Source organism: Pseudomonas sp. LFS044, from assembly GCF_047978245.1.
Lineage (GTDB): Bacteria > Pseudomonadota > Gammaproteobacteria > Pseudomonadales > Pseudomonadaceae > Aquipseudomonas.
Genome location: NZ_JBFPFX010000002.1, coordinates 57,672 through 113,337, shown reverse-complemented (window position 1 = coordinate 113,337; position 55,666 = coordinate 57,672). Strand labels below are relative to the sequence as shown.

General features: G+C 63.1%; 53 protein-coding genes and 1 tRNA gene (2 of these 54 only partly in view). 31 read left to right on the top strand and 23 right to left on the bottom strand.

Annotation, left to right across the window (positions count from 1 at the left end):
• The 3 genes from lon to ACNQPL_RS02055 all read left to right on the top strand — a co-directional run.
• Window positions 1–331, top strand: the 3' end of a protein-coding gene (gene lon, locus ACNQPL_RS02065; RefSeq protein ID WP_416465617.1) for an endopeptidase La. 2,066 nt of this gene lie to the left of the window's left edge; 331 of the gene's 2,397 nt are visible here — the last part of the coding sequence; its start codon lies beyond the left edge, outside the window; it ends in the stop codon at window positions 329–331.
• Window positions 332–483: 152 nt separating this feature from the next.
• On the top strand, window positions 484–756 hold the full coding sequence (locus ACNQPL_RS02060) for an HU family DNA-binding protein (protein WP_027593949.1): 273 nt from the start codon (window positions 484–486) through the stop codon (window positions 754–756).
• 183 nt (window positions 757–939) lie between these two features.
• Complete coding sequence (locus ACNQPL_RS02055) at window positions 940–2,811, top strand: SurA N-terminal domain-containing protein (protein WP_346615430.1); 1,872 nt, start codon at window positions 940–942, stop codon at window positions 2,809–2,811.
• A 67-nt stretch (window positions 2,812–2,878) separates the two neighbouring features.
• On the opposite strand, the gene ACNQPL_RS02050 is transcribed toward ACNQPL_RS02055, so the two are convergent.
• Window positions 2,879–3,919, bottom strand: a complete 1,041-nt coding sequence (locus tag ACNQPL_RS02050) for a patatin-like phospholipase family protein (RefSeq protein WP_346615431.1) — start codon at window positions 3,917–3,919, stop codon at window positions 2,879–2,881.
• A 155-nt stretch (window positions 3,920–4,074) separates the two neighbouring features.
• Here ACNQPL_RS02050 and ACNQPL_RS02045 point away from each other — a divergent pair, with 155 nt between their 5' ends.
• The 3 genes from ACNQPL_RS02045 to ACNQPL_RS02035 all read left to right on the top strand — a co-directional run bounded on the left by ACNQPL_RS02045 (window position 4,075) and on the right by ACNQPL_RS02035 (window position 6,015).
• Window positions 4,075–4,353: a hypothetical protein gene (locus tag ACNQPL_RS02045; protein ID WP_346615432.1), complete on the top strand. Its 279-nt coding sequence runs from the start codon at window positions 4,075–4,077 to the stop codon at window positions 4,351–4,353.
• Window positions 4,354–4,367: 14 nt separating this feature from the next.
• Window positions 4,368–5,147 carry a CHAD domain-containing protein gene (locus ACNQPL_RS02040; protein ID WP_416465614.1) on the top strand — a complete coding sequence of 260 codons (780 nt, stop codon included), beginning with the start codon at window positions 4,368–4,370 and terminating at the stop codon, window positions 5,145–5,147.
• A 70-nt stretch (window positions 5,148–5,217) separates the two neighbouring features.
• Window positions 5,218–6,015: an acyl-CoA thioesterase gene (locus ACNQPL_RS02035; RefSeq protein WP_416465612.1), complete on the top strand. Its 798-nt coding sequence runs from the start codon at window positions 5,218–5,220 to the stop codon at window positions 6,013–6,015.
• Here ACNQPL_RS02035 and ACNQPL_RS02030 read toward each other — a convergent pair.
• The 3 genes from ACNQPL_RS02030 to ACNQPL_RS02020 all read right to left on the bottom strand — a co-directional run bounded on the left by ACNQPL_RS02030 (window position 6,012) and on the right by ACNQPL_RS02020 (window position 8,847).
• Window positions 6,012–6,380 carry an Mpo1-like protein gene (locus ACNQPL_RS02030; RefSeq protein WP_346615435.1) on the bottom strand — a complete coding sequence of 123 codons (369 nt, stop codon included), beginning with the start codon at window positions 6,378–6,380 and terminating at the stop codon, window positions 6,012–6,014. The genes ACNQPL_RS02035 and ACNQPL_RS02030 overlap by 4 nt on opposite strands.
• 75 nt (window positions 6,381–6,455) lie before the next feature.
• The gene (locus ACNQPL_RS02025) at window positions 6,456–7,934 is read right to left on the bottom strand and encodes a methyl-accepting chemotaxis protein (RefSeq protein ID WP_416465610.1); all 1,479 of its coding nucleotides are present in this window, start codon (window positions 7,932–7,934) and stop codon (window positions 6,456–6,458) included.
• A gap of 115 nt (window positions 7,935–8,049) precedes the next feature.
• Window positions 8,050–8,847 carry a TatD family hydrolase gene (locus ACNQPL_RS02020; RefSeq protein ID WP_416465608.1) on the bottom strand — a complete coding sequence of 266 codons (798 nt, stop codon included), beginning with the start codon at window positions 8,845–8,847 and terminating at the stop codon, window positions 8,050–8,052.
• Window positions 8,848–9,006: 159 nt separating this feature from the next.
• Between ACNQPL_RS02020 and ACNQPL_RS02015 the strand changes: the two genes are divergently transcribed.
• The 3 genes from ACNQPL_RS02015 (at window position 9,007) to ACNQPL_RS02005 (ending at window position 11,486) form a co-directional block, all read left to right on the top strand.
• A complete protein-coding gene (locus tag ACNQPL_RS02015) occupies window positions 9,007–10,413 on the top strand; it encodes a transglycosylase SLT domain-containing protein (protein ID WP_346615438.1) in 1,407 nt (468 codons plus the stop codon).
• Between the two features lie 113 nt (window positions 10,414–10,526).
• Window positions 10,527–10,961 carry a DoxX family protein gene (locus tag ACNQPL_RS02010; protein ID WP_346615439.1) on the top strand — a complete coding sequence of 145 codons (435 nt, stop codon included), beginning with the start codon at window positions 10,527–10,529 and terminating at the stop codon, window positions 10,959–10,961.
• A 216-nt stretch (window positions 10,962–11,177) separates the two neighbouring features.
• A complete protein-coding gene (locus ACNQPL_RS02005) occupies window positions 11,178–11,486 on the top strand; it encodes a hypothetical protein (RefSeq protein ID WP_346615440.1) in 309 nt (102 codons plus the stop codon).
• A gap of 163 nt (window positions 11,487–11,649) precedes the next feature.
• Here ACNQPL_RS02005 and greB read toward each other — a convergent pair whose 3' ends face one another.
• The 4 genes from greB to ACNQPL_RS01985 all read right to left on the bottom strand — a co-directional run bounded on the left by greB (window position 11,650) and on the right by ACNQPL_RS01985 (window position 16,326).
• A complete protein-coding gene (gene greB / locus ACNQPL_RS02000) occupies window positions 11,650–12,153 on the bottom strand; it encodes a transcription elongation factor GreB (RefSeq protein WP_416465606.1) in 504 nt (167 codons plus the stop codon).
• A 138-nt stretch (window positions 12,154–12,291) separates the two neighbouring features.
• Window positions 12,292–13,020 (bottom strand): hypothetical protein, encoded by a 729-nt coding sequence (locus tag ACNQPL_RS01995; protein ID WP_416465604.1) that lies wholly within the window; start codon window positions 13,018–13,020, stop codon window positions 12,292–12,294.
• 115 nt (window positions 13,021–13,135) lie between these two features.
• The gene (locus tag ACNQPL_RS01990) at window positions 13,136–15,643 is read right to left on the bottom strand and encodes an ABC transporter permease (protein ID WP_416465602.1); all 2,508 of its coding nucleotides are present in this window, start codon (window positions 15,641–15,643) and stop codon (window positions 13,136–13,138) included.
• Entirely contained in the window at window positions 15,643–16,326 is a 684-nt protein-coding gene (locus ACNQPL_RS01985) for an ABC transporter ATP-binding protein (protein ID WP_346615446.1), read from the bottom strand. The genes ACNQPL_RS01990 and ACNQPL_RS01985 overlap by 1 nt, the downstream gene beginning before the upstream one ends.
• 10 nt (window positions 16,327–16,336) lie before the next feature.
• On the opposite strand from ACNQPL_RS01985, the gene ACNQPL_RS01980 reads away from it, so the two are divergent.
• From ACNQPL_RS01980 to ACNQPL_RS01970, 3 genes are all read left to right on the top strand, one after another.
• Window positions 16,337–16,942, top strand: a complete 606-nt coding sequence (locus tag ACNQPL_RS01980; RefSeq protein ID WP_416465600.1) for an arylesterase — start codon at window positions 16,337–16,339, stop codon at window positions 16,940–16,942.
• 58 nt (window positions 16,943–17,000) lie between these two features.
• Complete coding sequence (locus tag ACNQPL_RS01975; protein ID WP_346615448.1) at window positions 17,001–17,282, top strand: hypothetical protein; 282 nt, start codon at window positions 17,001–17,003, stop codon at window positions 17,280–17,282.
• A 132-nt stretch (window positions 17,283–17,414) separates the two neighbouring features.
• Window positions 17,415–18,392, top strand: coding sequence for a L,D-transpeptidase family protein (locus ACNQPL_RS01970; RefSeq protein WP_346615449.1), 978 nt, complete (start codon window positions 17,415–17,417; stop codon window positions 18,390–18,392).
• 138 nt (window positions 18,393–18,530) lie between these two features.
• Here the strand turns inward: ACNQPL_RS01970 and oprI are convergent, their stop codons facing one another.
• Complete coding sequence (gene oprI / locus ACNQPL_RS01965) at window positions 18,531–18,782, bottom strand: outer membrane lipoprotei OprI (protein WP_003259780.1); 252 nt, start codon at window positions 18,780–18,782, stop codon at window positions 18,531–18,533.
• Between the two features lie 507 nt (window positions 18,783–19,289).
• Here oprI and ACNQPL_RS01960 point away from each other — a divergent pair.
• Entirely contained in the window at window positions 19,290–19,571 is a 282-nt protein-coding gene (locus ACNQPL_RS01960) for a GNAT family N-acetyltransferase (protein ID WP_387530976.1), read from the top strand.
• A gap of 76 nt (window positions 19,572–19,647) precedes the next feature.
• On the opposite strand, the gene ACNQPL_RS01955 is transcribed toward ACNQPL_RS01960, so the two are convergent.
• Entirely contained in the window at window positions 19,648–20,724 is a 1,077-nt protein-coding gene (locus tag ACNQPL_RS01955) for a 3-deoxy-7-phosphoheptulonate synthase (protein ID WP_346615451.1), read from the bottom strand.
• A 234-nt stretch (window positions 20,725–20,958) separates the two neighbouring features.
• Here ACNQPL_RS01955 and ACNQPL_RS01950 point away from each other — a divergent pair, with 234 nt between their 5' ends.
• The 3 genes from ACNQPL_RS01950 to cysB all read left to right on the top strand — a co-directional run bounded on the left by ACNQPL_RS01950 (window position 20,959) and on the right by cysB (window position 23,613).
• The gene (locus ACNQPL_RS01950) at window positions 20,959–21,906 is read left to right on the top strand and encodes a putative 2-dehydropantoate 2-reductase (RefSeq protein ID WP_416465596.1); all 948 of its coding nucleotides are present in this window, start codon (window positions 20,959–20,961) and stop codon (window positions 21,904–21,906) included.
• A gap of 105 nt (window positions 21,907–22,011) precedes the next feature.
• A complete protein-coding gene (locus tag ACNQPL_RS01945; protein ID WP_346615453.1) occupies window positions 22,012–22,509 on the top strand; it encodes a universal stress protein in 498 nt (165 codons plus the stop codon).
• 129 nt (window positions 22,510–22,638) lie between these two features.
• Entirely contained in the window at window positions 22,639–23,613 is a 975-nt protein-coding gene (gene cysB / locus ACNQPL_RS01940) for an HTH-type transcriptional regulator CysB (RefSeq protein WP_027593928.1), read from the top strand.
• A gap of 54 nt (window positions 23,614–23,667) precedes the next feature.
• Here cysB and ACNQPL_RS01935 read toward each other — a convergent pair whose 3' ends face one another.
• The 5 genes from ACNQPL_RS01935 to ACNQPL_RS01915 form a co-directional block, all read right to left on the bottom strand.
• On the bottom strand, window positions 23,668–24,402 hold the full coding sequence (locus ACNQPL_RS01935; protein WP_346615454.1) for a phosphoadenylyl-sulfate reductase: 735 nt from the start codon (window positions 24,400–24,402) through the stop codon (window positions 23,668–23,670).
• Between the two features lie 81 nt (window positions 24,403–24,483).
• The gene (pabB, locus tag ACNQPL_RS01930; RefSeq protein WP_416465593.1) at window positions 24,484–25,827 is read right to left on the bottom strand and encodes an aminodeoxychorismate synthase component I; all 1,344 of its coding nucleotides are present in this window, start codon (window positions 25,825–25,827) and stop codon (window positions 24,484–24,486) included.
• Between the two features lie 220 nt (window positions 25,828–26,047).
• Entirely contained in the window at window positions 26,048–27,028 is a 981-nt protein-coding gene (locus ACNQPL_RS01925; RefSeq protein WP_346615456.1) for an alpha-L-glutamate ligase-like protein, read from the bottom strand.
• Window positions 27,028–28,563, bottom strand: a complete 1,536-nt coding sequence (locus ACNQPL_RS01920) for an inactive transglutaminase family protein (protein WP_346615457.1) — start codon at window positions 28,561–28,563, stop codon at window positions 27,028–27,030. The genes ACNQPL_RS01925 and ACNQPL_RS01920 overlap by 1 nt, the downstream gene beginning before the upstream one ends.
• A 5-nt stretch (window positions 28,564–28,568) precedes the next feature.
• Complete coding sequence (locus ACNQPL_RS01915; RefSeq protein WP_346615458.1) at window positions 28,569–29,105, bottom strand: ATP-dependent zinc protease; 537 nt, start codon at window positions 29,103–29,105, stop codon at window positions 28,569–28,571.
• A 294-nt stretch (window positions 29,106–29,399) separates the two neighbouring features.
• On the opposite strand from ACNQPL_RS01915, the gene ACNQPL_RS01910 reads away from it, so the two are divergent.
• The 6 genes from ACNQPL_RS01910 to prpD all read left to right on the top strand — a co-directional run bounded on the left by ACNQPL_RS01910 (window position 29,400) and on the right by prpD (window position 37,895).
• The gene (locus ACNQPL_RS01910) at window positions 29,400–30,116 is read left to right on the top strand and encodes a GntR family transcriptional regulator (protein WP_346615459.1); all 717 of its coding nucleotides are present in this window, start codon (window positions 29,400–29,402) and stop codon (window positions 30,114–30,116) included.
• Window positions 30,113–31,003, top strand: a complete 891-nt coding sequence (prpB, locus tag ACNQPL_RS01905) for a methylisocitrate lyase (protein ID WP_346615460.1) — start codon at window positions 30,113–30,115, stop codon at window positions 31,001–31,003. Before ACNQPL_RS01910 ends, prpB begins: the two co-directional genes overlap by 4 nt.
• Before the next feature lie 150 nt (window positions 31,004–31,153).
• Window positions 31,154–32,281 carry a bifunctional 2-methylcitrate synthase/citrate synthase gene (gene prpC, locus ACNQPL_RS01900; protein WP_416465590.1) on the top strand — a complete coding sequence of 376 codons (1,128 nt, stop codon included), beginning with the start codon at window positions 31,154–31,156 and terminating at the stop codon, window positions 32,279–32,281.
• A gap of 123 nt (window positions 32,282–32,404) precedes the next feature.
• Window positions 32,405–34,993, top strand: coding sequence for a Fe/S-dependent 2-methylisocitrate dehydratase AcnD (gene acnD, locus ACNQPL_RS01895; RefSeq protein ID WP_416465588.1), 2,589 nt, complete (start codon window positions 32,405–32,407; stop codon window positions 34,991–34,993).
• Between the two features lie 159 nt (window positions 34,994–35,152).
• On the top strand, window positions 35,153–36,343 hold the full coding sequence (prpF, locus tag ACNQPL_RS01890) for a 2-methylaconitate cis-trans isomerase PrpF (protein WP_416465586.1): 1,191 nt from the start codon (window positions 35,153–35,155) through the stop codon (window positions 36,341–36,343).
• 67 nt (window positions 36,344–36,410) lie between these two features.
• The gene (prpD, locus tag ACNQPL_RS01885; protein ID WP_416465584.1) at window positions 36,411–37,895 is read left to right on the top strand and encodes a 2-methylcitrate dehydratase; all 1,485 of its coding nucleotides are present in this window, start codon (window positions 36,411–36,413) and stop codon (window positions 37,893–37,895) included.
• Between the two features lie 85 nt (window positions 37,896–37,980).
• On the opposite strand, the gene acnB is transcribed toward prpD, so the two are convergent.
• A complete protein-coding gene (gene acnB / locus ACNQPL_RS01880; protein WP_346615488.1) occupies window positions 37,981–40,590 on the bottom strand; it encodes a bifunctional aconitate hydratase 2/2-methylisocitrate dehydratase in 2,610 nt (869 codons plus the stop codon).
• Between the two features lie 405 nt (window positions 40,591–40,995).
• Between acnB and ACNQPL_RS01875 the strand changes: the two genes are divergently transcribed.
• Complete coding sequence (locus ACNQPL_RS01875; protein WP_416465582.1) at window positions 40,996–41,463, top strand: DUF1289 domain-containing protein; 468 nt, start codon at window positions 40,996–40,998, stop codon at window positions 41,461–41,463.
• Between the two features lie 67 nt (window positions 41,464–41,530).
• Window positions 41,531–42,292: a hypothetical protein gene (locus ACNQPL_RS01870; protein ID WP_416465580.1), complete on the top strand. Its 762-nt coding sequence runs from the start codon at window positions 41,531–41,533 to the stop codon at window positions 42,290–42,292.
• Between the two features lie 27 nt (window positions 42,293–42,319).
• Here the strand turns inward: ACNQPL_RS01870 and queD are convergent, their stop codons facing one another.
• Window positions 42,320–42,676, bottom strand: a complete 357-nt coding sequence (gene queD, locus ACNQPL_RS01865) for a 6-carboxytetrahydropterin synthase QueD (protein WP_056800268.1) — start codon at window positions 42,674–42,676, stop codon at window positions 42,320–42,322.
• Between the two features lie 51 nt (window positions 42,677–42,727).
• Window positions 42,728–43,807 (bottom strand): patatin-like phospholipase family protein, encoded by a 1,080-nt coding sequence (locus ACNQPL_RS01860; protein ID WP_346615466.1) that lies wholly within the window; start codon window positions 43,805–43,807, stop codon window positions 42,728–42,730.
• A gap of 154 nt (window positions 43,808–43,961) precedes the next feature.
• Here ACNQPL_RS01860 and ACNQPL_RS01855 point away from each other — a divergent pair, with 154 nt between their 5' ends.
• The 5 genes from ACNQPL_RS01855 (at window position 43,962) to ACNQPL_RS01835 (ending at window position 47,933) form a co-directional block, all read left to right on the top strand.
• A complete protein-coding gene (locus ACNQPL_RS01855; RefSeq protein WP_346615467.1) occupies window positions 43,962–44,270 on the top strand; it encodes a PepSY domain-containing protein in 309 nt (102 codons plus the stop codon).
• Window positions 44,270–44,584: a PepSY domain-containing protein gene (locus tag ACNQPL_RS01850; RefSeq protein WP_346615468.1), complete on the top strand. Its 315-nt coding sequence runs from the start codon at window positions 44,270–44,272 to the stop codon at window positions 44,582–44,584. The genes ACNQPL_RS01855 and ACNQPL_RS01850 overlap by 1 nt, the downstream gene beginning before the upstream one ends.
• Complete coding sequence (locus tag ACNQPL_RS01845; protein WP_346615469.1) at window positions 44,585–45,253, top strand: response regulator transcription factor; 669 nt, start codon at window positions 44,585–44,587, stop codon at window positions 45,251–45,253.
• Window positions 45,250–46,569, top strand: a complete 1,320-nt coding sequence (locus tag ACNQPL_RS01840; RefSeq protein WP_416465577.1) for a sensor histidine kinase — start codon at window positions 45,250–45,252, stop codon at window positions 46,567–46,569. The genes ACNQPL_RS01845 and ACNQPL_RS01840 overlap by 4 nt, the downstream gene beginning before the upstream one ends.
• A gap of 206 nt (window positions 46,570–46,775) precedes the next feature.
• Window positions 46,776–47,933, top strand: a complete 1,158-nt coding sequence (locus ACNQPL_RS01835; RefSeq protein ID WP_346615471.1) for an HPP family protein — start codon at window positions 46,776–46,778, stop codon at window positions 47,931–47,933.
• On the opposite strand, the gene ACNQPL_RS01830 is transcribed toward ACNQPL_RS01835, so the two are convergent.
• A complete protein-coding gene (locus ACNQPL_RS01830) occupies window positions 47,907–48,773 on the bottom strand; it encodes a LysR family transcriptional regulator (protein ID WP_346615472.1) in 867 nt (288 codons plus the stop codon). The genes ACNQPL_RS01835 and ACNQPL_RS01830 overlap by 27 nt on opposite strands.
• 180 nt (window positions 48,774–48,953) lie before the next feature.
• Between ACNQPL_RS01830 and ACNQPL_RS01825 the strand changes: the two genes are divergently transcribed.
• Complete coding sequence (locus tag ACNQPL_RS01825) at window positions 48,954–50,843, top strand: propionyl-CoA synthetase (protein ID WP_416465784.1); 1,890 nt, start codon at window positions 48,954–48,956, stop codon at window positions 50,841–50,843.
• A 92-nt stretch (window positions 50,844–50,935) separates the two neighbouring features.
• On the opposite strand, the gene zapE is transcribed toward ACNQPL_RS01825, so the two are convergent.
• On the bottom strand, window positions 50,936–52,021 hold the full coding sequence (gene zapE, locus ACNQPL_RS01820) for a cell division protein ZapE (RefSeq protein ID WP_416465575.1): 1,086 nt from the start codon (window positions 52,019–52,021) through the stop codon (window positions 50,936–50,938).
• A gap of 105 nt (window positions 52,022–52,126) precedes the next feature.
• Entirely contained in the window at window positions 52,127–52,369 is a 243-nt protein-coding gene (locus ACNQPL_RS01815; RefSeq protein WP_387531037.1) for a hypothetical protein, read from the bottom strand.
• Window positions 52,370–52,637: 268 nt separating this feature from the next.
• Here ACNQPL_RS01815 and ACNQPL_RS01810 point away from each other — a divergent pair.
• A tRNA-Gln gene (locus ACNQPL_RS01810) sits at window positions 52,638–52,712 on the top strand.
• A gap of 249 nt (window positions 52,713–52,961) precedes the next feature.
• Here ACNQPL_RS01810 and ACNQPL_RS01805 read toward each other — a convergent pair.
• Both ACNQPL_RS01805 and ACNQPL_RS01800 read right to left on the bottom strand, forming a co-directional pair.
• A complete protein-coding gene (locus ACNQPL_RS01805; RefSeq protein WP_346615476.1) occupies window positions 52,962–55,349 on the bottom strand; it encodes a response regulator in 2,388 nt (795 codons plus the stop codon).
• A gap of 14 nt (window positions 55,350–55,363) precedes the next feature.
• Window positions 55,364–55,666, bottom strand: the 3' portion of a protein-coding gene (locus tag ACNQPL_RS01800; protein ID WP_416465572.1) for a response regulator. The gene runs 159 nt beyond the window's last position; only the last 303 of its 462 coding nucleotides appear in the window; its start codon lies off the right edge, out of view; the stop codon is at window positions 55,364–55,366.

Below are 55,666 nucleotides of genomic sequence, written 5' to 3'. Positions count from 1 at the left end.
GATTCCGGTACGTGCCGACGTGGCCATGACCGGCGAAATCACCCTGCGTGGCCAGGTGTTGGCCATCGGCGGGTTGAAGGAAAAACTGCTGGCGGCACACCGTGGGGGGATCAAGACGGTGATCATTCCGGAGGAGAATGTTCGCGATCTGAAGGAGATTCCGGAAAATATCAAACAGGATCTTCAGATCAAACCGGTCAAATGGATTGACGAAGTCCTGCAAATTGCGCTGCAATACGCCCCGGAGCCCTTGCCAGATGTGGCTCCCGAGATTGTCGCGAAAGATGAAAAGCGCGACGGCGATGCTAAGGAACGAATTAGCACGCATTAGTAGTTTTTAGCTGGGGGGCTTTCCTTGACAGTTTTTTCGGGGCCTTGCTATAAAGCGGCACGCTATTGTCAACAAGCCACCCAGCGCACGTTTCATAAGCTTTTCATTACATACTTAGAAACAAACTCAAATAGAGAAAAAGGGGACTTAGAGTGAACAAGTCGGAACTGATTGACGCTATCGCTGCATCGGCTGACATTTCCAAAGCTACCGCAGGTAAGGCTCTGGATGCTGTGATCGACTCCGTAACTGGTGCCCTGAAAGCAGGCGACGACGTCGTTCTGGTTGGCTTCGGGACCTTCTCGGTCAAAGAGCGCGCTGAGCGCACCGGCCGTAACCCGCAAACTGGTAACGCAATCAAGATCGCTGCCGCCAAGGTTCCAGGTTTCAAGGCTGGCAAAGGCCTGAAAGACGCCGTCAACTAAGTCGTCTCTTTCAGCCGGACCGGGCCTTGCCAGGTTCGAGCACGCTGAAGGCGGGTCGCAAACGTTCCCGCCTGACACGTTTGCTAAGAAAAGGCGCATCCTCGGATGCGCCTTTCTTTTATCAGGATTCTACCCACGCTCCGCGGTTGTCGACGCAGTGGTACAGCCGTTTCTGGGGGACGCATGCTGCAAAATATCAGGGACAATTCACAAGGTTGGATTGCCAAGACCATCATCGGCCTCATCGTTGTGTTGATGGCGTTGACCGGCTTCGAGGCCATTTTCCAGGCCGCCACCCATAGCCAGGACGCGGCCAAGGTAAACGGCCAGACCATCAGCCAGAACGAGCTGAGCCAGGCGACCGACATGCAGCGTCGCCAGTTGATGCAACAACTGGGCAAAGATTTCGACCCGGCGCTGCTGGACGAAAAACTGCTGCGCGACGCCGCGCTCAAAGGGCTGATCGACCGCAAGCTGCTGCTGCAGGGTGCCGAAGACGCCAAGTTCGCCTTCTCCGAGGCCGCGCTGGATCAAGTGATCCTGCAAACCCCGGAATTCCAGGTTGATGGCAAGTTCAACGCCGACCGTTTCGACCAGGTCATCCGCCAGATGGGCTATGGCCGTATGCAGTTCCGCGAGATGCTCGCCGAAGAAATGCTGATCGGTCAGGTGCGCACCGGTATTGCCGGCAGCAGCTTCGTCACCGACAAGCAGGTAGACGCCTTTGCCCGCCTGGAAAACCAGACCCGCGACTTCGCCTCGTTGACCTTCAAGGCCAACCCCGCGGCGGTCAAGGTCAGCGATGACGAAGTCAAGGCGCACTACGAGCAGCACGCCAAGGAGTTCATGACCCCTGATCAAGTGGTCATCGATTACGTCGAGCTGAAGAAGTCGGCGTTCTTCGACCAGGTCAAGGTCACCGACGACGAGCTCAAGGCGCAGTACGAAAAAGACATCGCCAACCTTGCCGAGCAGCGCCATGCCGCGCACATCCTCATCGAGGTCAACGACAAGGTCAGCGATGCCCAGGCCAAAGCGCGCGTCGAAGAAGTCGAGCAGCGTCTGGCCAAGGGTGAAGACTTCGCCAAGCTGGCGAAAGAGTTCTCCCAGGATCCAGGTTCCGCCAACACCGGTGGTGACCTCGGCTTCGCCGGCCCAGGGGTGTATGACCCAGCCTTCGAAGAGGCCCTTTATAAGCTCGACGATGGCCAGGTCTCGGCCCCGGTACGTACCGAGTTCGGTTACCACCTGATCAAGCTGCTGGGCAAGCAGGCGCCTGAAGTACCGAGCTTCGCCAGCCTGAAGGACAAGCTCACGCGTGACCTGAAGACTCCGCTGGTCGAGCAGCGTTACGTCGATGCCAGCAAGCAGCTGCAGGATGCCGCCTACGAGGCTGCCGACCTGGCCCAGCCGGCCCAGGACCTGAACCTCAAGGTGCACACCTCGGCGCCATTCGGCCGTGAAGGTGGCGAAGGCATCACTGCCAACCGTGCGGTGATCCAGGCTGCGTTCTCCGAGGAAGTGCTGGAGGAGGCTGCCAACAGCACCGCCATCGAGCTGGACCCGGAAACCACCGTGGTGCTGCGCGTCAAGGAGCATCGCAAGCCTGAGCAAATGCCGCTGGAAGCCGTGGCCAAGAACATCAGCGAACACCTGGCCAAGGAGAAGGCGACTGCCGAACTCAAGACCAAGGCGGACAAGCTGATCGCTGGGCTGAAAGATGGCTCGATCGCCGCCGGCACCGCCCACGACGGGCAGAGCTGGAAGGCCTACGAGGCAGTCACCCGCGGCCAGGACGGTATCGACCCGGCCGAGCTGCAGGCGCTGTTCCGCCTCGCCAAGCCAGAAGCCAAGGACAAGCCGGAATACGGCAGTGTCGTGCTGGCTGATGGCAGCCTGGTTGTGCTGCAGCTCAAGGGCGTCAACGAAGGCGCCGCCGCCAGCGACGAAGAGAAGCAGCAGATTCGCCGCTACCTCGCTTCGCGCGCTGGCCAGCAGGACTTCGCGGCGTACCGCAAGCAGCTGGAAGGCACTGCGGACATCACTCGCTACTGAGTGGATGCCGTGCAACGAAACAGGCCGCGTAATGCGGCCTGTTTCGTTTGTGGTGTCAGAACCAACGCTAGCGCTTTTCCCCCTCGTAGTTATCCAGCGTATCCCGCGCAATCTCCCTGCCCAGCGCAATCAGCTCCGGCGCTTTGTAGAACTCGAAGAACCGGCATACCCGCTTGGGTACGTTGATCAGCACATCCGGTGGATATCCGGCGATCTTGTACTGCGCCAGGGAGGTCTGCATCACCTCGAAGCTCTGGTTGATCAGGTCAAGCAGTGATGCGGGCCCAACGTTGTCGATGATGAATGACCCGGTTGCCGACTTGGGCGCGCCTTCGCTCTCCGGTGCCGCCGCCGGTTGCTGTGCTTCCGGGGAGGCTGCATCGGCCAGCCAGGGGTTGGGCGGTACCAAGCCTTCGGCGGTAATTTCCTGCTCGATGCGCATCAGCTCTTCGGCCGGCTTGCGCCGGAACGGCAGGTGCGAACCCAGCGAACTGAGCAGCGAGTCAAAGCGCATCTTGAACGCTGCCGGCCGTTCGATCACCGGCAACTGGTACTGCTTCTGGTTGGTGGAGTTGAGGTTCACCGCGATGATCATGTCGCAGTGGCTCGACACCACCGGCACGATCGGCAGTGGGTTGAGGATGCCGCCGTCGACCAGCATGCGGTTGCCCTGCATCACCGGGGTGAACAGGCTGGGAATGGCTGCCGAGGCGCGCATGGCCTGGTGCAGGCAGCCTTCCTGAAACCAGATTTCCTGCTGGTGGGTCAGGTCGGTGGCCACTGCCGTATAGGGGATGCGCAGTTGCTCGATGTTGATTTCGCCCACGATCTTGCGGATCTGCCCGAACACCTTGTCGCCGCGGATGGCGCCAAGGCGGAAGCTGACGTCGACCAGGCGCAGCACATCCAGGTAATCCAGGCTTTCGATCCAGTTGCGGTATTCGTCCAGCTTGCCCGCTGCGTAGATTCCCCCGATTACCGCGCCCATGGAGCAGCCGGCGATGCAGGCAATGTCGTAGCCGCGCCGTTCGATTTCTTCGATCACGCCGATATGGGCATAACCCCGAGCGCCCCCTGATCCCAACACCAGTGCTACACGTTTGCTCATGATCTTCCCCGGGCCTTTGCAACAATGGTCCTACAATGCACCGAGCGCCGCCTGTGCTTCAATGTAGACTCTAGGCAAAACACGCCGAGCGCGGCACTTTTCAGGTGCCCGGGCGTCGAACAGCCACTCTATTTCAACCTGTTGAGGTACCACCGATGAAAGCCTGGATCTGCCTTCCTCTGATTGCCCTGGCCCTTGCTGGCTGTGCGGGCAAGACGGCCTACCGTGACAGCTGCGCGACGCAGCTGGATGCCGCCTGGAAGGAGCTCGACCTGGCCAAGGCAGAAGGGTTTGCCGGTACTGTCAGCTATTCCAAGGCCTTGTCGCTGCTGACCGGGGCCAAGACCCAGCAGCAGTTCGAGGGCTTTGAAGGTTGCAGCAAGAAAGCCGAAAAGGCGCGTTTCTACATTCGTGAGTCGCGCGCCGGGCGCTGACCGAGGAGCGCTGTATGTCTGCCATGCTCGACCATGTGGTTGCCCAGGTACTGGCCTTGCAGGTGCGCCTGCTGGCGTGTCGCGAGCGCCTGGCTGCCGATACCGACAGCGAGGCGCTGCACGACCTGCGCATAGGCGTGCGGCGGCTGCGCAGCCTGCTGCGCCCGCTTGCGGGTTTGCCTGGGGTAGAGCAGCTGGAGGCCGCTGCAAAGGCGCTTGGCACGCTGACCACGCCGTTGCGTGACCGCGAGGTGCTGGCGGGCGAGCTGCTGCGTCGCGGCTTGGCAGATGCCGGGCAACGGCGCCTGCAGGGGCGCACTGCAACGTTCGCCAGCGTCGCCGCCAGCCCGCAACTGGGCCGCGTACTGTCTATTCTCGATGCGTTCCCGCTGTTCCTGCGTGCGGCGGGGCGTGAGGGGCTGGCCAAGGCGCTGGGCAAGCGCGTCGACAAGCGCCTGGTCAAGCAGTGGCGCAAGTTGCATGAAGCCTTGCAGGACCCCGCCCATGACCGTCATCGCCTGCGCTTGCTGATCAAGCGCGTGCGCTACGGCGACCAGGCCTATCCCCAGCTGGACCATGCCGGCAAGCGGCTGCAGGGCTTGCTGAAGAAAGCCCAGGGCGACCTGGGTGTCTGGCATGACCACCTGCAGTGGTTGCTGCAGGCTCAAGCGCAGGCGGACCTTGCGCCCTGCAAGGTGGATTGGGAGCAGCAGCTGCACGAAGCCGAACGCACCGCCGACGTTACGCTGGATGCCTTGCTGGCTGCGCTTGAGCGGCGCAAGCCCGGCAAATGACCGATTTGCGGGCTGATCGAGAGCCGTTTGCTGGATAGTATGGGCTGACACCTTACGCAGGAGTCGGCCCATGAATTTCAAGCAACTGCTCGACGCCGTGCGAGCAAACCCGGACGCGGTCAGCATCCCGGCCAATTGGGCCCAGGGGCGTGCTGCCTTCGGTGGCCTGATGGCTGCCATGGTCTACGAGGCCATGCGCCTGAAACTCTCCGACAGCCGCCCAGTGCGTTCCCTGGCCATCAGTTTCGTCGCCCCGGCGGCGCCCGACGTGCCCACCCGTTTTGAAGTCGAAGTGCTGCGCGAGGGCAAAGCAGTCAGCACGCTGCTGGGCCGCGCTGTGCAGGATGGCCAGGTGGTGACGTTGGTGCAGGGCAATTTCGGTGCGGGGCGGCCATCGGTGGTGGATGTTCCGGCAGTGCCCGCCATGGAGATGAAGGCGCTAAAGGACGCTGCCCCTGAGCTGCCGTACATCAAAGGCATCACCCCTGAGTTCATGCGTCACGTCGCTTTGCGCTGGGCAGTTGGCGGGCTGCCGTTCAGTGGCAATCAATCACGGCACATGGGCGGCTGGGTGCGCTTGCGCGATGTTGCCGAGGAGCAGGTCAACGAAGCCCACTTGCTGGCCCTGGTGGACGCCTGGCCACCCAGCCTGATGCCTTACCTGAAACAACCCGCTGCAGGCAGCACGCTGACCTGGACCATCGAATTCATCCAGCCGGTAGCGCGCCTGTCGACGCTGGACTGGTGCCGCTACTGCGTCGAGACCGAGCATGCCCGGGACGGCTACGGGCATGCAGCGGCCGCCCTGTGGACGGCAGAGGGAGCGTTGCTGGCCTTGAGCCGGCAGACGGTTACGGTGTTTGCCTAGCGACGATGCTTGTGCCGCTCCCGCCAGGCGCGCCACCAGGCACCACTGAGCACGAAGCGTGGGAAGGTGATGAATTGTTCGGCCAGCAGGCGCTGCATGGCGTCCTTGCGATTGGCGAACGGTTCTGGCTGCTCGGCCTCCAGGCGGTGGCCGTGGCGCTGCAGGCCTAGCCCGGCGATCAGGGCGATGACGCCTACGGCGATCTGGCCCAGGTCCAGAGCGAACAGGCCTGACAGCACCAGCAGTGCGCCGAGGATGAACAGCGGCACGGCTATCAGGTGCAGCACCAGGTTGGTCGGGTGACGATGGTTGTGGTGGTAGCCGCGCCATTGCCAGGCGGGCAAGTTGGGCAGTCGTTTGCTCATGGGCATTTCCTCGCGGTCATGCCCAAAGCTTAGTGCGGCGCTGTGATCACAGCCAATCGAGGCTGGCTATGGTGACTATAGCTTGAGCTGGCCGATGGCTTTGTTCAGCTCGCCGGCCAGGGTCGCCAGTTCGCTGCTGGTGGTGGCTGAATCGGCGGTCTGCTGCACGGTCTGCTCGGTGACATCGCGGATGCTCACCACGGCGCGGTTCATTTCTTCAGCCACTTGGCTCTGCTGCTCGGCGGCGACGGCAATTTGTGTGTTGCTTTCGCGCATCTGTGCCACGGCGCCGGTGATGTCTGCCAGGGCCACGCCGGCTTCCTGGGCCTGGCGCACGCAATCGTCCGCCTTGAAGGAGCTCTCCTGCATGAACTCCACCGCATCGCGGGTACCGGCCTGCAGGTCGGCCACCATGCCGGTGATCTCGTCGGTGGAGGCCTGTACGCGCTTGGCCAGGCTGCGTACCTCATCAGCAACCACGGCAAAGCCCCGGCCCAGGTCACCGGCGCGGGCGGCTTCGATGGCGGCATTGAGTGCCAGCAAGTTGGTCTGTTCGGCAATGCTGTGGATGACGTTGACCACACCATTGATCTTCTGGCTGTCTTCGGCCAGCTGGCGGATCATTTCGGCCGTCTGCTGCACGCCGCTGGACAGCCCGGCAATCGAGCCCTGCACCCGGTTGACTACCTCCTTGCCGCTGCCGGCGAGGGTGTCGGCGGTCTGCGACAGGTCGCGAGTGGCGCCGGCATGCTGGGCGATATGGTGCACGGTGGCGGACATCTGGTTGATCGCCGTGGCGGCCTGATCAGTCTCGCTCTGCTGGCCGAGCATGCCGTGGCGCACGTCGTTCATGCTGGTGGCCAGGCGCGCGGCGCCCGAGTCGAGCTGCGCGGCGGTACGTGCCACGGTGCTGACCACGCGGTGGTAGGTGCACTGCATGGCATTGAAGGCGCCGGCCATCTGGCCCACTTCGTCCCCGCAGGCCAACGGCACGCGTGCCGCAAGGTCGCCGGTCTTTTCGACGTGCAGCATGACGTCCTTGAGGGTGTTGAGCTGGCTCAGCAGGAAGCGGATCAGCAACTGCGAGGCACACAGCATTGCCAGCATCAGCACCAGCACGCACACGGCGTAATTGACGAAGCGCTCGAAGAATACCTGGCGCACGCTCGGGGCCTGGGCGAGGACTGCCACCTGCTGGTCGCCATGGCGCAGTACCACGGCGCCACGCAAGGGGTTGTCGCCGAGGATCCAGGTGGCTGGCAAGGCTACCCAGCCTTGCGCGTCGCACAGGGCATCCAGGCTTTGGCCGGCAAAGCTCGGCGTCTGGCCGGGCTGCCAGGCGATCACGTTGGCTTGGCGGGGCAGGGCAGGCCCTGCGGGCCAGGCGCTCAACAGCTCGGCCTGGGAATGCGCCTGGGCCTGCGCGGCGTCGGCGCGGGCTCGCTGCTCCAGGTGCACGGCATAGAGCACCAGCATCAAGGTCGTGACAAAGGCCACCGCGTTGACGGCCCAGAATTTGTATTTCAGGGAAATATTGCTAAGCCAGGCACCCATGGGTAGGTCTTCTCTGAGTTGAGCGGAAACAACATTGGCAAGGTGCCATCATTGTGCCCGCTCGCATCAGGGAGGTTTTGATGTGTATCAACAAATGGTTTATGTGCGGCGCCGCTCAGGGAAGCTGGAAGAACGCCTTGGCGGTAGCGGTGGTGTGCGCCGCGGTCTGTTCAACGCTTTCATTGCGGTGCAGCGCGACCTCGCGCAGCACCTCGGGCAGAAACGCTGGCTCGTTGCGCCCGCTCTTGGGTTTTGGCCGCAGGCTGCGTGGCAGCAGGTACGGGGCATCGCTTTCCAGCATCAGGCGCCCTTGCGCAATGTTGCCGACTAGCGGATGCAGGTGCATGCCGCGGCGCTCATCGCAAATCCAGCCGGTGATACCAATGTGCAGGTCCATGTCCAGGTAGGCGAACAGCGCTTCGCGCTCGCCGGTAAAACAGTGCACCACGGCGGCCGGCAGGTGATCACGGTAACCCTTCAGGATCGCCAGCAAGCGCTCACTGGCATCGCGCTCGTGCAGGAACACCGGCAGGCGCAACTCGGCAGCCAACGCCAGCTGGGCCTCCAGGGCTTTTTCCTGGAGTGGGCGAGGGGAGAAGTCACGGTTGAAGTCCAGGCCGCATTCGCCTACGGCGCGTACACGTTCTTCATTCAACAGCTGGCGCAGCTGCCGCTCGCTGTTGGCATCCCAGGCCTTGGCGTCGTGCGGGTGCACACCGGCGGTGGCGAACAGGTGCCTGCTGTCGGGGTCGAGCTGCTGGCACAGCTCCAGCGCCTGTTCGCTGACCGCCAGGCTGGTGCCGGTAAGGACCATCTGCACCACGCCAGCTTCGATGGCGCGCTCGACGATGGCTGCCTGCTGGTCGTGGAAACTGCTGTTGGTCAGGTTGACGCCGATATCGATCAGTTGCATGGTGCTACCTCGTGCCGCGGGACGGCCAGCATAGCAAAAAGCGCGATAATCGGAAAAAAGCCAAGAACTTCAGGCTGTTGCCGTGGTCTTTTACGGTCATTTATCACGAACTGCTCGTACCTCATGGACGCTGCCTACCGACCCTGGACACGTTTTCGCATGCTGCGATACCTGCTCACCCTGTTGCTGATGCTTGGGCTGATTACCGTCGGCCCCGCTTATGCACGCGTGCCGGGGCCGCAGCAGAACGTGCCGGTGAGCAAGGCCCGCGACCTGGAACAGGTGCGTAGCAGCAAGGTATTGCGGGTGCTGGTGAACCAGAGCCGCAACAGTTCCGGTGAGGTCAAGGGCGAGCCCGTCGGCATCGAGTACTACCGCCTGCGTGCGCTCGAGCATTACCTCAATGCCCGGGCCGGCGACGGTCAACAGGTACGCATCAAGCTCATTCCGCGGGCCAAGGAGCAACTGCTCGGGGCCCTGCAGCGCGGTGAAGGGGACCTTGCCGCGCCCGGCGAATTGCTCGACCCGGCGGTGGTCGGTGGCGTGAGCAGCAGTGCTCCGGTACTGGACCAGGTGCCATTGTGGCTGGTCGGGCGCAAGGGCGAGCGCAGTTTCAGCCGTGTCGAGCAGCTGTCCGGGCGCACCGTCGCGCTGACCAGTGCGAGCGCTGCCGGCGCATTGATCCAGCAGGTGAATCAGCAGCTGGCCCTGCGCAAGCGGCCACCGGTCAAGATCGAGTGGGTCGATTCGACCTTGGCGGTGGAAGACGTGCTGGAGATGGTCCAGGCCGGCATTTATCACCTGACCGTGGTGGAGCGGCCAATCGCCCAACGCTGGGCCAGGGTGATGCCGCGGCTGCGCCTGGACACCCGGCTGCAACTGGGCCAGCCGCAAGCCATGCGCTGGTATGTGCGACGTGATGCCCCGATGCTGCTGGCCACCGTCGACCGCTTCCTGCAGGGCTACCGCGCGCCCGAGAACCAGGATGCAGCGTTCGAGCGTATCTACCGGCGCCAGTACCGCGTGCACAACCCACTGGCGCAAAAGGACCGGCAACGGCTGACCTCGGTGCGCGCGGTGCTGCAGAAGCACGGTGCGGCGCAGCAGATCGACTGGCTCAACCTGGCTGCGCTGGCCTTCAAGGAATCAACCCTCAACCCGACGGCGCGCGGCAGTGGCGGGGCGCATGGCCTGATGCAGATCACACCCTCGGCTGCCCAGCGGGTTGGGGTCAGCAATACCGCGACGGTCGACGGTAATGTGCAGGCCAGCGCTCGCTACCTGGCGCTGATCCGCCGCAAGTTCTTTGCCAGCCCGCAAATCAACGAGCGCGAGCGCATGGCCTTTGTGCTGGCGGCCTACAACCTTGGCCCGGAGCGGGTGCAGGCGATGCGCGCCGAAGCGCGCAAGCGTGGCCTCAATGGCAACCAGTGGTTCTTCCAGACCGAGCGTGTGGCCATGGAGCAGGTAGGCATGGGGCCGGTCAACTTCGTCAACAGCGTGAACAAGTACTTCCTGGCATTCAACCGTGAGCGCGCTGCACTGGAGCGCGTAGTCAAGCGCTGACAAATCGATTCTGTCGATTGTTATGTTGGGTTTTTTGCGATTTTCATATCTACCAGATTGATTATGATGGCGCCCATCCCAACACAACATCCCAGTTTCAAGGAAGTCACCCAATGAACAACGCTATCACCCAACTGCTCTCCACCCGCGCCGGCCTGGGCCTGAGCGTGGTCCGTATCCTGGTCGGTCTGATCTTCATGGCGCACGGTGCGCAGAAGCTGTTCGGGCTGTTCGGTGGCTACGGCCTGGAAGGCACCGGGCAATGGATGGAGAGTATCGGCCTGGCGCCTGGCTACCTGATGGCCCTGCTGTCCGGCAGCGCCGAGTTCTTCGGCGGCCTGGCCCTGGTGATCGGCCTGCTGGCTCGCCCGGCGGCACTGGCACTGAGCGTAACCCTGGTGGTGGCGATTTTCTCGGTGCACATCGGCAACGGCCTGTTCATGTCCAACAATGGCTATGAGTTCGCCCTGGCGCTGCTGGCCGGTACCGTCGCAGTGCTGATCGAAGGCGCCGGCCGCTTCTCCGTCGACCGGTTGATCGCCCGCTGATAGCAGAAAAGCTGCAGGCCTCAAGTTGATCACTTTCAGCTTGGGGCTTGCAGCTTGCCGCTTGTAGCTCTAGCATACCGCTTGCGCCGATTTAAACAGCTACTTGCGGGGCGCAGGACAGCCCAGCTCCGGGCCCTCCGAAATACCGCTAAAGCGCTGGTTCGGTGACGCCTCCCACCGCTGCCCAGCGGGATTCGCGAGGCGGAGAAATACTCCATGAGTTGTCCACGTACCAGTGTCTGTTTGAGCCCACTGCCTGCCAGCCAGGCGGCCCGCACACCGCGCATCCTGCTCGGTGGCCAGCATCAGCCTACCCTCTTGCGTCACCTCGAAGGCTTGTCGCGCCGCAAGGGCCAGGCCCGCGCTTTTCTGATCCAGTTTGCCGAAACCACGTGCCGCCTGGAGCAGTTCGGCAACGACCGTTTCGACTTGGCCGTCATCCAGGCCCCAGCGCCGGGCGATGCCGCCGAAGTCATTGGCCACCTCACTCGCATCGCGCGCCAGGGCTTGATTACCCGACGCTGAGGAGCGCGCTGTTGAGGACTGACAGCGTACAGAGGGTTATGAAGCTTACGACAGAAAGACTTCAACCCTCTGTGGCAGCTGTATGGCTTGTTCACCCAATCGAGTATCAGCCGGCACTACTGACCAGTAATTTGCACGTGTTGGCTGGTTGTAGGAAAAACGCTCAGGGTTTGATAAACCGAGGAGTAGCTTCCGTAGCCCTGTACTGAATGTCGGTAACTTCCCAATAAGCATCCCCCGTTGGCGTGTGTACCGAAATTTCGTCCCCTACACATTTGCCCACGCACGCGCGTGCCATCGGTGAGTCAATAGAGATGAAATCTTTTCTACCATAAATTTCATCCCCGCCTACAATGCGAAACGTTTTAGTCTCATTATTTTCGTTGCTAATTGTTATCCAGGCGCCGAAGAATATCTTGCCTTCCTGAGTGACTGAGTAAGGAACCACGCGAAGATCTTCGATCCGTTTTCGCAGGTATCGTACGCGGCGATCTATCTCCCTCAGTCTTTTTTTATTGTACTGGTAATCCGCATTTTCACTGCGGTCACCCAAAGAAGCAGCCCAGGCTACTTTCTTAGTAATCTCAGGTCGTTCTTCGCGCCAAAGCCAATCCAGTTCGTCTTTCAAGGATTGGTAGCCAGCTTCAGTAATAAGGTTGGTCGCCATTTTTCGCCTGTTATCTATTCGGTGTCAGGTCCCAAGTCGTTTGGGCAATGGATTAGCGGTACAGCGAGATGAGCCTATGAGGCTTGAGGACGCTCACCGCCTCAGCGTTGAGTGGACCCATGCAGTGAGCATCGACAATCAAGCACCTGGCGATCTGCGCCAGGACGCAGCCCACCTGAACAACCTGCTCATCCACCAATGGCTTCGAGCCTTGCGAATTTCGTCAATTCGCATGAACGTGTACGGGATGGGCATGCTTTTTTCTTGATTGCGAAGGGAGCGTAGCCCCCTGATTATATGGCGCGAGTAAAATAATAGGGTCAGGGAGCAAGCCAGTAGCCCGAATAACGCAACCATTCCTGAGGTAAAAATCCCAACTATTTTACTAAAGATACTTGCCGCTACAGTCGTCGCGCCAGCCACTAGGAGGGGGCTATATGCAATCGACAGTTTCTGCTTGTTTTGCGGGCGTGGCTGGACCTTGATTCCATCATGTTCGAAGGGGTGAAATGTCGGGTTCCCGTTAGCCAGAATTAGGTACGTCAATGCTGTGATTGTCATTGGGACAAGCCCGATCAGAAAAGCAGCAATACCCGCCTCATCTAAAAGCCTGGCGGCAGCATGGTAAGCCAAGTTGCAGGATAGCAAAGAAAACAGCCCGGCCGTAGTGAGAACAAGCGATATGGTATATGCAGTAAATTTTTCACACACGTAAATCAGGTATAGCGTCCATCCGAGCGCAACTAATGAGATGATGAGAAAGGCGGGCCAGAAAAACTGTAGGTTCGACGGCCCGAGGGCGAGAAAAAAGATGAATATTCCCAGTAAAATCCAACTGACTTTTTTGATATTGGTTCCGTCAATCATCGTTGCTCTCTATCTCTACTGCATTGTAGACCTTTTTGTCGCACCCAGTTTCAACTAACAACGCCTGCGCGCCAAACGCTGTCAGGAGTCTACCGCCACGACTCCAGTCGAAATGCTAACCCTGCCGCAGCACCGCCAACGGGCTGGCATTCAGCGCCCGCCGCGTCCCCAGCACCCCAGCCGCGCCCACCAGCAGTGCACCCGCCAGGGGCAGCACCAGCAGCCATGGGTGCGGGCTCCATTGCAGGGCGAATGCGTAGCGGTACAACACTAGGGTGATCAGCTCGCAACCCAGTGCCGCCAGTGCACCACTGGCCGCCCCCAGCAACCCGAACTCGATACGCCGCGCCTTCACCAGCAGCGGCCGCGCCGCCCCCAGTGCGCGCAGCAGGGCGCCTTGGCGGATGCGCTCGTCCAGTGTTGCCTGCAAGCCCGCGAACAATACCGCCAGCCCCGCCGCCAGGACGAACAGCAGCACGTATTCGACCGCCAGGGTGACTTGGGCAAGGATGCTGCGCAACTGCTCCAGCAAGGCATCGACCTGCAGAATGGTCACTGCCGGGAACGCCCGCGACAGCGCGACAACATCCAGGTCATGACCCGGCGCGAGGTAGAAGCTGGTCAGGTAGGTGGTGGGCAAACCCTGCAAGGTGCCGGGCTGGAAGATCATGTAGAAGTTTGGCTGGAAGCTGTCCCAGTGCACGCTGCGCAAGCTGCTGACCCGGGCCTGGCGTTGCTCGCCCCCAATGTCGAAGGTCAACAGGTCGCCCAGTTGCACCTTCAGGCTGGCGGCAAGTTCAGCCTCCACTGAAACACCGGGCACTTCATCAGCGGAGGGCAGTGCCTGCCACCAGTTGCCCGCCGTCAGGGCATTGCCTGTCGGCAGGTCGGCAGCCCAGGTCAGGCTGAGGTCGCGCTGCACCGCGCGCTCGCCGGCGGAGTCTTTGCTGACGATCTGCTGGACGGGTTGCTCGTTGATCTGCACAAGCCGGCCAGGCGTCACCGGGTACAACGGTGCCGACGCCGCATTGACGTCACGCAGGCGCTGGGCGAAAGGCTCGCGGTCGTCGGGCAGAATATTCAGGGCGAAATGGTTGGGCGCATCCTTGGGTAGCTGTGCCTGCCAGGTGTCCAGCAGCTCTGCGCGGAGCAACGCGACCAGTGCCATCGCCAGCAGGATCAGGCCAAACGCCAGTGCCTGGCCAGCGGCCGCCAGGGGGTGGCGCAGCAGCTGGCCCAGGCCCAGGCGCCAAGTCAGTGGGGCGCCGGCCAGCAGTCTACGCAGGCTGCGCAGGCCAAGCAGCAACAGGCCGCCCAGTACCAGCGCGGCAATCAGCCCGCCACCGAGCAGGGCGAAGGTCAGCAGCAGGTCGAGGCTGAGGCGCCACATGATCAGCCCCAGCGCGAAAAGGGCGGCGCCATACACCAGCCAACTGCTGGTCGGCACCGGCAGCAGGTCACGGCGCAGTACGCGCAGCGGCGGCACCTGGCCGAGGGCGGCGAGCGGGGGGAGGGCGAAGCCGGCCAGGGCGACCAGGCCAGTGGCGATGCCGGCCAGGGCGGGCGCGACCCCACCCGGTGGCACCACGCTCGGCAGTAGCCCGTGTAGCAGGCGGAACAAGCCCAGTTGCGCCAGCCAGCCGAGCAGGGCACCCGCCAGTGCGGCTACCAGCCCGAGCATCGCCAGCTGCAGGCAGTAGAGCCCCAGCGCCTGGTGGCGGGAAAGCCCAAGGCAGCGCAGCAGGGCGCTGGCGTCGAGGCGGCGCGTCGCATACCGGCTGGCCGACATGGCCACGGCGACGCCCGCCAGCAGCACCGCCACCAGGCTGGCCATGTTCAGGTAGCGTTCGGCCTTGCCCAGGGCACCGCCTATCTGGCGGTTGCCATCGCGGGTGTCGAGCAGGCGCTGGTTGGCTGCCAGGTTCTTTTCCAGCCCTTCGCGGTAGTGCGCCAGGGCTTGCGCATCGCCGCGCCACAGGTCGCGATAGCTGACCCGGCTACCCGGCTGAATGACCCCCGTGGCCTGCAAATCGGCCAGGTTCATCATCACCCGCGGGGTCAGGCTGTAGAAGTTGTTGGCGCGGTCTGGCTCGTAGGTCAGCACGCGGCTCATGCGCAGGGTTTTCATGCCGACGTCGATGCTGTCGCCAACGTTCAGCCCGAGGGCCGCCAGCAGGCGCGGCTCAATCCACACCTCGCCTGGGGCCGGGCCGCCGCCCGGTGTCTCCTCGGCATAGGGTGCGGCGGCGCTGCGGACCTGCCCGCGCAAGGGGTAGGCGCCATCGGCGGCCTTGATGCTCGACAGCTGAATGCCGCTGTCGCCACCGACCACGCTGGTGAACTCCACGACCTGGGCGTGGCGCAGCCCCAGCGCCTTGCCGGCGTTGACCTGGTCGTCACGCGCCGGGGCGCTGCCTTGCAATACCAGGTCGGCGCCGAGGAACTCGCTGGCGCGCAACTGCATGGCGCCGTTCAGGCGGGCACCGAAATAACCGATGGCGGTGCTGGCCGCTACGGCCACCAGCAGGGCGAAGAACAGCACGCGTACTTCGCTGGCGCGGATATCGCGCAGCAGCTGGCGCAAGGCCAGGCCGCACAGGCGAGACAACGGCATGTGTGTCATCAGGCCTCCACCGGCGCCACCAGGTGCCCGGCCTCCAGGCGGATCAGGCGTCGGCAGCGCCTGGCCAGGCGTTCGTCATGGGTCACCAGGACCAGCGTGGTGCCGCGTTCCTTGTTCAGTTCGAACAATAGGTCGCTGATGCGCTCACCGGTGTGGCTGTCGAGGTTGCCGGTGGGTTCGTCGGCAAACAGCACCGCAGGGTGGGCGGCGAAGGCGCGGGCGATCGCCACCCGTTGCTGCTCGCCGCCGGACAGCTGGCGGGGCGTGTGGGTCAGGCGCTTGCCCAGGCCAACACGCTCGAGCAGGGTGCGCGCCTGTTCGCGGGCATCGCGGCGGCCATCCAGTTCCAGCGGCAGCATTACGTTTTCCAGCGCGTCGAGGCTGTCGAGCAACTGGAACGACTGGAACACGAAACCGACGTGTTCGGCGCGCACGCGGGCGCGCTGGTCCTCATCCAGCGGGCCCAGGTCATGCCCGGCGAGGGTCACCTGCCCGGCGCTTGGGCGGTCGAGGCCGGCGAGCAGCCCCAGCAGGGTCGACTTGCCCGAGCCTGAAGCGCCGACGATGGCCAGGCTGTCGCCTTGGGCAAGGTCGAGGGAGAGCGCGTGCAGGATGGTCAGGTCACCTTCCGCACTGGGGACCACTTTGCTAAGGTTCTGCGCAACGAGAATGCTGGGGCCCATGGAGAATCCAATGCGAGTGTGGTGGTTGAGTGCCGGTCTGGCCCTGTATTGCCTGGCCCAGAGCGCGGCGGCGGGAACACTGCTGATTGTCGGCGATAGTATCAGCGCCGGTTTTGGCCTGGATACCCGCCAAGGGTGGGTCTCTTTGTTGCAGACCCGGCTCAAGGACGAAGGTTTCGACGACCAGGTGGTTAATGCGTCGATCAGCGGCGACACCAGTGCAGGTGGCCAGGCGCGGCTGCCGGCGCTGCTTGCAGCGCACAAGCCAAGCCTCGTGGTACTGGAGCTGGGCGGCAACGATGGCCTGCGGGGGCAGCCGCCAGAGCAATTGCAACAAAATCTTGCTTCGATGATCGAGCGCTCGCGCACATCGGGTGCCAAGGTGGTGCTGTTGGGGATGCGCCTGCCACCCAATTACGGGGTGCGCTACACCACGGCCTTTGCCAAGGTGTATGAACAGCTGGCGGCGGAAAAGCAGGTGCCGTTGGTGCCGTTTTTCCTCGAGGGCGTAGGGGGTGTGCCCGAGCTGATGCAGGCCGACGGCATCCACCCGGCGCAAGGGGCGCAGCAGCGGTTGCTGGAAAATGCCTGGCCGGCGATAAAACCCTTGCTGTGACGCTTTAAACGGGGCCGGCTTTCGGATAATGTTGCGCCCCCCGTTTCGAGAGCCCCCAATGCCGCGCCCTGCCTGGTCCTTGTATGCCTACCAACTGATCGAGCCCGATGAGCAGCTCGACCTGTTCGCTTGCCAGGAAATCCGCGTCCATCTGGCCGCCCGCCAACTCGAGTTGGGAGTGCCGGTCGACCGTACCCTGTGCGGCGGGCTGCTGCCGGCACAACCGCGCTGGTCTGGCGTGCAGCGCTCGATCTACCGGGATGGCCGCCTGTGCGACCTGTGCCGGGCGATCCTCGACGCCCAGCGGCGCGGCATGCGCCCGGTCTGGCCAGAGCTCTGAAAGGGCCATTCGCGCAGGAACTCCTCGCGCCTTTCATCATCTGAAACGCTTGAAGGCCGCCAATGCCTCCCGCTTGGCTCGGGGCGGGTGTACAATCGATCCTCTTGTCCCACCTTTCGAAGGATTTACCGGATGTTGCCGCGCTTTCCCGCCGTCACCCGTTGCCTGACCCTGGCCAGCCTGCTGGTAGCTGGCCCCGCCGTTGCACTGGAGCTGCCGCTGCCGCCGCCCGGTGAAGACGTCGTCGGCCAGGTGCAGGTGATCAAGGCCAAGTACGAGGACACCTTCGCCGACATCGGCACCGCCAACGACCTCGGCTATCTGGAAATGATCGCCGCCAACCCGGGTGTCGACCCCTGGCTGCCGGGCGCCGGTACCGAGATCATCCTGCCGACCCGTTACGTGCTGCCGCCCGGGCCGCGTGAAGGGGTGGTCATCAACCTTGCCGAATACCGTCTGTACTACTTCCCGAAAGGGCAGAACGTAGTGCACACCTACCCATTGGGCATCGGCCGTGAAGGCTGGGGTTCGCCCATCGCCAACACCAAGATCACCGCCAAGACCCCTAACCCGACCTGGACCCCGCCAGCCTCGATCCGTGCCGAGCACGCCGCCGACGGTGACATCCTGCCCACTGTGGTGCCAGCAGGCCCGGACAACCCGCTGGGGCCGTTCAAGTTCACCCTGGGTGTGCCCGGTTACCTGATCCACGGTTCCAACAAGAAGTTCGGCATCGGCATGCGCACTAGCCATGGTTGCTTCCGCATGCTCAACAACAATGTGCTTGAACTGTCGAAGATGGTCCCGGTGGGGACGCCGGTGCGTATCATCAACGAGCCCTACAAGTTCGGCATCAGTGGCGGCAAGGTATATCTCGAGGCGCACACACCGCTTGATGACCAAGGCAACCCGTCGGTGGTGGACAAGCACACTGCGGTCATCAATGCCCTGCTCAAGCGTGAAGACCTGGCAAACAACCTGCGCATGAACTGGGACATGGTGCGCGATGTGGTCGCCGCAGAAGATGGCATGCCGGTAGAAATTGCCGTGCCGGTCGATAATCAGGGTGCAGCACCGATGGTGTCGAGCATCCCGCCAGAGTTGCAGTAAGCCTTAAGCGACGCATCCAGAGCCTGCGCCAGGTTAACCCTTGGCGCAGGCTTTTTCATGTGCGCCATATGCTTTTGTTACGGCAATAAAAAAGCCGACCCACAAGTGGATCGGCTTCTTAACAATCCGTGAGGATTATTACTTGCGGCTGGCTTTGTCCAGCATACGCAGAGCGCGCTCGTTGGCTTCGTCAGCGGTCTGCTGAGCCTTCTGAGCGGCTGCCAGTGCGTCGTCAGCCTTACGGTAGGCTTCGTCAGCACGAGCTTGAGCGCGAGCTGCTGCGTCTTCAGTCGCAGTCAGACGAGCTTCGGTTTCTTTGGATACGCTGCTGCAACCGGTAGCCAGAACTGCGGCCAGAGCCAGAGCAGAGAATTTCAGAACGTTGTTCATCGTGTTCCCCTTCAAGGACTTTCTATTAAATAGCCATCTCTCAGGAAAGAGAAACTGGCCGGCGTACATAGTACCCATTACTTGTAGTAAGTAAACTGACTGAGCGCAAGAACTGCAAAAAAATTGTTGCTGATGGCGTTGCCGTCACGATTTGCAGGCGTTTTCTGAAAAAACCGTGCAGGTGTCGCAAGCGTTTGTAGTACGGGAACTTTTTTGTTGAACTAAGGGTGACTTAAACGGTCCGTCAGCGTCTTAAGCCCATGAACATCCGGCTGTTGTTGCGGGGCGCGCAGGGCATGGGTTTCCCCCTGTTACTGCTACTTTTTAACAGCCGCCACCTTGAGCAATCCCGCCTGTCGCGCCTACTATTTGGTGGCCCGGTCCGGTAGAACCATTGCAAACCGCCCGCGGTCCAAGGGGCATGAGGTGGCGTAGAGGTTCCTTCGCCGGATAAAACCACTATCGGTTAAGGTAAGGGTCAGCCGAAATGACCTGCGAGGAGTAGTGATGACTGAAGCGCTGACCATCCACCATGACCAGGCCGGTCATCAGTTCGAGACCAACGTGGACGGTCATCGTGCCTACCTGACGTACATGGACCTGGGCAAGCAGACGCTGGATATCTATCGCACCTTCGTACCCAACGCCCTGCGCGGCCGTGGTATTGCTGCAGCGCTGACCGAAAAGGCCCTGGAGTACGCCGACCAGATGGGCTACACGGTGATCCCTTCGTGCTCTTATGTAGAGCGTTACATGGAGCGCCAGCAGCGCCACTCGAGCAAGGCTTGAGCGCTGCAGCACTAGCCGCACATCTATAAACGCCGGGGCCGCAAAGCGGCCCCGGCGTTTTGGTTTAGAGCGAAGCTCAGGCGCGCTGGCGCTTGGGCAGTACACCCTTGAGCTTGGCGTGCATGCTGCGCAGGGTCTTCTCGGTGGCGGCCCAGTCGATGCAGGCGTCGGTAACCGATACACCGTATTGCAGTTCTTCCAGGTTTTTCGGGATCGATTGGCAACCCCAGTTCAGGTGGCTTTCGACCATCAGGCCGATAATCGACTGGTTGCCTTCGAGGATCTGGTTGGCGACGTTCTCCATGACCAGCGGCTGCAGGGCTGGGTCCTTGTTGGAGTTGGCGTGGCTGCAGTCGACCATGATGTTGGCCTTGATCTTGGCCTTGGCCAGGTCCTGTTCGCACAGGGCGACACTGACCGAGTCGTAGTTTGGTTTGCCGTTGCCACCGCGCAGCACCACATGGCCGTAAGGGTTGCCCTTGGTGGTGACGATGGACACGCCGCCTTCCTGGTTGATACCGAGGAAGCGATGCGGCTTGGACACCGATTGCAGTGCGTTGATGGCCACGGTCAGGCCGCCATCGGTGCCGTTCTTGAAGCCGACCGCCGAGGACAGGCCCGAGGCCATTTCACGGTGGGTCTGGGACTCGGTGGTGCGGGCGCCAATCGCCGACCAGCTGATCAGGTCCTGCAGGTACTGCGGGGAGATCGGGTCGAGCGCTTCGGTGGCAGTCGGCAGGCCTTTTTCGGCCAGGTCCAGCAGCAGCTGGCGGCCAATGTGCAGGCCATCCTGGATCTTGAACGAGTCATCCAGGTACGGGTCGTTGATCAAGCCTTTCCAGCCGACCGTGGTGCGCGGCTTCTCGAAATACACGCGCATCACCAGATACAGCGTGTCGGAAACTTCCTCGGCCAGCACCTTCAGGCGATCGGCATACTCGTGCGCGGCCTTGATGTCGTGGATGGAGCACGGGCCGACTACGACGAACAGGCGATGGTCCTTGCCGTCGAGGATATTGCGCACCACTTCGCGGCCGGCAGTCACGGTCTGCAGGGCTTTGGCGCTGAGGGGGATTTCCTTCTTGAGCTGATCGGGGGTGATCAAGGTCTCGTTGGAGGCAACGTTAAGGTCGTCGATCGGTAAATCAGCCATCGTGTTACTCGTCAGGTCACGGTGCCGGCCGCCAGCAATCCCCGTGCGGCCCAGCAGCAAGAATGTTCGCAGCGGGGAGCCGAACCTTAGCGCGTTACAGGTGGCGCGACAATGGTCTATGCCGCGGCCGTACAGGGTTTTTCCCTGCTGCAACAGCCCTGTGCTGCCATTAGGGTGCGCTAAACGCCCAAAAAGGTGTAAAAAAGCGCACCGACATCTAATCAGGAGTTCCGCATGAGCCCTCGCAAACCTCGCATCGGCATTATTGGCAGTGGTGCCATCGGAGGCTTCTATGGGCTGATGTTGGCGCGCGCCGGTTTCGATGTGCATTTTCTGTTGCGAAGCGAATACGCCGTGGTTCGTGAGCAAGGCCTGAAGCTGGAAAGCGCGCTGCACGGGGATGTGCAACTAGCGGTGCAGGCCTATGCCAGTGCCGCCGACATGCCGCCGTGCGATTGGCTGCTGGTGGGCGCCAAGGCCACCAGCAATGCCGAGCTTGCACCGCTGATTGCAAAGGCGGCCGCAGCTGATGCCAAGGTGGTGCTGCTGCAGAACGGGCTGGGGGTGGAAGAGCAGTTGCGGCCGGCCTTGCCGGGCAGCCTGCACCTGCTGGGCGGCCTGTGCTTCATCTGCGTCAACCGCCTGAGCCCGGGTGTGATCCGCCATCAGGCGCTGGGGGCGGTCAACCTGGGGTATCACAGTGGGCCGGCCGAGGATGGCGGTGCTGCAATTGTCGAGGAAGGGGCCGCGCTGTTCCGTGCCGCCGGTATCGACTCGCAGGCCATGGACAACCTTGGCCAGGCCCGCTGGCAGAAACTGGTGTGGAACGTGCCCTACAATGGCCTGTCGGTGTTGTTGGGTGCCAGCACCACGCCGTTGATGGCTGACAGCGACACGCGCGAACTCATCCAGGCGTTGATGGCTGAGGTGGTACAGGGTGCTGCAGCCTGTGGCCATGCACTGCCCGCGGGTTATGCCGACCACCTGTTCCGTGTCACCGAGCAGATGCCTGACTACTGGCCGAGCATGTACCACGATCACGCCGGGCAACGCCCTCTGGAACTGCAGGCCATTTATGCCGAGCCGTTGGCCCGGGCACGCGCGGCGGGTTGCAGCCTGCCGCGGATGCAGATGCTTTACCAGGCGCTGGCCTTTATCGACCGCGCCAATCGCGCTGGCTGAACCCTCCTGCAGCCCGCGGCAGCAGTGCGCCAGACGGCCAGGCGAGGCTGCGGCGCGCTGCTAAGCTGTAGCTTGCTCTGCCGCAACGGCAGTCGAGGAGGTCGAATGATCCGCTCCATGCTGTACGCCACCGACCTCGGTGTCTATGCCCCTTTCGTGATGCAACATGCCCTGGCCTTGGCCCGCACCTTTGGCGCGGAGCTGTACGTGATTCACGCGGTGGAACCGATGGGCCAGTTCGCCGAATCCCTCCTGCAGAGCTACCTCGACGAACAGACGCTGGATGAACTGCACAGCGAGGGCGTCAATACCGTGATGGCCAACATCGAGCAGCGGGTGCTGGAGAACTTTCGCGAGGAATTGGGCGAGGACGCGGACCTTGCAGTGATCAAGGCGGTACGGGTGCGTCAGGGTGACCCCGCGCAGGTGATCCTCGAGCAGGCGCAGCGGTTGAGTGTCGACCTGCTGATCTTCGGCAGCCACAGTGCGGGCGCCGGGGTGGATGTGCCGATTGGCCGCACGGCGGTGCGTTTGCTGCAGTTGTCACCGGTGCCGGTGTACATGGTGCCGCTCTCGCAGCATCTCGGCCGTAGGAAAACGTGAAGCTGGCAGTAGGCTATTTCGGCGCGGCGTGTAACAAAATAGTTCTAGTTTTATTTCGTTAACCACTAATATAGTTATATCTCGTCGCTGCCTGCTGCCGCTGACTTACCGCTGATTCGAGGGAAACCTATGAAGCTTCAACAACTGCGCTACATCTGGGAAGTGGCGCACCACGACCTCAACGTCTCCGCGACGGCGCAGAGTCTGTATACCTCTCAGCCGGGGATCAGCAAGCAGATCCGCCTGCTCGAGGATGAATTGGGTGTTGAAGTCTTTGCCCGCAGCGGCAAACACCTGACTCGCGTGACGCCGGCGGGTGAGCGCATCATCAATACCGCTGGCGAAATCCTGCGCAAGGTCGAGAGCATCAAGCAGATCGCCCAGGAGTTCTCCAACGAGAAGAAGGGCACGCTGTCCATCGCCACCACTCACACCCAGGCGCGCTACGCACTGCCGCCGGTGATCAGCAGCTTCATCAAGCAGTACCCGGAAGTGGCCCTGCACATGCACCAGGGCTCGCCCATGCAGATCGCCGAAATGGCCGCTGACGGCACCGTCGATTTCGCCATCGCCACCGAGGCCCTGGAGCTGTTCGGCGACTTGATCATGATGCCCTGCTACAAGTGGAACCGCTGCGTGGTGGTGCCGCAGGGCCACCCGCTGACCAAGCTGCCGAAGCTCACCCTGGAGGCGGTTGCCGAATACCCGATCGTCACCTACGTGTTCGGTTTTACCGGCCGCTCCAAACTGGACGAAGCGTTCAACCATCGCGGCCTGACGCCGAAAGTGGTATTCACTGCCGCCGACGCCGACGTGATCAAGACTTACGTGCGCCTTGGCCTGGGCGTGGGTATCGTGGCCAAGATGGCGGTCGATACCAAGCTTGACAGTGACCTGGTCGCCCTGGACGCCAGCGAGCTGTTCGAAGCCAGCATCACCAAGATCGGCTTCCGTCGCGGCACCTTCCTGCGCGGCTTCATGTGCGATTTCATCGAGAAGTTCGCCCCGCACCTGACCCGTGAAGTGATGGCCAAGGCCATCCAGTGCCACAACAAGCAGGAACTCGAAGAGCTGTTCGAAGGCGTAGAGTTGCCGGTGCACTGAGTACGGACCGCATGAAAAAACCGGCCCAAGGGCCGGTTTTTGTTTGCCTGCGAATCAGGCCTTGCTGATCAGGTTGCCGGCGTGCAGCCCGCATTCCTTCTGGGTCGCCTCTTCCCACCACCAGCGGCCCTCGCGCTCGTGCTGGTTCGGCAACACCGGGCGTGTGCACGGTTCGCAGCCGATGCTGATGAAGCCGCGTTCGTGCAGGCTGTTGTACGGCAACTCGAGCATGCGGATGTAGCCCCAGACTTCCGCGCTGGTCATCTGCGCCAGTGGGTTGAATTTGTACAGGGTGTGATCGGGTGTGGAGAATGCGCTGTCGATTTCCAGCGCCGCGACCTGGCTGCGGGTACCCGGGCTCTGGTCGCGGCGCTGGCCGGTGGCCCAGGCGCTGACGGTGGCGAGTTTGCGCCGCAGTGGCTCGATCTTGCGGATGCCGCAGCATTCGCCGTGGCCGTCCTTGTAGAAGCTGAACAGGCCTTTTTCCTTGACGAACGGGTCGAGCTTGGCGCGGTCAGGGCTGAGGATTTCGATCGGCAGGTTGTATTGCTCGCGCACCTGGTCGATGAAACGGTAGGTCTCGGGGTGCAGGCGGCCGGTGTCGAGGCTGAATACCTTGACCTGCTTGTTCAGCTTCCAGGCCATGTCGACCAGCACCACGTCCTCGGCGCCACTGAACGAGATCCATAGATCGTCGCCGAAATGTTCGAAGGCGAGCTTGAGGATGTCCTGGGGGGACTTGCTGGCGTAGGTCGCGGCCAGGGCGGCGACGTCGAAGGGTTGGCTCATCAGGCGGTTTCCATCTAGGCTGTGGCGCTGTGCGCTCGTAATGAGGTGATGGTAACAAAAAATGGCGGAGTAGACGCCGCCTCAGAGGCTTTGCAGGGTTTCCATCAGCACCCGCACCTTGGCAATCGACTCCTCGTATTCCGACTGCCAGTCGGAGTCCGCCACCACTGCGCCGCCGCCCCAGCAACTGACCTGGCCATCCTTCACCAGCAAGCTGCGAATGGCGATGGAGCTGTCCATTTCGCCGCGCACATCCACGTACAGCAGCGAGCCGCAATACAGCGCACGGCGGCTGGGCTCCAGTTCATCGATGATCTGCATGGCGCGGATTTTCGGCGCTCCGGTGATCGAGCCGCCGGGGAAGCTGTCGCCGATCAGGTCCAGTGCGTCCTTGTCGCTGGCCAGTTGGCCGGTGATGCTGCTGACCAGGTGATGCACGTTGGGGTAGCTTTCCAGGCTGAACAGCTCGGGCACTTTCACCGAACCGATCTGGCAGGTGCGGCCCAGGTCGTTGCGCAGCAGGTCGACGATCATCAGGTTTTCCGAACGATCCTTGGGGCTATGGCGCAGCTCCTCGGCGTTGCGCGCATCGATGGCCGGGTCGGCCGAGCGCGGGCGAGTGCCCTTGATCGGCCGGGTTTCCACCTGGCCTTGGCTGACGCGGATGAAGCGTTCTGGGGAGAAGCTCAGCAGTGCGCTGCCGTCGGCCAGTTGCTGGTAGCCGGAGAATGGCGTCGGGCAGGCTTTGCGCAGGGCCTGGTAGGCGCGCCACGGGTCACCTTTGCAGGGGGCGCGGAAGCGTTGCGTCAGGTTGATCTGGTAGCAGTCGCCGGCCTGGATATAGCGCTGTACGTGATCGAATGCCGCCTGATAGTGCTCGGGCTGCAGATCGCCTTGCATCGGCGCGAGCAAGTTGAAATCGCCAGCCGTAGCGCTGTCGGATGCTTCGAACAGGGCGATCAGGCGTTCGCGTTCTTCAGTGGCAAGGCCAGGGTGGAACACCAGCTGGCTGGTACCCAGAAGATGGTCGGTGACCAGCGCCCAGGCGTACAGCCCCAGTTGGGCGTCGGGCAGGCCCAGGTCGTCCACGGCCAGGCTGGGCAGATGCTCCAGGCGGCGGCCGAAGTCGTAGCTCAGGTAACCGATCAGGCCGCCGGCAAACGGCAGCTCGATACCGTCGGGCAGCTGCGCGTCGCCCAGTTGCTGCAGGCCGTCACGCAGGCGCTGCAGGAAGGCGCGGCCCGCTTCGCCGGGCCGGGCCTGCAGGTGTTGCAGTGGCCAGGCGCTGAGCAGGTCGAAGCGGCCTCGCTCGGCGCCGGGGCGGGCGCTGTCGAGCAAGATCGCCCCGGGCGCCTGGCGCAGGCGGGCGAAGTAGGCGGCAGGGTCGGGCTGGTAGGGCAGGGGGTAAAGCGTGCAGGTCGGCATCAGTATGGACGGCGATGTAAAAGCGAGGAGGGCGATTGTAGACCTGTGCAGGAAATGCGCCTAGCACTGGGCGCGACATTCAACCATTGGGTTGCGGCCCGGGGCTGCTTTGCCCTTCGCGGGGCAAGCCCGCTCCCACAAGTACAGCGTGCACCTTTGGCGCAACACCCTGCCTGTGGGAGCGGGCTTGCCCCGCGAAGCGGGCCCCGTCGTTACTGGCTCAGCGCGGATGCACGTGGCCGAACAGGCTCTGTGTCACACGTACGCGCTGCTCGGCATCCTCGGTCACGCCCTCCTTGGCCAGTGCCTCGATGTGTGCTTCGATGGCATGGGTGCGCTGGGTCAGCCCGGTGTCGTTGGCGATCTGGATGTTCAGGCCAGGGCGGGCGTTGAGTTCGAGAATCAGCGGCCCTTTGTCCTGGTCCAGCACCATGTCCACGCCGATGTAGCCCAGGCCGCACAGCTCATAGCAGCCAGCTGCCAGCTTCATGAAGCCGTCCCAGTTCGGCAGTTGCACGCCGTCCACCGCATTGGTGGTGTCCGGGTGCTTGCTGATGATGTTGTTCAGCCAGGTGCCGCGCAGGGTCACGCCAGTGGCCAGGTCCACACCCACGCCGATGGCGCCTTGGTGCAGGTTGGCCTTGCCGCCGGACTGGCGGGTCGGCAGGCGCAGCATGGCCATGACCGGGTAGCCCATCAGCACGATGATGCGGATATCCGGTACGCCTTCGTAACTGATGCTCTTGAAGATCTGGTCGGGGGTTACCCGGTATTCGATCAGCGCGCGGTCGCGGTGCCCGCCCAGCGAGTACAGGCCGGTGAGGATGCTCGAGACCTGGTGCTCGATTTCCTCGTGGCTGATGATCTTGCCCGAGACGGTGCGGTAACGATCTTCGAAGCGGTCGGCAATCACCAGAATGCCGTCACCGCCGGCACCTTGGGCCGGCTTGATGACGAAGTCGTTGCGCCCGCCGATGATCTCGTGAAGCTTGTCGATCTGCTTCTCGGTCTCGATCACGCCGTACATTTCCGGCACGTGAATGCCGGCGGCCAGTGCGCGCTCCTTGGTGATGATCTTGTCGTCGACGATCGGGTACAAGCTGCGCTTGTTGTACTTCAGTACATAGTCCGCGTTGCGCCGGTTGATCCCCATGATGCCCCGGGCCTCCAGGGCTTTCCACGTCTTGATCAGGCCAAACATCAGGCGTCAGCCTTCTTCAGGAATGCCTTGAAGCGCACCAGCTCGGTCAGCCGGTAGCCGCGGTAACGGCCCATCGCCAGCATGAAGCCCACCAGAATCAGCAGCACCGCCGGGAAGGTAAAGACGAAGTACACCAGCTCCGGCACCATCATCAGCAGGTGCGCGAGCGACGCGGCGAACAGGGTGCCGATGGCCACTTTCATGGCATGGCCGCCACCGCGTTCTTCCCAGGTGATCGACAGGCGTTCGATGGTCATGGTCAGAATCACCATCGGGAACAGCGCCACCGACAGGCCGCGCTCCAGGCCCAGCTTGTGGCTGAACAGGCTGATGGCGGCAATCAGCACCACGACGAAGGTCAGCACCACCGACAGGCGTGGCAGCATCTGCAGCTTGAGGTGCTCGAGGTACGACCGTAACGACAGGCCCAACGCCGTGATCACCGTGAACAACACGATGCCGAAGCCCAGTTGCGTCTCACGGAAGGCCAGGGCGATCAGCACAGGGGTGAAGGTGCCCAGCGTCTGAATACCGATCAGGTTGCGCAGCACCAGGATCACCAGCACGCCGATCGGGATCATCACCATGATCATGAAGGTCTGCTGGGTTTGCAGCGGCAAGCCGTACAGCGAGTATTCGAGGAAGTCGGCGTCGGTGTTCTCGTCGGTCAGCTTGGCCAGGCGGATGGCGTTCATCTCGCTGTTGTTCATGCTGAAGGTGACGTTGGCTTTCTTGCCGCCATCGACGGTGATCAGGTTATCGTCACCGGTCCACCACAGCAGGCGGTCGCTGGGCAGGCCCTGCTCGCCGGTGTCCGGGTTGAAGTAGAGCCAGTCGTTGCCGTTGAAGCTGCGCAGCCACAGCTCAGGGGTTTGCGGCGTATCGGCGACCAGGCGGATGGTGTGAACCTTCTCCATCGGCACGTGGGCGATCGACAGCAGCAGGTCGATGACCTGGGCCTTTTTCATCGACGAGGTGTCGCCGGCCAGCAGCAGCTTGACGTTGTCGTCGTTGAGGTTGTTGACCCGCTTGATGGTCTCGCTGACGAAGGTTTCGACGTCGGCCGAATGCTGGCGGATAGGCGCCATCAGGGCTTCGGCAGCGATCTTCTCGGGGCCTTCGACCGCCAGGCTGTCACGGAAGGTCGGGCCTTTCACGGTGGTCTTTTCGGTGCTGTAGCGCTTGGTCAGCACCAGGCGGTAGTAGAGGGTCTGGTTGCCGCTGGCGCGGCGGGCCGACCAGGTCACCTTGCGGTTGCCATCGGCACGGTTGACGCTGACCCCGTAGTTGTTGGAGATGAAGCTCTCGTTGAGGCTGACGTAGTCGCGGTTCAGCGGCGGCACGAACATCTGTACCTTGACCGGGTCCTTGGTGCTGGCGACGAACTCGACCTTGGCGTCGATGTTCCACAGGTCGTCGGTTTCGTCCTCGGTCACCGGGATGCCGAGGAAGAAGATCTGATAAGCCGTGACCGCCACGCCCAGCAACACCAGTACGGTGATCAGGACTTTCAGATGGAGGGTAAGAGAGCGCATCGGGATTACTCTGCTTTAGGAGCGTCGGTGGCACAGGCAGGTTTGCCGGCCGCGTATTTAAGGCTTGGGTCGACCAGCGCGTCGAAGTGCTTGAGCGCCTCGGAACCGATCAGCAGCGGGAACTGGAACGCGCTGCGGTCGGTGAGGTTGACTTCGATGGTGCGCAGGGCCTGGCCCATGCAGATTTCGAGTTCGATGACCGGCCGGGCGGTATAGGCCTTGCCCGATTCCGAATCATAGTCGCCGGCGCGGCGCTTGATCTTGCTGACCCTGGCCAGCGGGCGTTCGATCGGGTGCGAATGGGCGGCGTCGATGGCCAGGTAGAAGCGCACCCAGCTCTCACCGTTGCGCTTGAAGCGCTTGATGTCGCGGGCACTCAAGGACGCGGTCTTGGCACCGGTGTCGAGCTTGGCGGCCACCTCGAGGTCCAGGTCGCCAAGGCGGGCGTATTCGTTGAGACCGTATACGGTCTTGCCCGCCGCCTGGCCAAGGGCCGGCAGCAGGGTGAGGCATAACAGCAATAAAACGGGTGTAAGTCTCATAGTCCTGGCGCGGTGCTGTGCAAGATTCGGGGCAAGGCGACTGGCAGGTACTGCGCAAGCTTCCTCGGTTCATCTGTCAACAACATGAATAAATGACAGATACGCTATCCATACTCCGTTGGAGGCGCGGCATTCTATCACGCCGATGTCTTGACGCCAGCGCATCGCGATCAGACAGCGCGCGCAGCGGGTTAGTTCGCTCTTAGACGATTGTCGACAATGTTCATTTTGTCTTTGACGGGAAGCGCGGTATTCGCTAGTTTCTGCTCAAGTGATTAGCAAGGTGTCGACAATATGCTGGACCTCAGCAACCCCAGCCCTGCTCTGGCAGACGAAACGGAAACCCTGTCCGAGAATGTCTTCCGGCGTATTCAGGCGGCCATCGTCAAGGGTGAGATCGCCCCGGGCAGCAAGATCTCCGAGCCGGAGCTGGCGCGCACCTATGGCATCAGCCGTGGCCCGCTGCGCGAGGCCATCCACCGCCTGGAAGGCCAGCGCCTGCTGGTGCGGGTGCCGCATGTGGGGGCCCGAGTGGTGTCGCTGAACCACGCCGAGCTGATCGAGCTATACGAAATTCGCGAATCGCTGGAAGGCATGGCGTGCCGCCTGGCTGCCGAGCGCATGAGCCAGGGCGACATCGACGAGCTGCGCCGGGTGCTCGACACCCACGAGCGCGACGCCGCGTTCCAGGCCGGGCTGGGCTATTACCAGCAAGAGGGCGACTATGACTTCCATTACCGGATCATCCAGGGCAGCGGTAACCAGACCCTGGTCAAGATGCTCTGCGGCGAGCTCTACCAGCTGGTGCGCATGTACCGCATCCAGTTCTCCGCCACGCCCAACCGCCCGCGCCAGGCCTTTGCCGAGCACCACCGTATTCTCGATGCCATCGCTGATCGTGACGGCGAGCTGGCCGAACTCCTGATGCGCCGCCACATCGGCGCGTCCAAGCGCAATATCGAGCGTCACTATCTGGACGCCAACAACAATAGCCCACGAGGTGAGAAATGACTGTGAAGAGCACCCCCGGTCAGCGTTTCCGCGACGCCGTTGCCGCCGAACACCCCCTGCAAGTGGTTGGTGCGATCAACGCCAACCATGCGCTGCTGGCCAAGCGCGCCGGCTTCAAGGCCATCTACCTGTCTGGGGGCGGTGTCGCGGCAGGCTCCCTGGGCCTGCCGGACCTGGGCATCACCGGCCTTGATGACGTACTGACCGACGTGCGCCGCATCACCGATGTCTGCGACCTGCCGCTGCTGGTGGACGTCGACACCGGCTTTGGCGCCTCGGCCTTCAACGTTGCGCGTACCGTGCGTTCCATGTGCAAGTTCGGCGCTGCCGCCATTCACATCGAAGACCAGGTAGGCGCCAAGCGTTGTGGCCACCGGCCAAACAAGGAGATTGTCAGCCAGCAGGAGATGGTCGACCGGATCAAGGCGGCGGTGGATGCCCGTACCGATGACAGCTTCGTGATCATGGCGCGTACCGATGCCCTGGCCGTCGAAGGCCTGAATGCCGCGCTGGACCGCGCCGCCGCCTGCATCGAGGCCGGTGCCGACATGATTTTCCCGGAAGCCATCACTGAACTCTCGATGTACAAGACCTTCGCCGACCGGGTGAAGGCGCCTATCCTGGCCAACATCACCGAGTTCGGTGCCACGCCGCTGTACACCACCGAAGAGCTCGCGGCGGTCGATGTGTCGCTGGTGCTGTACCCGCTGTCGGCCTTCCGCGCCATGAACAAGGCAGCCGAGAATGTCTACACCGCGCTGCGCCGCGACGGCACGCAGAAGAACGTGATCGACACCATGCAGACCCGCATGGAGCTCTACGATGCCATTGGTTACCACGCGTTCGAGCAGAGCCTCGATGCCCTGTTTGCGCAGAAAAAAGGTTGAGCCAGTGCTGGCCTCATCGCCGGCAAGCCGGCTCCCACAGCTACAGCGCCAAGCTTGAGTGTGGGAGCCGGCTTGCGGCGACAGGGCTGGTACAGGCACCCCGAAATAGCCAGAAGACATCCATAACAAATTCAAGAAAGGAGAAACACCATGGCCGAAGCAAAAGTACTCAGTGGCGCAGGCCTGCGTGGCCAGGTGGCCGGTCAGACCGCACTGTCGACCGTCGGCCAGGCCGGTGCCGGCCTGACCTACCGGGGTTATGACGTGCGCGACCTGGCGGCTGCAGCCGAATTTGAAGAAGTCGCCTACCTGCTGCTGTACGGCGAGCTGCCGACCCAGGCCGAGCTGGCTGACTACAAGCACAAGCTCAAAGGCCTGCGCGACCTGCCCCAGGCCCTGAAGGAAGTGCTCGAGCGCATTCCGCGCGACGCCCACCCGATGGACGTGATGCGCACCGGTTGCTCGGTGCTGGGTACCCTGGAGCCGGAGCTGACCTTCGAGGCCCAACGCGACAAGACCGACCGCCTGCTCGCCCTGTTCCCGGCGGTGATGTGCTACTGGTACCGCTTCACCCACCACGGTGTGCGCATTGACTGCACCAGCGACGAAGACACCCTCGGCGGCCACTTCCTGCATTTGCTGCACGGCAAGAAGCCAAGTGAACTGCACGTCAAGGTGATGAACGTATCCTTGATCCTCTACGCCGAGCACGAGTTCAACGCCTCGACCTTCACCGCCCGCGTTTGCGCCTCGACCCTGTCAGACCTGTACTCCTGTGTCACGGCCGCCATCGGTTCGCTGCGCGGCCCGCTGCACGGCGGCGCCAACGAGGCGGCGATGGAGCTGATCGAACGCTTCCAGTCCCCGCAGGAGGCCACCGCCGAGCTGCTGCGCATGCTTGAGCGCAAGGACAAGATCATGGGCTTTGGCCACGCCATCTACAAAGAGTCCGACCCGCGCAACGAGGTGATCAAGGGCTGGGCGAAGCAGCTGGCCGACGAGGTGGGTGACAAGGTGCTGTACCCGGTTTCCGAGGCCATCGACAAGACCATGTGGGAGCAGAAGCGCCTGTTCCCCAATGCCGATTTCTACCATGCCTCGGCGTACCACTTCATGGGCATCCCGACCAAGCTGTTTACCCCGATCTTCGTCTGCTCGCGCCTGACCGGCTGGGCGGCGCATGTGTTCGAGCAGCGCGCCAACAACCGCATCATCCGCCCGAGCGCCGAATATGTCGGCGTCGAGCAGCGCCAGTTCGTGCCAATCGAGCAGCGCTAAGTTGCAGGCCTTCGCGATCCAGGGCCGTACCCCTGTGGGAGCGGCCTTGTGTCGCGAGAGGGGCGCTTAGCGCCCCAATGGCCCGAACTGCCACCGATTACCGTGACCGAGCCCGATAATTATATGAACACCGCATACCGCAAAGCCCTGCCAGGCACCGCCCTGGACTATTTCGACGCCCGCGCCGCGGTCGAGGCAATCAAGCCCGGCGCCTACGACAGCCTGCCGTACACCTCCCGCGTGCTGGCCGAGAACCTGGTGCGCCGCTGCGACCCGGCAACGCTCGATGCCTCGCTGGGCCAGCTGATCGAGCGCAAGCGCGACCTCGACTTCCCCTGGTTCCCGGCCCGCGTGGTGTGCCACGACATCCTCGGCCAGACCGCCCTGGTGGACCTCGCCGGCCTGCGTGATGCCATCGCCGACAAAGGCGGTGACCCGGCCGCAGTCAACCCGGTGGTGCCGGTGCAGCTGATCGTCGACCACTCGCTGGCCGTCGAGTGCGGTGGTTTCGATCCGCAGGCGTTCGACAAGAACCGCGCCATCGAAGACCGTCGCAACGAGGACCGCTTCCACTTCATCAACTGGACCAAGAAAGCGTTCAAGAACGTCGACGTGATCCAGCCCGGCAACGGCATCATGCACCAGATCAACCTGGAGAAAATGTCGCCGGTGATCCACAGCGACCGTGGCGTTGCCTACCCCGACACCTGCGTCGGCACCGACAGCCACACCCCGCACGTCGACGCCCTGGGTGTAATCGCCATCGGCGTAGGCGGCCTTGAAGCTGAAAACGTCATGCTGGGCCGCGCCTCGTGGATGCGCCTGCCGGAAATCGTCGGCGTCGAGCTGGGCGGCAAGCTGGCGCCTAACATCACTGCCACCGACCTCGTGCTGGCCCTGACCGAGTTTCTGCGCAAGCAGAAGGTGGTGGGTGCCTACCTCGAGTTCTACGGCGAAGGCGCGCGTGCCCTGACCCTCGGCGACCGCGCGACCATCTCCAACATGGCGCCGGAATATGGCGCCACTGCAGCGATGTTCGCCATCGACCAGCAGACCATCGACTACCTCAAGCTGACCGGCCGTGAAGAACAGCAGGTCAACCTGGTCGAAACCTACGCCAAGGCCACCGGCCTGTGGGCTGACGCCCTGGCCAACGCCGAGTACGAGCGGGTGCTGCACTTCGACCTGTCGAGCGTGGTGCGCAACATGGCCGGGCCGTCCAACCCGCACGCCCGGGTGGCCACCAGCGACCTGGCGGCCAAGGGCATTGCCGGCGCATGGCAAGACGTGCCAGGGCAGATGCCGGACGGCGCGGTGATCATCGCCGCCATTACCAGCTGCACCAACACCAGCAACCCGCGCAACGTGATTGCCGCCGGCCTGCTGGCGCGCAATGCCAACAAGCTCGGCCTGGCCCGCAAGCCGTGGGTCAAGTCGTCGCTGGCGCCGGGCTCCAAGGCTGTGCAGCTGTACCTTGAAGAAGCCGGCCTGGAAAAAGAGCTGGAGCAACTGGGCTTCGGCATCGTCGCGTTCGCTTGCACCACCTGCAACGGCATGTCCGGTGCGCTGGACCCGGTGATCCAGCAGGAGATCATCGACCGCGACCTGTACGCTACCGCCGTGCTGTCGGGCAACCGCAACTTCGACGGGCGCATCCACCCGTACGCCAAGCAGGCGTTCCTCGCATCGCCGCCGCTGGTGGTGGCCTATGCCATCGCCGGCACCATCCGTTTCGACATCGAGAAGGATGTGCTGGGCGTGGTCGATGGCAAGCAAATCCGCCTGAAGGACATCTGGCCGAGCGATGAAGAGATCGATGCGGTGGTGCGCGCCGCGGTCAAGCCGGAGCAGTTCCGCAAGGTCTACATCCCGATGTTCGCCATCGAGGAAGACCGTGGCCCGAAAGTCGCACCGCTGTACGACTGGCGCCCGATGAGCACCTACATCCGCCGCCCACCTTACTGGGAGGGTGCCTTGGCCGGTGAGCGCAGCCTGCGCGGCATGCGCCCGCTGGCGGTGCTGCCGGACAACATCACCACCGACCACCTGTCGCCCTCCAACGCCATCATGCTCGACAGCGCCGCTGGCGAATACCTGGCGAAAATGGGCCTGCCGGAAGAGGACTTCAACTCCTACGCCACCCACCGCGGCGACCACTTGACCGCGCAGCGTGCCACCTTCGCCAACCCCAAGCTGTTCAACGAAATGGTGCGCAATGACGACGGCAGCGTGAAGCAGGGCTCGCTGGCGCGCATCGAGCCGGAAGGCAAAGTGACCCGCATGTGGGAAGCCATCGAAACCTACATGCAGCGCAAGCAGCCGCTGATCATCGTTGCCGGTGCCGACTACGGTCAGGGTTCATCGCGCGACTGGGCGGCCAAGGGCGTGCGCCTGGCGGGTGTCGAGGCGATCGTGGCCGAGGGCTTCGAGCGCATTCACCGCACCAACCTGGTGGGCATGGGCGTGCTGCCGCTGGAGTTCCAGGCGGGTACCGATCGCAAGACCCTGGGCCTGGATGGCAGCGAAACCTATGACGTGCTCGGTGAGCGCAAGCCGCGTGCAACGCTGACGCTGGTGGTGACCCGCCGTAATGGTGAGCGGGTCGAGGTGCCGGTGACCTGCCGGCTGGATACCGCCGAGGAAGTCTCGATCTACGAGGCGGGTGGGGTGCTTCAGCGCTTTGCCCAGGACTTCCTCGAAGCTTCGGCCTGAGTGGTTGGGGCTGCTTCGCAGCCCATCGCCGGCAAGCCGGCTCCTACACCTGCAGCGTTGTTTCGAAGCTTGCGCCGCACCTGTAGGAGCCGGCTTGCCGGCGATGGGCCGCGCAGCGGCCCCAAGGCATATTGCACTTTCGAACAGGACAGCACAGCAATGGCACACGCACCCCAAATCAAGATTCCCGCAACGTATATCCGCGGCGGCACCAGCAAAGGCGTATTCTTCCGCCTGCAGGACCTCCCCGAACAGGCCCGGGCCCCCGGCCCGGCCCGCGACGCACTGCTGCTGCGCGTCATCGGCAGCCCCGACCCTTACGCCAAGCAGATCGACGGCATGGGTGGCGCCACCTCCAGCACCAGCAAAGCCGTGATCCTCTCGCCCAGCAGCAAGCCCGAACACGACGTTGACTACCTGTTCGGCCAGGTCGCCATCGACAAGGCCTTCGTTGACTGGAGTGGCAACTGCGGCAACCTGTCGGCCGCCGTTGGCGCGTTCGCCATCAGCAGGGGCCTGGTCGACCTGGCGCGCATTCCGCGCAATGGCGTGGCCACGGTGCGCATCTGGCAGGCCAACATCGGCAAGACCATCATCGCCCACGTGCCGATCACCGAAGGTGAGGTGCAGGAAACCGGCGACTTCGAGCTCGACGGCGTGACGTTCCCGGCGGCGGAAGTGCAGCTTGAGTTCCTTGACCCGGCCGCCGACGAAGACGGTGGCGGTGGGGCGATGTTCCCCACCGGTAACCTGGTGGACGACCTGGAGGTGCCTGGCATAGGCACGTTCAAGGCCACCCTGATCAATGCGGGTATCCCGACCATTTTCGTCAATGCCGCCGATATCGGTTACACCGGCACCGAACTGCAGGACGCCATCAACGGTGATGCCCAGGCGCTGACGCGCTTCGAGACCATCCGTGCCTACGGCGCCGTGCGCATGGGCCTGATCGAGCATGTCGACCAGGCTGCCGGGCGTCAGCACACGCCGAAGGTGGCTTTCGTTGCGCCGCCAAGCACCTACACTGCGTCCAGTGGCAAGGCGGTTGCGGTGGCTGACATCGACCTGCTGGTGCGCGCATTGTCCATGGGCAAGCTGCACCACGCGATGATGGGTACCGCCGCTGTGGCCATCGGTACCGCTGCTGCCATCCCTGGCACACTGGTCAACCTCGCTGCAGGCGGGGGCGAGCGCAGTGCCGTGCGCTTTGGTCATCCCTCCGGCACGCTGCGGGTTGGCGCCGAGGCTCGCCAGGTGAAGGGTGAATGGACGGTGACCAAGGCAATCATGAGCCGTAGTGCTCGCGTGCTGATGGAAGGCTGGGTGAGGGTGCCTGGCGATAGCTTCTGAGGCATCACTGGCGCTTGGCTTTGGATGAGTGGGGCCGCTTGCGGCCCTGAATTCACAGGAGCTGCATATGAGCGCCAACGTAGACCTGAACGAGCGCCCTGACTACGACCAGGTGCTGCAAACCCTTGCCGACTATGTACTCAGCTATCGGGTGGAGTCGCCCGAAGCGCTGGACACTGCGCGCAATTGCCTGATGGACACCTTGGGCTGCGGCCTGCTGGCCCTGCGCTTCCCTGAGTGCACCAAGCACCTCGGGCCGCTGGTGGAAGGCACCGTGGTGCCCAATGGGGCCCGCGTGCCTGGCACCAGCTACCGCCTGGACCCGGTCAAGGCTGCCTGGGACATCGGCTGCACGGTGCGCTGGCTGGATTACAACGACACCTGGCTGGCCGCCGAGTGGGCCCACCCTTCGGATAACCTGGGCGGCATCCTGGCCGTGGCCGATCACCTTTCGCAAAAGCACGTGGCAAACGGTGAAGCCCCGCTGCTGATGCGCGAAGTGCTCGAAGCCATGGTCATGGCGCATGAGATTCAGGGCGTGCTGGCGCTGGAAAATTCATTCAACCGTGTGGGCCTCGACCACGTAGTGCTGGTCAAGGTGGCGTCCACCGCGGTGTGCGCCAAGCTGATGGGCGCCAACCGCGAACAACTGCTCTCGGCCTTGTCCCATGCCTTCGTCGATGGCCAGGCGCTGCGCACCTATCGCCATGCGCCGAATGCCGGCTCGCGCAAGTCGTGGGCTGCAGGTGATGCTTCGAGCCGGGGAGTGCGCCTGGCCGATATCGCGCTGCGGGGCGAGATGGGTGTGCCTGGCGTGCTGACGGCGCCGCAGTGGGGGTTTTACGACGTGTCCTTCAGCCACACCAACAAGGACTTGGCGCTCAAGCCTTCCGCCCAACAAGCACTTAAGTTGCCGCAACCCTTGGCCAGCTACGTGATGGAAAACGTGTTGTTCAAGGTCAGCTTCGCGGCGGAGTTCCACGCCCAGACTGCCTGCGAGGCTGCGGTGAGCCTGCACCCGCAGGTGCGCAATCGCCTGCATGAAGTCGACCGTATCATCATCACCACCCAGGAGTCGGCGATCCGCATCATCTCCAAGGTCGGTGCGTTGGCCAACGCCGCCGACCGTGACCATTGCCTGCAATACATGGTGGCGGTGCCACTGATTTTCGGTTACCTGGTGGCAGAGCATTACGAGGACGCTTTTCACGCGGCCCACCCGAGCATCGACCGCTTGCGCGAAAAAATGGAAGTGGTAGAGGACCTGCGGTTCACCCGTGAGTACCTGGAGGCGGACAAGCGCTCCATCGCCAATGGTTTGCAGGTGTTTTTCAAGGATGGCAGCAGCACCGAGCAGGTGGTGGTGGAGTACCCGGTTGGGCACCGGCGCCGGCGCGGGGAGGGCATACCGCTATTGGAGGCGAAGTTCAGGGAGAACCTGGCGACGCGGTTTGCGCGGCAGCGCTGTCAGCAGATCTTCGAACTGTGCACGGACCAGCAGAAGCTCGAGGCTACGGCGGTGCACCGGTTTGTGGACTTGTTTGTGATTTGAGGTTGCGTTGCCCCGCGAAGAGGCCTGAAAGAGTAATAAAAAACCCCAGCATCTCTGCCGGGGTTTTTTTACAGCTTACGGCTACTTACGCTTGAACAACCGGGATCTTGGCGTTGGCCGCAGCCTCGCGGAACTCGGCGATCTGGTCGAAGCTCAGGTAGCGGTAGACGTCGGCAGCCATGCTGTCGATGTCTTTGGCGTACTGCATGTACTCTTCGACGGTCGGCAGCTTGCCGATGATCGAAGCGACAGCAGCCAGCTCGGCCGATGCCAGGTACACGTTGGTCGCGTCGCCCAGGCGGTTCGGGAAGTTACGGGTCGAAGTGGAAACCACGGTCGAACCGGTCTGCACACGTGCCTGGTTACCCATGCACAGCGAGCAGCCTGGCATTTCCATGCGCGCACCGGCCTTGCCGTAGATGCCGTAGTAGCCTTCTTCGGTCAGCTGGTGAGCGTCCATCTTGGTTGGCGGAGCCAGCCACAGACGGGTAGGGATGCCACCCTTGACCTTCTCCAGCAGCTTGCCGGCAGCGCGGAAATGGCCGATGTTGGTCATGCACGAACCGATGAACACTTCGTCGATCTTCTCGCCCTGTACCGAAGACAGCAGGCGGGCATCGTCCGGGTCGTTTGGCGCGCAGAGCACAGGCTCCTTGACGTCGGCCAGGTCGATTTCGATGATTTCAGCGTACTCGGCATCGGCGTCGGCCGACAGCAGCTCAGGGTTGGCCAGCCAGGCTTCCATGGCCTGGGCGCGACGCTCCAGGGTGCGTGGGTCGCCGTAGCCTTCGCCGATCATCCAGCGCAGCAGGGTGATGTTGGACTGCAGGTACTCGGCGATGGCCTTTTCCGGCAGCTTGATGGTGCAGCCGGCAGCGGAACGCTCGGCCGAGGCGTCGGACAGCTCGAATGCTTGCTCGACGGTCAGTTCGTCCAGGCCTTCGATTTCCAGGATGCGGCCGGAGAAGGCGTTTTTCTTGCCCTTCTTCTCGACGGTCAGCAGGCCCTTCTGGATGGCGTAGTAAGGGATGGCATGTACCAGGTCACGCAGGGTGATGCCCGGTTGCAGTTTGCCCTTGAAGCGCACCAGGATCGACTCTGGCATGTCCAGCGGCATGACGCCGGTGGCGGCAGCGAAGGCCACCAGGCCGGAGCCGGCCGGGAACGAGATGCCGATCGGGAAGCGGGTGTGCGAGTCACCACCGGTACCGACGGTGTCCGGCATCAGCATGCGGTTCAGCCAGCTGTGGATGATGCCGTCGCCTGGGCGCAGCGACACGCCGCCACGGGTGCGGATGAAGTCTGGCAGGGTGTGGTGGGTGGTGACGTCGATCGGCTTCGGATAGGCCGCGGTGTGGCAGAACGACTGCATCACCAGGTCAGCGGAGAAGCCCAGGCACGCCAGGTCTTTCAGCTCGTCGCGGGTCATCGGGCCAGTGGTGTCCTGGGAACCGACGGTGGTCATCTTCGGCTCGCAGTAGGCACCTGGGCGCACGCCTTGGCCTTCTGGCAGGCCGCACGCACGGCCGACCATCTTCTGCGCCAGGGTGAAGCCCTTGGTCGAAGCGGCAGGCTGCTCCGGTTTCTTGAACAGATCGACAGGGCCCAGGCCCAGCTCGGCACGGGCTTTTTCGGTCAGGCCACGGCCAACGATCAGCGGGATACGACCACCAGCGCGGACTTCGTCCAGCAGCACTTCGGTTTTCAGTTCGAAGTGGGTGACCAGCTCATCGCTGCCATGGCGGCGCACTTCACCTTTGTACGGGTACACGTCGATGACGTCGCCCATGGCCAGGTTGGTGCAGTCGAATTCGATCGGCAGGGCGCCGGCGTCTTCCATGGTGTTGTAGAAGATCGGGGCGATCTTGGTGCCGAAGCAGAAACCGCCGGCGCGCTTGTTCGGCACGTACGGGATGTCGTCGCCGAAGAACCACAGCACCGAGTTGGTGGCGGATTTACGCGACGAACCGGTACCGACCACGTCACCGACATAGGCGACCGGGAAGCCTTTGGCCCTTACCGCTTCGATCTGCTTCAGTGGGCCGACCGAACCTGGTTGCTCTGGTTCGATGCCGTCACGGGCCATTTTCAGCATGGCCAGGGCGTGCAGCGGGATGTCAGGGCGCGACCAGGCGTCTGGCGCAGGGGACAGGTCGTCGGTGTTGGTTTCGCCAGGCACCTTGAACACGGTCAGGGTGTACTTGTCGGCGATGGCAGGGCGCGAGGTGAACCACTCGCCAGCAGCCCAGGATTCCAGCACGGCCTTGGCGTGGACGTTGCCCGCCTTGGCTTTTTCGGCCACGTCGTGGAAGGCATCGAACATCAGCAGGGTGTGCTTGAGCTTTTCGGCCGCGACGGCGCCCAGTTCGGCGTCATCCAGCAGCGCGACCAGCGTTTCGATGTTGTAGCCGCCCTGCATGGTGCCCAGCAGCTCGGTGGCGAGCTTGCGGTCGATCAGCGGGGACTTGGCTTCGCCCTTGGCCACGGCGGAGAGGAAAGCGGCCTTGACGTAGGCAGCTTCATCGACCCCTGGTGGTACGCGGTTGGTGATCAGGTCTACGAGGAAGGCTTCTTCGCCGGCTGGCGGGTTTTTCAGCAGCTCGACCAGGCCTGCAGTTTGTTCGGCGTTCAGCGGCTGGGGCACGATACCCAGGGCGGCACGCTCTTCGATGTGTTTGCGGTAGGCTTCAAGCACAGTTATTACCCTCATCAGTGGTCCCTAAAGGGAGTCCGGGACGCTCATCCAGCATTCTCTGCACCCATGCGCAATCACGGCTTCTTGGGCCGCCCAGCCAGGGTCGCAGAGAATCCTTACAGAAGCTGCTTTCAAAGTTTTACGCCTGCAGAACGGGGAGCTGATGAGGGCTGGCGCGGGCATGCGAGGGTGCATGGCCCGGGCCAACGCCGTTCTACCGGATTAACTGTGCTCGTGACGCTTTGAAAACAGCTTCCAACGGACATTGTTGCCTTGAAAAGGCGGGATGATTCTACGGCAAATTGTCGCGGAAGGTAAGGCGGCGAACATGACTTTAACGAGTGACCGTGGTTAGACAAAGGGCTAACATGGGCCTGTGTTCCACCGCCAAGCCGTTGTTTTTTCATGTCCAACCAATCCATCAAGACCCCTTGCGTCGGCCTTTGCTCCACGGTGTATGGAGACACGGTGTGCCGTGGCTGCAAGCGTTTTCACCATGAAGTGATCCACTGGAATGGCTATGACGAGGCGCAGAAGCGCGCTGTGTGGCTGCGCCTGGAGCAGCTGCTGGTGCAGGTGATGATGGCCAAGCTGGAAGTGTTCGACAAAGGTTTGCTGCGCCAGCAGCTGCAGCAGCGTTCGATCCGTTTTGTCGAGCAGCAGTCCGAATACTGCTGGGCGTATCAGCTGATTGCCCGCGGGGCGCGGATGATTCGCGACCTGGAGGCCTACGGGATGGCCTTGATGCCTGAATTCCGCGATTGGGATCTGCCGCAGTTGCGCGATGCCATCGACCGCGAATTCTTCCTGCTGTCCGAGGCGCATTACCAGCGCTATATAGCCCCTGCCTTCCTGCGTGCCGAGCTGAGGTAAGCCTTCTTCCTGCTCCATGCATTGAAAAGGCGCCATTGTGCGTTTTTATCGAGCGTATGGAGTACCGATGATGGCGGACCTGTGTTTTGAACCGCTGCTGAGTTTTACCGCGACATGCCGCTGGCAATTGCTGGATGCACCGTTGCGGGCTGCCCAGTTTGACGATAATGAAATTACCCGGCCGTTCTGGGCCGAATTCGATGATTGGAATGGTGACGATGGTTGGCTGATGACCAGCCTGGACTACGGCGAAGAAATGTTGCAATCCTTCCTGCTTGACCAGCTGTGGCCGGGCGAGGGTCGTCAGCGTGCGTTCTGTGACAATTTCTGGTTTGGTGTCTATCGATTTGCAACAGGCTTCGTTTACGAGATCCGCCCGGCATATGAGGGCAAAAACGTGGACCGCTGGCCTTCACTGGAATACTGGCTCGACGTCAGTCGCAGCGGTTACCTGGGCTTTTACTCGGCGGGCTCGGATGCCGGTGTGCTCAAGGACGACCCGCCCAGGCTTGCGTTGCGAGACCCCTTCGGGACATCCGTGGCGCTACCCGTCGACTCGCCTATCGATCTGGACACGGTACTGTACAAGCTGACCGTCGGGCGACAAACGCCACTGTGGCACATCCCTGGCCTGAATCCGCAGCGGCTGCAAGAAGGGCAATTGTTCTTGAACATGAAGCTCTACAGCGCGGACGGTCTGCAAGTGAGGCGAAAGGTCGAGCAGGTTGCATACCTTAACAACCGTCGCGGCGAGCGTGGCCAGTTCAGCCTGCAGGTATCCAACCCTTGCGTGCCTCCTCACCCTCGCCCGCTCGTTGCCAAACCTTGACCCCGTGCTCGGTTAGCGCGGCGCCAATCAATCGCCGCTGTATTCGCAGCCGCTGGTGCAGGTTTCATGAATACGCACCTTCGACAACTCCGGCAGCAGCGGCTTGACCTGGTCCCAGATCCACTTGGCGATCACTTCGCTGGTAGGGTTTTCAAGGCCAGGGATATCGTTCAGGTAGTTATGGTCCAGCTGCTCGTAGATCGGCTTGAAGATCGCCTTGATTTCAGAGAAGTCGCGGATCCAGCCGGTGTGCGGGTCGAGCGGGCCGGTCAGGTGCAGGCCGACCTTGAACGAGTGACCGTGCAGGCGGCCACATTTGTGGCCAGCCGGGACGTGGGGCAGGCGGTGGGCCGATTCGAATGTAAATTCCTTGAAGATTTCCACTTTTATAACTCTGCGTGAATCAGTAATGCGCGCAGTCTACCAGCATGGCCGTTACAAGGCTTGCAGGCGTTCATGCAACCGCCCGGTGGCGATCAGTTCCAGCAACTCGTCGCCCAAGCGCTGGCTCTCGGCAATGGCTTTGTACCAGTAGCGCTTGCGGCTGGCGGCATCGCCCATGAAGCGCTTGAAGTCGTTGCGGTCGGGCAGCTTGCCGAAGGGCAGGGCGGCCAGGTACTGCGGCGACGGCGTCATTAGCAGCACGTTTTGCAGGCGCGTGGCGTCGCCCCTGCGCCAAGGCAGGGCCTTGTCGAACCAGCCGGGCACCACCTTGTCGGTGAAATGCGGGTAGAGCACCAGGTCGTCGCCGCGGTAGGGCAAGTCGAGGTGGTAGTCGAGCAGGCCACCGTCGCGGTAAGTGCCGCTGCCAACGCCTGGAATGTCACGCACGCCTTCCATCACCATCGGGATCGACCCAGACGCCAGCAGGGCATGGCGCAGGTTGCCCAGGGCCAATGGCAAGCAGCGTGATGGGAAGTCGGTGAGTGCATCGAGCGGCGGCGCAGCGCGCGCGTCGTGCAGGATGATGCGCTCGAAATGCCGGGCCAGCCGCGCGCGGCCCAGCAGGTTGCTGGCGATCACCGAACCCAGGCCCATGCCCAGGCGGCCGCGGTGGTCGTGGGCCAGTTGGCCATGGCTTTTGACCACCAGGATATTCAGGCGATAGTGCGGGTTGGCGAGGATCTGCCCGTCGCGGCCCTGCAGCAGGTCGTCGAGCATGCGTTGGCAGCTGCGGCTGATGCCGGCCGGCGTGACGCCCTTGGCGAAATCTTGTTCGGTATACAGCTCGCCCAGGCGCCGCAGGCCTTCGACCGGGTCGTCAAGGCAGGCGCTGGCGAAGCGCCAAGAGCCGATCGAGGCCCCTATCAAAGCCCGCTGGCGTGGCGCCGAAGGCAGCCATTCACCGAACAGTGCAAGGTCCAGGCCCTGGATGCCCAAGGGCTTGGGCCCACCCGCCGCACCCGGCAGCACGCCCACATCAGCTGCCTGCAGGCCGCGTTCACGGATTTGCTGCAAGGCACGCTGGCCGGCCTTGAAGGTCAGGGCGGGAAATTTGATATGGATAGCGCTCATTGGACTCCAGGGCTTGTAGGCGCGGGCTTGCCGGCGAAGCAGGCAACGCAGTTTACCTGCGCTATCATGGCGCCAGTTGTTTTCAGGTTGAGTTAAGGACCGGTGGATAATCTTAACCCCGTAGACAAATTACACATCTCGATGGAGAGAACCCATGAAAACTTTGACTGCCCTGTTCACTGCCGCTGCGCTTGCTTTGGGTGCCAACGTTGCCCTGGCCAAAGACGTCCAGCCTGACGAAGTGGTCAAGCTGGTCAACGCCAAGACCATCAAGTCGCTGGATGAGCTCAAGGCCGCCGCCGTAGCCAAGCACCCAGGCGCCACCGTCACCGATTCCGAGCTGGAAAACGAGTACGGCCGCTACATCTACAAGGTCGAGCTGCGTGATCAGCAGAATGTCGAGTGGGACGTCGATCTGGATGCCAAGACCGGTGAAGTACTGAAGGACGAACAGGACCGCTGATGATCCACTTATCCCGGCCGGCGCGTTACCTGGCGTTATCGCTGCTGGCCGTCTGCTCCCTGGCCGCGGCCCGCGACCTGGACCAGGATGAAGCCCTGCAGCTGCGCCAGAAGGGCATCATCCTGCCGCTCGAACAACTGCTCGAGACCGCCCTGGGGCGCTACCCCGGGGCGCGTCTGCTGGAGGCCGAGCTGGAAGAAGACGATGATCGCTACGAATACGAAGTCGAGCTGTTGACCCCGCAAGGGGTGGTGCGCGAGATCAAGCTCGACGCCAGTACCGGCGCCCTGCTCAAAGACGAGGAAGACGACTGAATGCGCCTGTTGCTTGTCGAGGACAACGTACCCCTGGCTGACGAGTTGATCGCCGGCCTGCAGCGCCAGGGCTATGCCGTGGACTGGTTGGCCGATGGCCGTGATGCGGTGTACCAGGGCCAGAGTGAGCCCTACGACCTGATCATCCTCGACCTCGGCCTGCCGGGGTTGCCGGGCCTGGAGGTGCTGGCGCAGTGGCGTGCAGGCGGCCTGGCCACGCCGGTGCTGATCCTCACCGCACGCGGCTCCTGGGCCGAGCGCATCGAGGGCCTCAAGGCCGGTGCCGATGATTACCTGAGCAAGCCGTTCCACCCTGAGGAACTGCAACTGCGCATCCAGGCCTTGCTGCGCCGCGCCCGGGGCTTGGCCAACCAGCCCAGGCTCGAAGCTGCCGGCCTGCACCTGGATGAAAGCCGTCAGTGCGTGAGCCGCGAGGGGGTAGACATCCAGCTCACTGCCGCCGAGTTTCGGCTGTTGCGTTATTTCATGCTGCACCCGCAGCAGATTCTGTCCAAAAGCCACCTGGCCGAGCACCTGTACGACGGCGAAACCGAGCGCGACTCCAATGTGCTTGAAGTGCACGTCAACCACCTGCGCCGCAAGCTCGGCCGCAGCGTCATCGAAACCCGCCGCGGGCAAGGCTACATCTACGCCGGGAGCGCCGCGTGAAGTCGATCCAGGCACGCCTGAGCCTGGGCCTGGTGGCCGTGCTGGTGGTGGTGGGCGTGGTGCTCGCCCAGCTCACCTTGTGGCTGTTCGAGGCCGGCTTGCAGCGCTACCTGGAAAACGGCCTGCGCAAGGAAAGCGAGAACCTGCTGGTGGCGCTGGTGCGTGGGCCATCGGGCTTGCAGCTGGATGAGCGGCGCATTTCCGCGGCCTATCAACGGCCATTCTCCGGCTATTACTTCCGCATCGATTTCGACCAGGGTACCTGGCGTTCGCGCTCGCTGTGGGACCTTGATATGCCCAAGCCCTCTGCGCCGGGGCTTTCCGACAGCCACGAACTCGGCCCGGAAGGGCAGCAGTTGCTTGCCTTGCGGGCTGACTATCGGCGCTTGGGGCAGGACATCTCGATCAGCGTGGCCCAGGACTATTCGCCTGTGCGCGAGGGCTTCCGGCGCCTGCAGCAGATCGGCCTGGGCATGGGGCTAGTGGCGTTGATCCTGGTGCTGGTGCTGCAGCGCATTACCGTCACCCGCTCGCTGCGCCCGCTGGAGCGTGCGCGCCAGCAGATCGCCCAGTTGCAGCAAGGCCAGCGCTCGCAACTCGATGCCGCGGTGCCCAGTGAGCTGGCGCCGCTGGTGGGGCAGATCAACCACTTGCTCAGCCATACCGAAGACAGCCTGCGCCGCTCGCGCAATGCGTTGGGCAACCTTGGCCATGCGCTGAAGACGCCGCTGGCGGTGCTGCTGAGCCTGGCGTCCAGCGAGCGTCTCAAGGACTTGCCCGAGGTGCGTGCGCAACTGCGTGAACAACTGGAGCAGATCCAGCAACGCCTGGCCCGTGAGTTGAACCGGGCGCGGCTTGCCGGCGATGCGCTGCCTGGGGCGCAATTCGACTGTGATGCCGAGCTGCCCGGGTTGCTGGCCACCTTGGGCATGATTCATGGCGAAGGGCTGTTGCTCGAACGTGATGTGCCGCCGGGCTTGCTGCTGCCGTGGGACCGCGAGGACGTGCTGGAGCTGCTCGGCAACCTGCTGGACAACGCCTGCAAGTGGGCGGACAGCGAGGTGCGGCTGGGTATCGTGTCTACTGCCGACGGGTACCGGTTATGGGTCGACGACGATGGCCCAGGCATTCCTGAAAGCCAGCGCTTGCAGGTGCTGGAGCGGGGGTCGCGGCTGGATGAGCAGGTCGAGGGGCACGGCCTGGGGTTGGGTATCGTGCGCGATATCGTCGATGCCTGGGGCGGCCGCCTGGCCTTGCTGGAAAGCCCGCTGGGCGGTTTGCGGGTGAGCATGGAACTGCCGCGCAAGGCGCGTTGATTCGGCAAGCGTGCGTATCAGCACTGCAAAAAAATTGCAGTGCAGCCGCATTTATTTGAATTGGCCCAAACCTACCGCCTACCGGCACAATCCCCCTCACGAAACCCTGCGGTTTCCATCTCTCCACGGACGGAGCCCCCTAAGGGCCCAGGCCAATCCGGCTGGGCTTTCTTTTTAATCAAAAAAACACGAACACGATCATTCCAATGTCTGCCTTGCGTTCCGAAAGTCGTCTGCAGCGGCTGTTGCCGGCGCCCCTGAATATCCCCCCCAAACAATGGTTGCGTGCTGGCCTCGGCGCACTGCTTGGCCTGTTCCTCGCCGGTTGGTTGACCAGCATGGTCTATGGCCCCGGCATTGCCCTGCACCTGCTGGGTCCGCTGGCGGCATCGGCGGTGCTGGTGTTCGCCGTGCATTCCGGGCCGCTGGCTCAGCCGTGGCCGGTATTGGGCAGCTATGCCCTGGCCGGCGCTGTGGGCCTGGCCATGCGCGAGGGCTTCGGCCCGCAGCTGTGGGTCGCCGCCGCGGCGCTGGGCATTTCGATCCTGGTGATGTGCCTGTTGCGCTGCCTGCATCCGCCGGGTGGCGGCGTGGCGGTGAGCGCTGTGCTGGCCGACTCGGGGCTCACGGCGCTGGGCGACCACCTGCTTGAGCCAGTGCTGCTCAACGCGTTGATCCTGGTGGCGGTGGCAGTCGTGTACAACCGCCTGACCGGTGTGCGTTACCCCAAGGGCGCGGCGCCGCGCAAAGACCTGCATCACACCCATGACCCGTTGCCCAGCGAGCGGGTCGGGGTGAGTGGTGCAGACCTGGACCAGGCATTGGAAGAGATCGGCGAGTACGTGGACGTCACCCGCGACGAACTGGAGCGCATCATCCTGGCTACCGAGCAGCACGCCTTGCAGCGCAGCCTGGGTGGCATCACCGCAGCCTCGGTGATGTCCCGCGATGTGCAGTTCGCCGCGCCGGACACCACCCTGGAACAAGCCTGGAAGATGCTCACTAGCCATCACCTGAAAACCTTGCCAGTGCTGCAAGCGGGCAAGCTGGTGGGCATCGTCAGCCTCAGCGACCTGGTTGGCCCGGCCATGCAGCGTGGCCAGTTCAGCTGGCGGCAGCTGTTCGGGCGCAAGGCAGTGCGCATGGAGCAGGTGATGAGCCGGCGTGTGGTCAGTGTCGGCAGCCAGCATCCGCTGGAGCGCTTGCTGCCGCTGCTGTGCGAACAAGGCCTGCACTGCCTGCCGGTACTCGATGGCGAGCAGCTGGTTGGCGTGATCACCCAGACCGACCTGATTGCCGGCCTCAAGCGCCAGTTGCTCAGCGATGCCGGGCGCGTTTCAGATCAGCGGGTCCCAGCGTTGTGACCAATCGCTGGCGCCGGCAGCCACCTGCCGGCGCAGCACCGCGAAGGCTTGTTGCAAGGCCTCGCTGTCACGCTCGCGCGGGTACACCATGAACGTCGGGTAGGTGAACTCCGGCGCTTGCGGTACCCGCTCGAACACGCCGTTGTCCAGGTACGCCTGCACAACGCGGGTACGGAAATAACCGCTGCCGCCCTGGTCGAGGATGAACTGCAAGGCCAGCGGCCCGAGGTTGAAACTGAGCGCCGGGCGCGCGCAGTCGGGCAGGGCAGCATCGTGCTGGCGGCGGAACGCCTCGCCCCAGTCGATGTAGATATACGGTTCGGGCTGATCGACCCGGCGTATGCGGATCAACTTCTCTTCCATCAACTGCTCCACCTGCAGGCCCGGGCCGTAGGTTGGCTGGTACACCAGCGCGGCGTCCAGCAGGCCCATCTGCACCTTGCGCAGCAGCGATTCACCGTCGCTCACCTCGCTGCGGATGGCGTGGCTGGGTAGCTCGCGGTGCAGGGCGCTGACCCAGTCGAGCAGCATCGGGTTGCCCAGGCTTACCTCGGCGCCCACGTGCAGCACCTGCTGGCAGCCTTGAGGCAGCGGCAGGTCGCGGCGCGCCGCCTCCCATGTTTGTACCAGCTGGTTGGCATAGCTGACGAAGGCTTCACCGTCGCTGGTCAGGCTGGCGCCGTTGCGGCTGCGCACGAACAGCTGGCAGCCGAGCTGTTGCTCGAGGCGTTGCACGCGAGCGGTGATGGCCGTCTGCGACACGAACAGGCGCTCTGCGGCGGCGACCAGGCTGCCGCAACGCACGATTTCCAGAAAGGTTCGGGCCTGCTCGATATCCATGGGCTGCTCTGTGGCTTGAAGGGGCGCCTATTCTACGGCCTTTGCACTGTTATGGGGCGGCTGCGCGCTCCCTGCAAATGTGCATATGCGTTGTGACTTTAGTCCCATGGCGGGCCCGGCGTGGCGGTCCATACTCAGTATTCGCCCTTCAATAACAACAAGTACCGGGTTGCCATCAACATGACTTACCAGCACAGCTACGCCCACTCCATTGCCGACCCTGCCGCCTTCTGGGCCGAGCAGGCCGATCACCTGGCCTGGTACCGCAAACCTTCCCTGACCCTGCAGGAAAACCCCGACGGCACCCACCAATGGTTTGCCGATGGCCGCCTGAACAGTTGCTACCTGGCCCTTGATCGGCAGATCGAGCTGGGCCGTGGCGAGCAGGCGGCTTTGCTCTACGACTCGCCGGTAACCGGCGTGCAGCAGGCGTTCACCTTTTACCAGCTGCGGGACGAAGTGGCGCGCCTGGCCGGCCTGCTGCGCCAATTGGGGGTAGGCAAAGGGGATGGGGTAATCATCTACATGCCGATGGTGCCCCAGGCCGCCATGGCCATGCTTGCCTGTGCGCGAATCGGTGCGGTGCACTCGGTGGTGTTTGGCGGTTTCGCTGCCAATGAACTGGCCCTGCGTATCGACGATGCGCGGCCAGCGCTGCTGCTGACGGCATCCTGTGGCCTGGAGTTCGACCGGGTGATCGAGTACAAGCCGCTGGTCGATCGCGCCCTGCAACTGGCTCGCCACCAGCCGCGGCATGTGTTGGTGCTGCAGCGGCCCCAGGCCCGCGCCCCGTTGCAGCCCGGCCGCGACCTCGACTGGCAGGAGGCGCTGGCGGGTGCCGAGCCGGTGCCCCCCGTGGAGCTGGCTGCCGCTGACCCGCTGTACATCATGTATACCTCCGGCACCACGGGCAAACCCAAGGGTATCGTCCGTGAAAACGGTGGCAACGCGGTGGCGCTCTGTTATGCCATGCGCCACATCTATGGCATGCAGGCCGGCGATGTGTGGTGGGGTATATCTGATGTCGGCTGGGTGGTGGGCCATTCGTTGATCGTCTACGGGCCGTTGATGAGCGGCTGCACCACGGTGTTCTATGAAGGCAAACCGATCCGCACGCCGGATGCTTCGGCCTACTGGCGAGTGGTTGGACAATACAAGGTCAACGCGTTGTTCTGCGCACCGACCGCCATGCGCGCCATCCGCAAGGAAGACCCGGACGGCGAACTGATCCGTAACCATGACCTCAGCTCGTTGCGCCAGTTGTTCCTGGCCGGGGAGAAACTCGACTCCAGCACCCATGAATGGCTGGAGCGGGTCACTGGCAAACCGGTACACGACCACTGGTGGCAGACCGAAACCGGCTGGCCGGTCACCGCGCCTTGCGTGGGCCTGGACGGCAGCGCGGCGCGGCCGGGGTCGAGCAACCGTGCGGTGCCGGGTTACCACGTGCGCGTGCTGGATGACGACGGGCACTTGCTGGGCCCGAACCACCAAGGCGCCATTGTCATCGCACTGCCGCTGCCGCCCGGGTGCAGCCAGACCTTGTGGGGCGACCACGAACGTTACCTGCAAGCGTATCTGCGCACCTACCCCGGTTACTACCATACGGGCGATGGCGGCTACCTGGATGACGAAGGTTTCGTCTACATCATGGGCCGTACCGATGATGTGATAAACGTGTCGGGTCATCGCCTGTCCACGGGCGAGATGGAGGACCTGGTGGCGCGCCACCCTGCAGTGGCCGAGTGCGCGGTAATTGGTGTGCATGACGAGATCAAGGGGCAGGTGCCGCTGGCGCTGGTGGTGCTCAAGGATGGTGAGGGCATCAGCGAGGGGCAGCTGCTGGTCGAACTGGTGGGCAGGGTGCGCGAGGAGATAGGTGCGCTGGCGTGTTTCAACCGTGTGCGGTTGGTGAAGCGCCTGCCCAAAACCCGTTCCGGGAAGATCTTGCGCGCGGTGCTGCGCAAGATCGCCGATGGGCAGGCGTATATGCCGCCATCGACGCTGGATGATCCGGCGGTGCTGGGGGAGATCGAGGCGGTGCTGGCGGATTTGCCTCGGGCGGGTTGATGGGTGGCCTTGCTGGCCTCTTCGCGGGCAAGCCCGCTCCTACAGGGGCGGCGCAGCCTTTGCGGGGCGGGCTCGCCCGCGATGGGGCTTGTTCAGCCAGCGGAGCTGTCAGGCCCAACCTGATGCAACTGCCCCAAGCGGCTACGCGTACGCATCAGGTCGGCAATCGCCCCACCCAGGCTGTCCTCCAGCGGCCGACGCCCGATCACCGTCACCTGCCGGTCCTGGTCATACAGCACATCCACCAGGTTGACGAAGCGCTGCTGCGCCGCCAGTGAGCATTCCGACAGGTCATCCAGCCCATCGATGATCCATGCGTCGTACTGCCCGGCAAGCACCAGGTAGTCAATAACCGCGGTGGGCTGTTCGCACAGGTCGTCGAACGCGAACATCACCTGCCGGCCGTCACTGCTCAGCGCACGCACGTTGCGTTTGTTCACTTCCAGCATGATCGGCTGAGGGTTCGGCACATTCAGCGCCTGGCGCTGCGCCGCATCGCCCGGCCAGGCATAGTGCCCCTGGGTAAACCGCTGGTGCTCACGGTTGGCCGGCAAACTGCGAAAATCCGTGTCACCACCCACCTCTAGCACCTCCATGCGCCCCTCGATCAGGCGAATCACCGGCAGGAAGCGTTCGTGGTACAGCGGGTTGGGCAGCAGCCCCGCTGGCGCGTAGTTGGAGGTCACCAGCAGGAAGATGCCGCGTGCGAACAAGGCGTTGAACAGGCGGGTGAGCAGCATGGCATCACCGATGTCATGCACATGGAACTCATCGAAGCACAGCACCTGGCAGTCGCCCAGCAGCTCATCCAGGGTCGAGCCCAACGCATCGTCCAGCAGCCGGTGGCGGTGCATGCCCTGGTGCAGGCGGGCGAAGAAATCATGAAAGTGCAGGCGGCGTTTGGCGTCGACGGGTACGGCCTGGAAAAAACCGTCGAGCAGCCAGCTTTTGCCGCGGCCCACCGAGCCGTACAGGTACAGGCTGCGCGGCTCGCCACCTGGCAAACGCGCAAGCTGCTCGGCCATGCTGTGAATGACCCGCCGCTGGCCATCGCTGAGCTGATAGCCGCGGCTGCGTGCTTTATCTTCAAACCACGCAAGCAGTTCACTCTGGGCGGGTGAAGCGGTGCGCAGGCGTTGGCCGAGCTGGCGTAGCGGTGAAGGGATCCAGGCAGACAAAAGCGAAGCTCCTCGGGCGAAGGAATGGCAGGCTGCAGCTTGCCCGAGCTCTGCGGGTTTGACTAATGGAAAAAATGCAGCGTATCTATCGCCTGGCCAGATACGTCATGCCTTGCGCTCCAGCTGGCGCTCGATCATGTATTTGACGGTCAGGCGGCGTTCCTTGAGTTGGCGCAGGTCGTCATCCTGGAAGTTGCCCGCCGAAATCGATTCGGCAGCCAGCACTTGGTTGTCGATGTCGATGTACTCGTCGAGCAGGCGGTCGAGGGTCTTGTCCTGCTGGCGCCGCTGCTGGACGATTTCGCGGGGGTAGTGCAGGTCCTGGTAAAGGTCGTGGGAAACAGGCATGGCGTCCTCCTTGGTCAATGCAGATTGCTTATCTGATTGGAAGGGCGGAATGCGATTGTGTTAAAGCGAAGCGGCGGAAAACCGACGGGTGGTCGCCCAGCACTACGCTTTACCGCCTCCAAACACTAACTTGCTGTTTTAAAGCATTTTTTTGCTTCAGGGGGTTCACAGGTCGAAAGATTGTTGTTAAAGTGCCGCGCATTCCAAGACAACAACCCAGTTGTCACTCAGTTGGAATGGTCAGAGCAGCTAACGCTGCATCCGATACAGGGGCGTCGCCAAGCGGTAAGGCAGCAGGTTTTGATCCTGCCATGCGTTGGTTCGAATCCAGCCGCCCCTGCCATTTTTCAAATACGTATTTCAACCCGGTGCAGATTATCTCGGCGCTGGGTTTTGTCGTTTCCGTCGTTTGCGCTGGCCGCTTCGCGAATCAACCCGCTCTCATTGAACCAACGCTAACTTACTGATTTGGCGGGGATCCTGTAGGGGCGGCGCTCCCACAGGGCCAGCGTCGCCCTCAAGCGCAGCGCTGTCCCTGTAGGAGCGGGTTTACCCGCGAAGGGCCGGTGAGGGCAACATCAATTACCTGGGATTACCTGGCGACCCTTAACAGCTCATCCAGCACCCGCGCCAGCTCTTCAGCCTGCACCGGCTTCTGCATCACAAGGCTGTCGGGCAACTCCAGCCCCTGCAACTCCGCATACCCGGTCAAGAACACCACCGGCAATAGCGGATGCCGTTCGCGTGCTGCGTGGGCCAACTGGGCGCCGTTGAATTCGGGCATGGCAAAGTCGGTCAGCAACAGGTCGATCTCTTCGTCCAGCAAGGCCAGCGCCTGTTCGCCGTTGTGCGCCTGGCGCACCTGGTAACCGTACTGGCGCAGCACATCGCCGAGCATGTCGCGCACCAGGTGGTCGTCATCCACCAGCAGCACCGTACGGTCGCGGCCGCTGTCGCTGGCCGACTGCAAGGCAGCCGGTATCACAGGTTCAGCCGCCACCTCGTGCTTCACCGCCGGCAGGTAAACGGCCACCTGGGTGCCATGCCCCGGCTCGGTATCGATACGCACGCCGCCACCGGACTGCTTGGCAAAGCCGAACACCTGGGCCAACCCCAGCCCCGAGCCTTTGCCGATGTCCTTGGTGGTGAAGAACGGTTCGAACACCTTGGCCACCACTTCCTCGCTCATGCCGCAGCCGGTGTCGCGGATGCTCAGCATCACGTACTCGCCCGGTTCGGGGTCTTCCGGGCGTTGCGGGCGTGCGTCGATCCGCGTGTTGCGGGTCGCGAGGGTCAGTTGGCCACCTTCGGGCATGGCGTCACGCGCATTGATCGCCAGGTTGAGGATGATCATTTCGGTCTGGGTCGGGTCGGTCAGCGCTTGCCACAGGCTGTGGTCCAGGTCCAGGCGGACCGACACGTTGCCGCCCAGGGTGCGGCGCAGCAATTCCTCCAGGCCGCTCAACGTGCGGTTGAGGTTGAGCGGCACCGGCTCCAGGCGCTGACGGCGAGAAAAGGCCAACAGTTGCGACGTCAGTTTTGCGCCCCGCTCACCGGCTTCGCGAATGTGCGTAAGGCGCGTGCGGGCTTTGGCCAGGTCATTCTTGCCCAGGTCCCGCTCAAGAAAGCTGGCGCCGGTGAGGATGACCGTGAGCAGGTTGTTGAAGTCGTGGGCGACGCCGGCCGTCAGCTGCCCGACCGCTTCCAGCCGCTGCATCTGCTGCAGTGCCGCCTCGATGCGCTCGCGCTCGGTGATCTGCTCGCGCAGGCGGTGGTTGGCTTCGGCCAGGCCCAGGGACGCTTCGCGCTCGCTGGTAATGTCGCGCGCGACCACATAAAGCAGCGTGTCTTCCGGCACCACCACCCAGGACAGCCAGCGCAGCTGGCCACCGGCATGCTGGATGCGGCCGACGAAGCGGGCACTGGTGCGGCCATGGGCGAGGGCGGCCAGCTCGGTCAGCAGCGACTCCTGGTCGGCTTCGGGCAGCAGGTGCAACAGCGAGGTCTGGCTCAGGCGCTCCCGCGAAAAACCCAGGCTGGCTTCCCAGGCAGGGTTCAAGGCCACCGGGGTCAGGTCCTTGTTGAGCACCGCCAGCAAGTCCTGGGACAGCTCCCAGGCGCGGTCACGCTCGCGGGTGCGGCGCTCGACCCGTTCGCCGAGCATTTCGTTGAGCTGCTTGAGTGCCTGGGTGGCCAGGCGTTGCGTGTGGATGTCCTGCAGCACGCCAGAAAAGCGCGTGCACTGGCCATCGACAAACTGGCTCTGGCCGCTGCTGAGCAGCCAGCGCGGTTCCATGCCATTGGGCTGGGCGATGCGGAACTCGACCCGGTACAAGCCGTCGCTGTCCGGGCGCATGGCGTGTTGCACCGCCTCGCGCACCCGCGGCACGTCGTCGGGGTAAATGCCGGCGTAGAACACATCCAGGGTCATTTCGGTGTCGACCGGCAGGCCGAACAGGGTTTTGCAGCGGTCGTCCCAGACCAGCAGATCCTCATGCGGCCGGAAGTCCCAGGTGCCCATGCCGGCGGCATCGATGGCAATGCGTGCGCGTGCCTCGACATCCGCCAGCGCTTCCTCGGCACGGCGCCTGCGCTGGCGCTCGTGTACTTCAGTGAGCGCCCGGCGCACGGCCTTGGGCAGCAGGGGCAGGTTTTTCTTCAGCACATAGTCGGTGGCACCCAGGCGGATCATCTCCACCGCATGCTCTTCACCGTAGATGCCGGACAGGTAGATGAACGGCGTGTCGGGCGCCAGGCGCTGGGCGATGGCCAGCACTTCGGTGCCGGACGAGCCGGGCAGCACGCAGTCGCAGAGGATCAGGTCATAGCTGGTTTCGCGCAGGGCGTGCTCGGCGGCGATGTGGTCGAACACCAGCCGCGATTGCACCAGCAACCCGCTGCGCTCAAGGCTCAGCAGGGTCAGCTCGGCGTCCATCGAGCTGTCTTCGACCATCAGTAGTTTGAGCGGCGTTGGCTGCATCTTCGCGGCGGGCCTCAGTTGCTGCCACGCCGGTTCAGGCGCAGGGAGCCGGGTGGGGGTTCGTTGAGCACCGCCCAGAATATGCCAAGGTCGGAGATCGCCGCGACGAACTCCTTGAACTCCACGGGCTTGACCACGTAGGCGTTGACCCCCAGCTCATAGGCGCGCAGCAGGTCGGGCTCCTCGCGCGAGGAGGTCAGCATCACCGTCGGGATGCTCCGTAGCTCGGCCGTGGTGCGTACTTCCTTGAGCACTTCCAGGCCATCGACCTTGGGCAGCTTCAGGTCCAGCAGCAAGACCGCTGGGTTGCCGTCGTC

Coding starts and splice junctions, on each gene's coding strand:
- ACNQPL_RS02055 (WP_346615430.1), top strand. CDS start 940: ATGCTGCAAAATATCAGGGACAATTCACAAGGTTGGATTGCCAAGACC.
- ACNQPL_RS02050 (WP_346615431.1), bottom strand. CDS start 3,919: ATGAGCAAACGTGTAGCACTGGTGTTGGGATCAGGGGGCGCTCGGGGT.
- ACNQPL_RS02045 (WP_346615432.1), top strand. CDS start 4,075: ATGAAAGCCTGGATCTGCCTTCCTCTGATTGCCCTGGCCCTTGCTGGC.
- ACNQPL_RS02040 (WP_416465614.1), top strand. CDS start 4,368: ATGTCTGCCATGCTCGACCATGTGGTTGCCCAGGTACTGGCCTTGCAG.
- ACNQPL_RS02035 (WP_416465612.1), top strand. CDS start 5,218: ATGAATTTCAAGCAACTGCTCGACGCCGTGCGAGCAAACCCGGACGCG.
- ACNQPL_RS02030 (WP_346615435.1), bottom strand. CDS start 6,380: ATGAGCAAACGACTGCCCAACTTGCCCGCCTGGCAATGGCGCGGCTAC.
- ACNQPL_RS02025 (WP_416465610.1), bottom strand. CDS start 7,934: ATGGGTGCCTGGCTTAGCAATATTTCCCTGAAATACAAATTCTGGGCC.
- ACNQPL_RS02020 (WP_416465608.1), bottom strand. CDS start 8,847: ATGCAACTGATCGATATCGGCGTCAACCTGACCAACAGCAGTTTCCAC.
- ACNQPL_RS02015 (WP_346615438.1), top strand. CDS start 9,007: ATGCTGCGATACCTGCTCACCCTGTTGCTGATGCTTGGGCTGATTACC.
- ACNQPL_RS02010 (WP_346615439.1), top strand. CDS start 10,527: ATGAACAACGCTATCACCCAACTGCTCTCCACCCGCGCCGGCCTGGGC.
- ACNQPL_RS02005 (WP_346615440.1), top strand. CDS start 11,178: ATGAGTTGTCCACGTACCAGTGTCTGTTTGAGCCCACTGCCTGCCAGC.
- greB (WP_416465606.1), bottom strand. CDS start 12,153: ATGGCGACCAACCTTATTACTGAAGCTGGCTACCAATCCTTGAAAGAC.
- ACNQPL_RS01995 (WP_416465604.1), bottom strand. CDS start 13,020: ATGATTGACGGAACCAATATCAAAAAAGTCAGTTGGATTTTACTGGGA.
- ACNQPL_RS01990 (WP_416465602.1), bottom strand. CDS start 15,643: ATGACACACATGCCGTTGTCTCGCCTGTGCGGCCTGGCCTTGCGCCAG.
- ACNQPL_RS01985 (WP_346615446.1), bottom strand. CDS start 16,326: ATGGGCCCCAGCATTCTCGTTGCGCAGAACCTTAGCAAAGTGGTCCCC.
- ACNQPL_RS01980 (WP_416465600.1), top strand. CDS start 16,337: ATGCGAGTGTGGTGGTTGAGTGCCGGTCTGGCCCTGTATTGCCTGGCC.
- ACNQPL_RS01975 (WP_346615448.1), top strand. CDS start 17,001: ATGCCGCGCCCTGCCTGGTCCTTGTATGCCTACCAACTGATCGAGCCC.
- ACNQPL_RS01970 (WP_346615449.1), top strand. CDS start 17,415: ATGTTGCCGCGCTTTCCCGCCGTCACCCGTTGCCTGACCCTGGCCAGC.
- oprI (WP_003259780.1), bottom strand. CDS start 18,782: ATGAACAACGTTCTGAAATTCTCTGCTCTGGCTCTGGCCGCAGTTCTG.
- ACNQPL_RS01960 (WP_387530976.1), top strand. CDS start 19,290: ATGACTGAAGCGCTGACCATCCACCATGACCAGGCCGGTCATCAGTTC.
- ACNQPL_RS01955 (WP_346615451.1), bottom strand. CDS start 20,724: ATGGCTGATTTACCGATCGACGACCTTAACGTTGCCTCCAACGAGACC.
- ACNQPL_RS01950 (WP_416465596.1), top strand. CDS start 20,959: ATGAGCCCTCGCAAACCTCGCATCGGCATTATTGGCAGTGGTGCCATC.
- ACNQPL_RS01945 (WP_346615453.1), top strand. CDS start 22,012: ATGATCCGCTCCATGCTGTACGCCACCGACCTCGGTGTCTATGCCCCT.
- cysB (WP_027593928.1), top strand. CDS start 22,639: ATGAAGCTTCAACAACTGCGCTACATCTGGGAAGTGGCGCACCACGAC.
- ACNQPL_RS01935 (WP_346615454.1), bottom strand. CDS start 24,402: ATGAGCCAACCCTTCGACGTCGCCGCCCTGGCCGCGACCTACGCCAGC.
- pabB (WP_416465593.1), bottom strand. CDS start 25,827: ATGCCGACCTGCACGCTTTACCCCCTGCCCTACCAGCCCGACCCTGCC.
- ACNQPL_RS01925 (WP_346615456.1), bottom strand. CDS start 27,028: ATGTTTGGCCTGATCAAGACGTGGAAAGCCCTGGAGGCCCGGGGCATC.
- ACNQPL_RS01920 (WP_346615457.1), bottom strand. CDS start 28,563: ATGCGCTCTCTTACCCTCCATCTGAAAGTCCTGATCACCGTACTGGTG.
- ACNQPL_RS01915 (WP_346615458.1), bottom strand. CDS start 29,105: ATGAGACTTACACCCGTTTTATTGCTGTTATGCCTCACCCTGCTGCCG.
- ACNQPL_RS01910 (WP_346615459.1), top strand. CDS start 29,400: ATGCTGGACCTCAGCAACCCCAGCCCTGCTCTGGCAGACGAAACGGAA.
- prpB (WP_346615460.1), top strand. CDS start 30,113: ATGACTGTGAAGAGCACCCCCGGTCAGCGTTTCCGCGACGCCGTTGCC.
- prpC (WP_416465590.1), top strand. CDS start 31,154: ATGGCCGAAGCAAAAGTACTCAGTGGCGCAGGCCTGCGTGGCCAGGTG.
- acnD (WP_416465588.1), top strand. CDS start 32,405: ATGAACACCGCATACCGCAAAGCCCTGCCAGGCACCGCCCTGGACTAT.
- prpF (WP_416465586.1), top strand. CDS start 35,153: ATGGCACACGCACCCCAAATCAAGATTCCCGCAACGTATATCCGCGGC.
- prpD (WP_416465584.1), top strand. CDS start 36,411: ATGAGCGCCAACGTAGACCTGAACGAGCGCCCTGACTACGACCAGGTG.
- ACNQPL_RS01875 (WP_416465582.1), top strand. CDS start 40,996: ATGTCCAACCAATCCATCAAGACCCCTTGCGTCGGCCTTTGCTCCACG.
- ACNQPL_RS01870 (WP_416465580.1), top strand. CDS start 41,531: ATGATGGCGGACCTGTGTTTTGAACCGCTGCTGAGTTTTACCGCGACA.
- ACNQPL_RS01860 (WP_346615466.1), bottom strand. CDS start 43,807: ATGAGCGCTATCCATATCAAATTTCCCGCCCTGACCTTCAAGGCCGGC.
- ACNQPL_RS01855 (WP_346615467.1), top strand. CDS start 43,962: ATGAAAACTTTGACTGCCCTGTTCACTGCCGCTGCGCTTGCTTTGGGT.
- ACNQPL_RS01850 (WP_346615468.1), top strand. CDS start 44,270: ATGATCCACTTATCCCGGCCGGCGCGTTACCTGGCGTTATCGCTGCTG.
- ACNQPL_RS01845 (WP_346615469.1), top strand. CDS start 44,585: ATGCGCCTGTTGCTTGTCGAGGACAACGTACCCCTGGCTGACGAGTTG.
- ACNQPL_RS01835 (WP_346615471.1), top strand. CDS start 46,776: ATGTCTGCCTTGCGTTCCGAAAGTCGTCTGCAGCGGCTGTTGCCGGCG.
- ACNQPL_RS01830 (WP_346615472.1), bottom strand. CDS start 48,773: ATGGATATCGAGCAGGCCCGAACCTTTCTGGAAATCGTGCGTTGCGGC.
- ACNQPL_RS01825 (WP_416465784.1), top strand. CDS start 48,954: ATGACTTACCAGCACAGCTACGCCCACTCCATTGCCGACCCTGCCGCC.
- ACNQPL_RS01815 (WP_387531037.1), bottom strand. CDS start 52,369: ATGCCTGTTTCCCACGACCTTTACCAGGACCTGCACTACCCCCGCGAA.
- ACNQPL_RS01805 (WP_346615476.1), bottom strand. CDS start 55,349: ATGCAGCCAACGCCGCTCAAACTACTGATGGTCGAAGACAGCTCGATG.